Origin of the sequence: Fodinibius salipaludis, assembly GCF_002287075.1 — a bacterium.
GTDB classification, from domain to species: Bacteria; Bacteroidota; Rhodothermia; order Balneolales; family Balneolaceae; genus Fodinibius; species Fodinibius salipaludis.
The window spans coordinates 1-57,671 of the sequence record NZ_NSKE01000007.1 but is presented as its reverse complement, the minus strand read 5'-3'; the positions used below and the strand labels follow the sequence as shown (position 1 = coordinate 57,671).

The 57,671-nt window shown below is 42.5% G+C and carries 47 protein-coding genes, 1 tRNA gene and 1 pseudogene (1 of these 49 running past the window's edge); 38 read left to right on the top strand and 11 right to left on the bottom strand.

Annotated elements, in window-relative coordinates; translation table 11 throughout:
• Both CK503_RS10470 and CK503_RS10465 read left to right on the top strand, forming a co-directional pair.
• Positions 1-690: the 3' portion of a UbiA family prenyltransferase gene (locus CK503_RS10470; RefSeq protein WP_095606765.1), read on the top strand. The gene continues 234 nt to the left of window position 1, outside the view; 690 of the gene's 924 nt are visible here — the last part of the coding sequence; its start codon lies off the left edge, out of view; it ends in the stop codon at positions 688-690.
• A gap of 62 nt (positions 691-752) precedes the next feature.
• A complete protein-coding gene (locus tag CK503_RS10465) occupies positions 753-1,370 on the top strand; it encodes a thioredoxin family protein (protein ID WP_095606764.1) in 618 nt (205 codons plus the stop codon).
• Between the two features lie 137 nt (positions 1,371-1,507).
• Here the strand turns inward: CK503_RS10465 and CK503_RS10460 are convergent, their stop codons facing one another.
• Both CK503_RS10460 and CK503_RS10455 read right to left on the bottom strand, forming a co-directional pair.
• Positions 1,508-4,636, bottom strand: a complete 3,129-nt coding sequence (locus CK503_RS10460; RefSeq protein WP_095606763.1) for a T9SS type A sorting domain-containing protein — start codon at positions 4,634-4,636, stop codon at positions 1,508-1,510.
• The gene (locus tag CK503_RS10455; protein ID WP_095606762.1) at positions 4,626-5,105 is read right to left on the bottom strand and encodes a hypothetical protein; all 480 of its coding nucleotides are present in this window, start codon (positions 5,103-5,105) and stop codon (positions 4,626-4,628) included. Before CK503_RS10455 ends, CK503_RS10460 begins: the two co-directional genes overlap by 11 nt.
• Positions 5,106-5,223: 118 nt before the next feature.
• Here CK503_RS10455 and CK503_RS10450 point away from each other — a divergent pair, with 118 nt between their 5' ends.
• From CK503_RS10450 to CK503_RS10395, 12 genes are all read left to right on the top strand, one after another.
• Entirely contained in the window at positions 5,224-6,408 is a 1,185-nt protein-coding gene (locus CK503_RS10450) for an aspartate aminotransferase family protein (RefSeq protein ID WP_255233386.1), read from the top strand.
• Positions 6,409-6,483: 75 nt separating this feature from the next.
• Positions 6,484-7,845, top strand: a complete 1,362-nt coding sequence (locus CK503_RS10445) for an NAD-dependent succinate-semialdehyde dehydrogenase (protein WP_095606760.1) — start codon at positions 6,484-6,486, stop codon at positions 7,843-7,845.
• Positions 7,846-7,979: 134 nt separating this feature from the next.
• Positions 7,980-8,786 carry a hypothetical protein gene (locus CK503_RS10440; protein WP_095606759.1) on the top strand — a complete coding sequence of 269 codons (807 nt, stop codon included), beginning with the start codon at positions 7,980-7,982 and terminating at the stop codon, positions 8,784-8,786.
• Between the two features lie 152 nt (positions 8,787-8,938).
• Positions 8,939-10,000: a PA0069 family radical SAM protein gene (locus tag CK503_RS10435; protein ID WP_095606758.1), complete on the top strand. Its 1,062-nt coding sequence runs from the start codon at positions 8,939-8,941 to the stop codon at positions 9,998-10,000.
• A gap of 230 nt (positions 10,001-10,230) precedes the next feature.
• On the top strand, positions 10,231-10,812 hold the full coding sequence (locus tag CK503_RS10430) for a thioredoxin family protein (RefSeq protein WP_095606757.1): 582 nt from the start codon (positions 10,231-10,233) through the stop codon (positions 10,810-10,812).
• A gap of 8 nt (positions 10,813-10,820) precedes the next feature.
• A complete protein-coding gene (pdxH, locus tag CK503_RS10425) occupies positions 10,821-11,480 on the top strand; it encodes a pyridoxamine 5'-phosphate oxidase (protein ID WP_095606756.1) in 660 nt (219 codons plus the stop codon).
• Positions 11,481-11,516: 36 nt separating this feature from the next.
• Entirely contained in the window at positions 11,517-12,209 is a 693-nt protein-coding gene (gene trmB, locus CK503_RS10420) for a tRNA (guanosine(46)-N7)-methyltransferase TrmB (protein ID WP_095606755.1), read from the top strand.
• Between the two features lie 117 nt (positions 12,210-12,326).
• Positions 12,327-14,333: a carboxypeptidase-like regulatory domain-containing protein gene (locus tag CK503_RS10415; RefSeq protein WP_095606754.1), complete on the top strand. Its 2,007-nt coding sequence runs from the start codon at positions 12,327-12,329 to the stop codon at positions 14,331-14,333.
• Between the two features lie 189 nt (positions 14,334-14,522).
• Positions 14,523-15,140: a TetR/AcrR family transcriptional regulator gene (locus tag CK503_RS10410; protein WP_095606753.1), complete on the top strand. Its 618-nt coding sequence runs from the start codon at positions 14,523-14,525 to the stop codon at positions 15,138-15,140.
• A gap of 27 nt (positions 15,141-15,167) precedes the next feature.
• Positions 15,168-17,660, top strand: coding sequence for an acyl-CoA dehydrogenase (locus tag CK503_RS10405; RefSeq protein ID WP_095606752.1), 2,493 nt, complete (start codon positions 15,168-15,170; stop codon positions 17,658-17,660).
• Between the two features lie 177 nt (positions 17,661-17,837).
• Positions 17,838-18,326, top strand: a complete 489-nt coding sequence (locus CK503_RS10400) for an Lrp/AsnC family transcriptional regulator (protein ID WP_095606751.1) — start codon at positions 17,838-17,840, stop codon at positions 18,324-18,326.
• Entirely contained in the window at positions 18,319-19,554 is a 1,236-nt protein-coding gene (locus tag CK503_RS10395) for a trans-sulfuration enzyme family protein (RefSeq protein ID WP_095606750.1), read from the top strand. Before CK503_RS10400 ends, CK503_RS10395 begins: the two co-directional genes overlap by 8 nt.
• Positions 19,555-19,612: 58 nt before the next feature.
• Here CK503_RS10395 and CK503_RS10390 read toward each other — a convergent pair whose 3' ends face one another.
• Genes CK503_RS10390 through CK503_RS10380 form a run of 3 tightly spaced genes read right to left on the bottom strand, consistent with a single transcriptional unit; the run spans position 19,613 to position 21,463 of the window.
• Entirely contained in the window at positions 19,613-20,392 is a 780-nt protein-coding gene (locus CK503_RS10390) for a TPM domain-containing protein (RefSeq protein WP_095606749.1), read from the bottom strand.
• A gap of 22 nt (positions 20,393-20,414) precedes the next feature.
• Positions 20,415-20,864, bottom strand: coding sequence for a TPM domain-containing protein (locus CK503_RS10385; RefSeq protein WP_095606748.1), 450 nt, complete (start codon positions 20,862-20,864; stop codon positions 20,415-20,417).
• Between the two features lie 11 nt (positions 20,865-20,875).
• Entirely contained in the window at positions 20,876-21,463 is a 588-nt protein-coding gene (locus tag CK503_RS10380) for a LemA family protein (RefSeq protein ID WP_095606747.1), read from the bottom strand.
• A 156-nt stretch (positions 21,464-21,619) separates the two neighbouring features.
• Between CK503_RS10380 and CK503_RS10375 the strand changes: the two genes are divergently transcribed.
• The 3 genes from CK503_RS10375 to CK503_RS10365 all read left to right on the top strand — a co-directional run bounded on the left by CK503_RS10375 (position 21,620) and on the right by CK503_RS10365 (position 25,800).
• Positions 21,620-22,348 (top strand): HAD family hydrolase, encoded by a 729-nt coding sequence (locus CK503_RS10375; protein ID WP_255233385.1) that lies wholly within the window; start codon positions 21,620-21,622, stop codon positions 22,346-22,348.
• A gap of 173 nt (positions 22,349-22,521) precedes the next feature.
• Positions 22,522-24,780 carry a phosphoribosylformylglycinamidine synthase subunit PurL gene (purL, locus tag CK503_RS10370; RefSeq protein ID WP_095606746.1) on the top strand — a complete coding sequence of 753 codons (2,259 nt, stop codon included), beginning with the start codon at positions 22,522-22,524 and terminating at the stop codon, positions 24,778-24,780.
• A 300-nt stretch (positions 24,781-25,080) separates the two neighbouring features.
• Positions 25,081-25,800, top strand: coding sequence for an SDR family oxidoreductase (locus CK503_RS10365; RefSeq protein WP_095606745.1), 720 nt, complete (start codon positions 25,081-25,083; stop codon positions 25,798-25,800).
• 618 nt (positions 25,801-26,418) lie between these two features.
• On the opposite strand, the gene lat is transcribed toward CK503_RS10365, so the two are convergent.
• On the bottom strand, positions 26,419-27,768 hold the full coding sequence (lat, locus tag CK503_RS10360; RefSeq protein WP_095606744.1) for an L-lysine 6-transaminase: 1,350 nt from the start codon (positions 27,766-27,768) through the stop codon (positions 26,419-26,421).
• Between the two features lie 114 nt (positions 27,769-27,882).
• Between lat and CK503_RS10355 the strand changes: the two genes are divergently transcribed.
• Together CK503_RS10355 and CK503_RS10350 are read left to right on the top strand one after the other, a co-directional pair.
• Positions 27,883-27,955 (top strand) — tRNA-Met (locus CK503_RS10355).
• Positions 27,956-28,151: 196 nt separating this feature from the next.
• Positions 28,152-29,231 (top strand): glycoside hydrolase family 43 protein, encoded by a 1,080-nt coding sequence (locus CK503_RS10350; RefSeq protein ID WP_217988401.1) that lies wholly within the window; start codon positions 28,152-28,154, stop codon positions 29,229-29,231.
• An 80-nt stretch (positions 29,232-29,311) separates the two neighbouring features.
• Here the strand turns inward: CK503_RS10350 and rocD are convergent, their stop codons facing one another.
• Positions 29,312-30,550 carry an ornithine--oxo-acid transaminase gene (gene rocD, locus CK503_RS10345; RefSeq protein ID WP_095606743.1) on the bottom strand — a complete coding sequence of 413 codons (1,239 nt, stop codon included), beginning with the start codon at positions 30,548-30,550 and terminating at the stop codon, positions 29,312-29,314.
• Between the two features lie 308 nt (positions 30,551-30,858).
• On the opposite strand from rocD, the gene CK503_RS10340 reads away from it, so the two are divergent.
• The 6 genes from CK503_RS10340 (at position 30,859) to CK503_RS10315 (ending at position 36,094) form a co-directional block, all read left to right on the top strand.
• Positions 30,859-31,881, top strand: a complete 1,023-nt coding sequence (locus CK503_RS10340; RefSeq protein WP_095606742.1) for a ParM/StbA family protein — start codon at positions 30,859-30,861, stop codon at positions 31,879-31,881.
• Positions 31,882-31,902: 21 nt separating this feature from the next.
• Positions 31,903-32,259: a bactofilin family protein gene (locus tag CK503_RS10335; protein WP_095606741.1), complete on the top strand. Its 357-nt coding sequence runs from the start codon at positions 31,903-31,905 to the stop codon at positions 32,257-32,259.
• 127 nt (positions 32,260-32,386) lie between these two features.
• Complete coding sequence (locus tag CK503_RS10330; protein ID WP_095606740.1) at positions 32,387-33,871, top strand: sodium:solute symporter family protein; 1,485 nt, start codon at positions 32,387-32,389, stop codon at positions 33,869-33,871.
• The gene (locus tag CK503_RS10325) at positions 33,871-34,314 is read left to right on the top strand and encodes a GNAT family N-acetyltransferase (protein ID WP_095606739.1); all 444 of its coding nucleotides are present in this window, start codon (positions 33,871-33,873) and stop codon (positions 34,312-34,314) included. The genes CK503_RS10330 and CK503_RS10325 overlap by 1 nt, the downstream gene beginning before the upstream one ends.
• A 2-nt stretch (positions 34,315-34,316) precedes the next feature.
• The gene (locus CK503_RS10320; RefSeq protein ID WP_095606738.1) at positions 34,317-35,390 is read left to right on the top strand and encodes an alanine racemase; all 1,074 of its coding nucleotides are present in this window, start codon (positions 34,317-34,319) and stop codon (positions 35,388-35,390) included.
• Between the two features lie 107 nt (positions 35,391-35,497).
• Positions 35,498-36,094, top strand: coding sequence for a peptidoglycan DD-metalloendopeptidase family protein (locus CK503_RS10315; RefSeq protein ID WP_095606737.1), 597 nt, complete (start codon positions 35,498-35,500; stop codon positions 36,092-36,094).
• Positions 36,095-36,191: 97 nt separating this feature from the next.
• Here CK503_RS10315 and CK503_RS10310 read toward each other — a convergent pair whose 3' ends face one another.
• On the bottom strand, positions 36,192-36,728 hold the full coding sequence (locus CK503_RS10310) for an REP-associated tyrosine transposase (RefSeq protein ID WP_095606736.1): 537 nt from the start codon (positions 36,726-36,728) through the stop codon (positions 36,192-36,194).
• Between the two features lie 284 nt (positions 36,729-37,012).
• On the opposite strand from CK503_RS10310, the gene CK503_RS10305 reads away from it, so the two are divergent.
• The 4 genes from CK503_RS10305 (at position 37,013) to CK503_RS16000 (ending at position 40,003) form a co-directional block, all read left to right on the top strand.
• The gene (locus CK503_RS10305) at positions 37,013-38,176 is read left to right on the top strand and encodes an amidohydrolase (protein ID WP_095606735.1); all 1,164 of its coding nucleotides are present in this window, start codon (positions 37,013-37,015) and stop codon (positions 38,174-38,176) included.
• Positions 38,173-39,345, top strand: coding sequence for an alanine racemase (gene alr / locus CK503_RS10300; RefSeq protein WP_095606734.1), 1,173 nt, complete (start codon positions 38,173-38,175; stop codon positions 39,343-39,345). The genes CK503_RS10305 and alr overlap by 4 nt, the downstream gene beginning before the upstream one ends.
• Before the next feature lie 270 nt (positions 39,346-39,615).
• Positions 39,616-39,849, top strand: coding sequence for a hypothetical protein (locus tag CK503_RS10295; RefSeq protein WP_095606733.1), 234 nt, complete (start codon positions 39,616-39,618; stop codon positions 39,847-39,849).
• Complete coding sequence (locus tag CK503_RS16000) at positions 39,833-40,003, top strand: type II toxin-antitoxin system RelE/ParE family toxin (protein ID WP_141239919.1); 171 nt, start codon at positions 39,833-39,835, stop codon at positions 40,001-40,003. The genes CK503_RS10295 and CK503_RS16000 overlap by 17 nt, the downstream gene beginning before the upstream one ends.
• Before the next feature lie 667 nt (positions 40,004-40,670).
• Here CK503_RS16000 and CK503_RS10290 read toward each other — a convergent pair.
• A complete protein-coding gene (locus CK503_RS10290) occupies positions 40,671-42,023 on the bottom strand; it encodes a GWxTD domain-containing protein (protein WP_176466288.1) in 1,353 nt (450 codons plus the stop codon).
• A gap of 465 nt (positions 42,024-42,488) precedes the next feature.
• Here CK503_RS10290 and CK503_RS10285 point away from each other — a divergent pair, with 465 nt between their 5' ends.
• The 4 genes from CK503_RS10285 (at position 42,489) to CK503_RS10270 (ending at position 47,948) form a co-directional block, all read left to right on the top strand.
• The gene (locus CK503_RS10285; RefSeq protein WP_095606731.1) at positions 42,489-42,722 is read left to right on the top strand and encodes a carboxypeptidase-like regulatory domain-containing protein; all 234 of its coding nucleotides are present in this window, start codon (positions 42,489-42,491) and stop codon (positions 42,720-42,722) included.
• Between the two features lie 8 nt (positions 42,723-42,730).
• A complete protein-coding gene (locus CK503_RS10280) occupies positions 42,731-45,652 on the top strand; it encodes a SusC/RagA family TonB-linked outer membrane protein (protein WP_095606730.1) in 2,922 nt (973 codons plus the stop codon).
• A gap of 21 nt (positions 45,653-45,673) precedes the next feature.
• A complete protein-coding gene (locus CK503_RS10275; protein WP_095606729.1) occupies positions 45,674-47,044 on the top strand; it encodes a RagB/SusD family nutrient uptake outer membrane protein in 1,371 nt (456 codons plus the stop codon).
• A 610-nt stretch (positions 47,045-47,654) separates the two neighbouring features.
• A complete protein-coding gene (locus CK503_RS10270; protein WP_217988400.1) occupies positions 47,655-47,948 on the top strand; it encodes a GIY-YIG nuclease family protein in 294 nt (97 codons plus the stop codon).
• A 491-nt stretch (positions 47,949-48,439) separates the two neighbouring features.
• Here the strand turns inward: CK503_RS10270 and CK503_RS10265 are convergent, their stop codons facing one another.
• Complete coding sequence (locus CK503_RS10265) at positions 48,440-48,730, bottom strand: HepT-like ribonuclease domain-containing protein (RefSeq protein ID WP_255233399.1); 291 nt, start codon at positions 48,728-48,730, stop codon at positions 48,440-48,442.
• Positions 48,731-48,783: 53 nt separating this feature from the next.
• Positions 48,784-49,065, bottom strand: coding sequence for a nucleotidyltransferase family protein (locus CK503_RS10260; RefSeq protein WP_095606728.1), 282 nt, complete (start codon positions 49,063-49,065; stop codon positions 48,784-48,786).
• Positions 49,066-49,925: 860 nt separating this feature from the next.
• On the opposite strand from CK503_RS10260, the gene CK503_RS10255 reads away from it, so the two are divergent.
• The 5 genes and pseudogenes from CK503_RS10255 to CK503_RS10225 all read left to right on the top strand — a co-directional run.
• A complete protein-coding gene (locus CK503_RS10255; protein WP_095606727.1) occupies positions 49,926-53,228 on the top strand; it encodes a SusC/RagA family TonB-linked outer membrane protein in 3,303 nt (1,100 codons plus the stop codon).
• A gap of 32 nt (positions 53,229-53,260) precedes the next feature.
• Positions 53,261-54,892 carry a SusD/RagB family nutrient-binding outer membrane lipoprotein gene (locus tag CK503_RS10250; protein ID WP_095606726.1) on the top strand — a complete coding sequence of 544 codons (1,632 nt, stop codon included), beginning with the start codon at positions 53,261-53,263 and terminating at the stop codon, positions 54,890-54,892.
• Positions 54,893-54,912: 20 nt separating this feature from the next.
• Positions 54,913-55,932, top strand: a complete 1,020-nt coding sequence (locus CK503_RS10245; protein WP_141239918.1) for a hypothetical protein — start codon at positions 54,913-54,915, stop codon at positions 55,930-55,932.
• A gap of 190 nt (positions 55,933-56,122) precedes the next feature.
• Positions 56,123-56,920, top strand: a pseudogene (locus CK503_RS16530) (IS3 family transposase); the annotation flags it as partial.
• Positions 56,921-57,339: 419 nt separating this feature from the next.
• Positions 57,340-57,671: transposase (locus tag CK503_RS10225; protein WP_176466286.1), on the top strand; the 332-nt coding region annotated here is incomplete at its 3' end.

The window sequence follows — 57,671 nt, the reverse complement described above, 5'->3', positions numbered from 1 at the left end:
CTCAAGCATCCCCCCAAAATGAGGCCGTGGATGTGGCCAGCTTCATTGATCCTTCAATTTATCGGTCTTGGAATAGCGATGGGAGAAGGAATTTTGTTTGCAACCATTTATATATTGAGCATGTTCTTTTTCTGGCTGTATTCCACGCCCTTGGCACGATGGAAAAGTCATCCTACTAAAAGCCTTGTGGCTATAGGCGTAAGTACGGGACTGAATTCGGTATTGCTGGGGTATTTGGCTGCAGGAAATTCCTTGTTGTCCCTCTGGGTGTTTGTGGCTGCTGTAGGTGCTTCTTTACTGTTGCTTAGTTTGTATCCCATTTCGCAGATTTATCAGCTGGATGAAGATCGCAAACGCGGGGATCAAACTTTTGTAGTACGTTATGGCAGAAAGGGAGTTGGGAGATTTTTTATAGGCGGATTTTCGATTGGATTAACACTCGTGACTTTGGCTATGGGACAATCACATTTACGGCTTTCGGTTCTTTTTGGATTGGTTGGATTGCTGATATTAATAGTAGGACAGAGTATTGTTCGATCCCTCGGTAGCACCCAAGCCGATTATTCAAAAGTGATGCGTATTAAATACGGTACCTCTCTGTGTTTTGTGTGTTTTCTGATTGCAGGCATCGTTCTAAAACATCTCCGGATTGATGGAATATCTTGGGTTGCCAAATTGTTATTAGAGTAAGACCTTCAAGGTGTTTTCCATCTACAGAAGTAATACAAATCACAATTACATCTACAGACATTATGAGTATTGCAGCAGAACAAATTATTACGGAAGAAGTTATTGACGAAGCATATACGTATGAGGAGTATCGGGAGATGATCGATGAGCTCCTGGAACAGGATAAGACCACCGGAGACAATCATTCTGATGAGATGGTTCACTATACCAAGATGAATGTGCAGCGTATGAGTCGCTGGGATAAGCGCGCTGAGCTTACTGATTCATTGGTTGATGAGCTTGATAACCTGGATCAAAAGTGGATGTGGTTGGTGGTCACCGAAGCGTGGTGCGGTGATGCGGCTCAAAATATCCCGGGACTTGTAAAGATAGCTGAAGAAACTGAGAATATTGATATCCGGTTTATTTTGCGTGATCAGAATTTGGATATCATGGACGAATATTTAACCAATGGCGGACGTTCGATACCTAAGCTGATTTGTTTGGATTCCAAAACGCTCGAAGAAGTTGGAACATGGGGGCCGCGTCCGGAGCTGGCACAGCAGAAGGCAATGAAATGGAAGGAAGATGAGAGCATTAGCAAAGAAGAATGGGCAAAGAAACTACATAAATGGTATGCAAAAAACCGAAACCAAGAGCTGCAGAAAGAGTTTAAACAGTTGATTTCAGAATGGAAATAAACTATGCTGACAGCCCCAAGTAAACGTATAGTATGCTATCTTCAGACATTTAATATAGTTGCCGGATGATGTAACCTGTAATGGCAATTAAATTATATTCTATTTTTCGGTCGGGAGTCTTTCGATTATAGTGATCATTATTTTATAAATGTCATCTGTTTTGACTGCATAGCATCGTCTCCACCTGAAAGAGCTTCAACATAAATCCGATATATATAAACGCCGCTTGCCAGGCCTGAGAGATCAACTCTTTCGGCATAGGAACCCGCATTATAAGTTTCTTCTCTGATAGGTTGAAGTACTTTGCGTCCGTTAGTGTCATAAATTGTAAGAGTAACTCGGGTGTCTGCGGGAATATCAAATGGAATTTTGGTTGAAAGATTGAAAGGGTTGGGATAGTTTTGCTTGATAGTAAAATTGTCGGGTGGTAATAGGGTAAAAGTTTGACTTGCACTGACATTACCGGAAGATGCTTTTACTTGAATAGTATTTGATTCATAGTCACGAGGAATAGCCCCGCGCGGAACCTCAACAACTAATTCATTTGTGGTGGCCTCAAGTACATTGGCTATAACAGTGCCAAAGGTCACCTCATTATCTTCGGGGCTGGAATTAAATTCGAAGTTTGATGCCGCAATGGTAACTTTGTCCCCGGCCCGACCTTCATTAGGATTAACGGCTATTGAAGGAAGGGAAACGGTTCCATCAAAAGAGCCGCGGTACATGCCCAAGCCATGGGTACCTGCAATAATAGTTCCATCATTATATCGGGCATTAACTTGTTCAACTACCGCATAACCGATTTCATTGGTTGCCTCTTGTTCCCAGCTGGTATCTGGTCCGTCAAAATTGGTAGTCGAGTAAATGCCGGTACTGGTTCCAACAAAATAGATGTTTCCTTGCTCTCCGGGAATGGTTACTGAGGAGCGTACTGAAGGACCTAAATCACCACCATTGTCTCCGAGGTTCCCTTCTACTCCTTGCCACGTTTCTCCACCGTCGCGGGTATGATAAATGCTTTCGACTTGATAGTTCGAGATTACCACTGTAATATCATCAGCGTTGGTAGGACTCACTTCAATATCGTGGATGTATGCACCATTAGCGGCATCGGGTATAGATATGTCTTGGGCACCGGAAGTAGCCTCGTGGGAGTTTGTCAGTTTGTAAAGAACCGGCTGGTTATTTTGTGAAGATCCAGCATAAAATAAAATATTGGCAGGATTTCGTGAAACGGTGAGAGCCGAGATTTCATATCCGGATGGTACACTTAGACTGCTAAGGTCTTCCCAGTTCTCAGTAGTGCCATCTGGGTTATCATTATTGTTTATATCATTAACTTGAGTATTACGCCAGATATTCCAGGTTCCTCCCTCTGTATTGGCCCCCGGATAATACATAATACTCTCATCGTTGGGATCTACTACATACGGATGCACAAATAACTGTTCTTCTACGTCAATGGGATCTACATAGGCTAATGGAGTAGTGGGATCCCCACCGTCCGATTTTTTATAGCGAACGATACTACCGTTCTGTCGAGAAACAAAAAGATGCGATGGAGTAAAGTATGCATAACCTCCATCACCAAAAGAGATGTCACTTGAAGTTGTACTTTCACTTGTTTTACTATCAAAGCGAAAAAATGGTGTTCCATTATCCTGTGTGCCGCCCAACACCCGGTTATCACCTATTTGGGAGGATATGGCAGCTGAATAGAATTGTGTAGTGACGTAGCCTTCGTTCATATCCTGCCAGCTCACGGAAGTAGCCGTGATATTATCGGTGACGCTGACACCCCCATCATGAGCCGACCACATTCGGTTCGGATCGTTTTGATCAAAGAAAAATTCGTGCTGATCCGGATGATGATTGGAATATTGACTCCCATTATTATCTTTGGCATATCCTCCTATCCAGTATTCATCTTTGTCTTCCTCTTGGTAGCCTCCCGTTGGACTGGTAGCAAATCCGTCTGTGGACCGAAAGAGATTAATACCGCCCACGATTACAAAATCCGGATCGTTGGGCTTTACCGCTACCATCATATTATATCCTCCTTGCATCTCCATATCTCCGACCGAACCATCTTCAAAATTAGGCAAGTTTTCAGAACGATCATACGAGTTTTCCAGAGTTTCTCCCCCAAGGTCAAGATCGAGCATGTGAAAACTGACCCCCTGATTGGTTTCATCACCTTGTCCTTTGAGAGTTAATATATAAGCCGAGTCTGGGGCAGAAGGTGCAAAGGCGGCAACACTGCGGCGGTGCGTGCCGGGAAAGGTAGACGGCGTAACGTTAGTCCAATTGGCACCGTCGTCAGTAGATAAATATACGCCGGGATCATTAGTCTGGTTCGGTTCGCCGGCATCCGCCTCCGAGATTACCGCAAGTAGGTCTCCATTGGAATTGGTAACAATATCAGTGTACCGATGCTCTCCGGCTCCGCCGAGAACCAACTCAAATTCTTGGGTGGATTCATTGAGTTTTAACACGCCAAAGCCATGGCTTGCAATAAATACAGATCCCGTTACCGGGCTAATGACAACACGACTCATAAAGTCAAAAGGGCTACTGAATGAAGCATTTTCATCTTGCGTAGACGGAATAATAGACCAGGTTTCTCCGTTATCTGTAGATCGATATACGCCGGTTCCGTAATAGGGAGCAGTAAATCCCCGGTCAGATGCTGAGTTTCCCAAAAATTCACCGGTTACATAATACCATGTGTCCGGATCCGTGGGATCCTGGGCCAGTGAAGTCACACTGAGGTTTGTAAAGTCACTTGTTTTAAGTTCCCAAGAGCTGCCGCCGTCGGTTGATTTCCAGATGCCTCCCGAAACTCCTCCGGCAATAATAGTATTTGGATCATTGATATCTACGGCCATTGCTCGGGTTCGGCCGCCAATATCATAAGGTCCGGCCTGTTTCCAGCTAAAATTTTGAAAGTTCAGCAGTCCCTTTTGTTTGTGGGGGAATTGAATATCTATATTTTGGCGTTGGGGAATCTGTTTGGCTTGCTGTATTTCTCGCTGGCGGGCATTGTCGGGAATTTTATTTGTAGCCGGATTCTGCAGCATGCGAAAATAATAGTCGCCCCGTGCCGCTTTTTTCTCCAATCGCTCAACTTGATTTGAATTAGGTTTTTCAATCTGTGTCACTTTTGGTTTATGAGAAGAATCTTGGGCCAAAAATAGAAAAAGAGCAAACAGTCCAAGTGCGAGAAAGGTTGTAAAAAGTAAATGTTTTAGTGTGTTACGAGTCATCGGACACGTTTTTAGTTGTTGAATCAGTGTTAATTTTGTTTAGAGTCCAGTTCTGTGACTGCTTACCCAGCGATTGAGTATATCCCACAAATAGAATGAATTGTTTCCCCTCTTCTAATGTGAGAAATTGTTGTTCTGCATTTTTTTTAAATGTTGTCGCATTAACTTTAACAGTCTTTCCTTTTGGCAATGATGGAGTAGAAGGACCCCGTTGGAGTATTTGAACTACTGAAATATAAATAGTTGCCTCATCTCCATCTTTTTCTATTTTTTCTAAATTCGCTTTTATCTTTGCTGTCCCCGGAGAAAGGGGGGGAGCAGGCGGCTGTATGCGCATAGTGTCGTCGTGAGATTGTGTAATAAGAGAATCTGCATTTTTTTCGTCAGTTTTGCTTGAAACATCATCTTTTGATGGAGCGCAAGCGGTAATTACAATAAGAAAGCTAAGAATTGTGCTAAAAGTTGACATGCACATGTAAAATGTGACTTTAGTTCATTTTAAGATAAAATTTAGACATATAAACTCAATTAAAAAGTCCCCTTTTTTCTTATAATATTTGATTAAACAAAAAACAAGGTAGCGTATTTTGAACAAGAAAAAATCTTTCTATAAGCATGTAGCCCAAACCAGCGATGCACCAATGGGGCTGGAAATAGAACGTGCCGAAGGTCCCTATATCTATACAACTGACGGCAAAGAGTATATCGATTTTATTTCCGGTATTGCCGTTAGCAGTTTGGGGCATCGTCATCCTAAAGTGGTGGAGGCCGTCAAGCGCCAGGTGGATCGCCATCTGCACGTGATGGTATACGGAGAATTCATTCAGGAGCCACAGTCAAAGTATGCGGAACTGTTGACTTCACAACTGCCAAATTCGCTGGATCGCGTATATTTCGTAAACAGCGGTACCGAAGCGAACGAAGGAGCGTTGAAATTGGCAAAGAAGCATACGGGCCGACACAAGTTTGTGGGATTTCATCACGGGTATCACGGTGATACCCACGGCTCGTTAAGTGTTACCGGACGGGATGTGTATCGTGATCCATACCTGCCGCTGTTACCCGATGTCCACTTTTTGGATTTCAATAGTTTGGACGGACTGGAAAAAATTGACAGCGAAACGGCAGCCGTAATTATGGAGCCTATCCAAGGTGAGGGCGGTATCATCCCCGCAAAAAAAGAGTGGTTACAAGCTGTTCGCAAGCGATGTGATGAGGTTGGGGCGCTGCTCATTTTTGATGAAATACAGACAGGGTTCTATCGTACCGGGTCGCTGTTTGCTTTCCGGGGATATGATGTGGTGCCTGACATTATGAGTCTGGCTAAGGCGATGGGCGGCGGCATGCCGATGGGGGCTTTTGTATCGTCATCCGAAATATTTGAATCATTTAAATACGATCCGCCCCTGAATCACGTAACTACCTTTGGCGGCCATCCGGTATCGTGTGCTGCGGCCCATGCTACATTGTCGGAATTACTTTCGGATGAGTATGGAGCAAAGGCGGAACGGATTGAGAAGATTGCCCGGAAAGAGTTGACTGCTGACGGAATCACAGAAATTCGCGGCGTGGGAGCGATGCTGGGTATGGAGCTCGAAGATCGTGAACTGACTCAGCAAGTGGTAGAAGAGTGTATGGAGAAGGGTATTATTTTGGGTTGGACGCTCCATTCAAATACCCTGGTGCGACTGGCACCTCCGCTTATTATTGAAGAAAAGCTGTTGCGATCAACTTTGCAGACCATCAACAAAACAGTCAAAAAATATTGTTGACAGTTGGTTGGAAGGATTGCTATTCGTAAACTGTTTAGTAGAAAAATAAATACTAATAATTAAGAAAGAGCTGCTATGAAATCTATTAATCCTGCTACTGGAGAGCTTATCGAAGAGTATGACCAAATGAATGATGATGCATTGAATACTATTGCAAGGGATGCAGCCTCAGCTCAGGATAAATGGCGTCGCAATTCATTTTATGAGCGCAGTTTGTTATTACAACGAGCTGCCGAGCTGTTGGAAGAAAATAAAGAAAAGTATGCCAAATTGATGGCTCGTGAGATGGGCAAGCCAGTGGGCCAGGGAAAGTCTGAAGCCGAAAAATGTGCTTGGGTCTGTAATTATTATGCAGATAATACCGAACATTTTCTGGAGGAAGAAGTTATTAAATCCGATGCAAGTAAAAGCTATGTGACTTTTAATCCATTGGGGACCGTCCTTGCCATTATGCCGTGGAACTTTCCTTTTTGGCAGCTCTTTCGGTTTGCGGCCCCTGCCCTGATGGCCGGCAATGCGGTTGTCCTAAAACATGCATCTAATGTAACAGGGTGTGCTTTGGCTATAGAAGATTTGATGCATGAAGCAGGAGTCCCTGATAATTTATTTCGAACTGTGATAGCTGATAACGATCAAACGAATGAGCTTATTAAGCATCCCGATATTGCTGCTGTTACGTTAACAGGAAGTACTCGTGCCGGGAAGGCAGTGGCAGAAACAGCTGGGAGTGAGTTAAAGAAAAGCGTACTCGAGCTTGGAGGGAGCGATCCTTATCTCATTTTGGAAGATGCCGATGTTGAAATGGCGGCTGAAATTTGTGTGACTTCTCGTCTGATCAACAGTGGACAGAGTTGCATTGCAGCTAAGCGCTTAATTGTAGTTGAAGATATTTATGACGAGTTTCTCGAGGCGGTATTTCATCTTATGAATGAGAAAAAAATCGGAGATCCGTTTAACAGTGCTACTGATGTTGGTCCAATGGCTCGCGAAGATTTGCGGGATGGTCTTCATGATCAAGTTCAAAAAAGTGTTGCAAAAGGAGCAGAGTGTATTCTTGGGGGATCTATTCCTGACCGAGATGGTTATTACTACCCGCCAACTATTCTTACTGAAATATCAAAAGATATGCCTGCCTATGAGGAAGAACTGTTCGGTCCGGTAGCATCAGTTATTAAAGTAGAAGATACCCGAGAGGCTATTAAAGTAGCCAATGACAGTGATTACGGATTGGGTGCGGCGGTGTTTTCCGAAGATCTGCAACATGCTGAAGAAATTGCTGCCTACGAATTAGAAGCAGGCTGCTGTTTTGTAAATGATTTTGTGAAATCCGATCCCCGACTGCCGTTTGGTGGAATTAAAAAGTCAGGCTATGGTCGAGAATTATCTCATTTTGGGATTAAAGAGTTTGTTAATACCAAAACGGTATATCGGGCATAAATTAAAAATAACTGTAAGGATTCATATTCCCGGCGGTCTTACTTCTTAGAAGAATGTTTGTGAGCTGTTTTTGTCACAAACTTCGTATTAGATAGAGAACGCTAACTTAAAATAGACCAAAAGGGAGATATAAGATGAATCGTTACTTTAAATATGTTGCATTTATAGTTTTAATAGTCGGATTAATGGCCTGTGGTGATGATAGCACCGGACCGGATGTAGATCCTGGTGATGCTCCGGAATTTCCTCAGGTGCAAAATGAAGAAGCTAAGCCTGATTTCTCTTTTTTCGAAGATAATCAGCCAAAAGTCGTAAAGGGAGAGTCATTAGCTGAAACCAGTAATTACTATGATGCTCGAAGTGTAGCTTTAGCCAATCAATATACGTTTGCCTTTGCTAATGTGTATTCTGGTTTTTTATTGGCGGGATCCAATGAAGATGCAGACTTTGAGGATGGAATGTGGGTATGGGCGTACTCTTATAGCTACCAAAATGAAACTGTTTCAATAAAGACCACCGCAGAAGAAGTTGCCAATGGTTATCAATGGGCGATGTATTGGAGCTATGATGATGGGGAAACAAGCTTCGAGGATTACAAGGTGATGGAGGGCATAGTATCCGAAGATGGTTCAAGTGGCGAGTGGAAGTTTAATATCCTCAACCCAGATACAAATGAAGAAGTTTTAGCCTACAATTCAGAGTGGGAAGTTATCAGTGATACTGAAAATAACATGTCGGTTAAATGGTATGATGAGACTGGCAACTCCACTTTAACAGTTGAGTATAATGAAGATCAGCCTGAATTTTATATGACGTTCACTTATCCGGATGAATCTGATGTTGTCCTCTTCTGGAATACTGACACCAACGAAGGTTATTATGATGAGGGTGGAGATCGAAGATGCTGGGATGAAAACTTTGAGGATATATCCTGCAGTTAATAACGGTCATCAGTAATTTGGATAAGGGGCCCGGGTTTAATCTTGGGCCTTTTTTGTTTTAAAATCGATCGACTTTGATGACACTATGCTGTCATTGAAGATGTTATATTACTACTCAGATATATTAATATAACCCAAAGGATTGAGCTGCCATGCATCAAGATGATAAAAATCCCATTCGAGGTCGCGGTGCTTCAGATAACCCCGCCAATCGCTTTGAGGGAAAATATATTGATTATGAGCTCGATGAGGAAACGGGAGAAAAGCCTGCCCAAGATACTAAGCTTATTCCCGATGATACGAAAGAGGTATTATCCAAGAATGACAGTCCCGATATTCCGTTTACTTATGGGTTAAATCCTTACCGTGGATGTGAGCACGGATGTATTTATTGTTATGCGCGCCCTACGCATGAATTTCTGGGGTTCTCTGCTGGCCTCGATTTTGAGTCACGCATCATGGTAAAATACGATGCCGCAGAAAAATTGCGATCGAAGTTCGCTTCTAAAAAATGGATTCCCGAACCCATTATAATGAGTGGTGTTACCGATCCTTTTCAACCAATTGAAAGAAAGCTGGAAATTACGAGAAGTTGTCTGGAAGTTTTTGCGGAGGCACGTAATCCAGTTGGAATAATCACAAAAAATTATTTAGTCACCCGTGATATCGATCTTCTGGAAGAACTCGCTACATATAATGCCGTTCACGTAACATTGTCAATTACCACGCTCGATCGTGATTTGGCACGTGTGATGGAGCCCCGTACATCACAGCCAAACCGAAGGTTTAAGGCCATCGAGGAGTTGGCCGATCGAGGTATTTCTGTGGGCGTCAATGTTGCTCCCATTATACCGGGACTCACTGATCATGAGTGTCCACAGATTTTAGAACGAGCAAGAGATGCTGGCGCAACACGAGCTGCTTATACGATTGTCAGATTGCCTCACGGCGTAAAGGATCTTTTTAAGGAATGGCTTGAACAACATTTTCCCGACCGCAAAGAGAAGGTACTGAACAGGATACGTGATATCAGGGATGGTAAATTATATGAAAGTGAATTTAGAGATCGCTTTAAGGGCAAGGGGGAGTTTGCCGAACAAATTCGCAATATGTTTGCTATTCAAACTGATAAATTAAATTTGAACAACAAAGAACTGCGACTTTCAACTAAACACTTTCAGAGGCCTCAAGAGGGGCAATCACGATTGTTTTGAGGGCAACATGTTGCACATTACTTCGTTTAAAAACTTAGAGATAGTGCCTTTAGCCCGTATATCTGCGAACAGAATTTTTATAAACTATTATATCCCTGACTGTTTACGCAGATATCGGGTTTTTTATTCATTTTCCCTTTCATTTCGCATATATTCACTGAGCATAAAACAGCTAAATTTTGTACGTTCAGTCTGAATATAAAGTATAAATCAAACTAATTATTTCCGCTATGTCTGATACTCCTTCTACAATGATGGATCTTGGAACAGAAGCACCAGATTTTAAATTATTTGATACCGTAAACAATCAGTTAGTTTCGCTTGATGATTTTAATAATGCCAAAGGACTTTTGGTAGTATTTATGTGTAACCACTGTCCTTTTGTACAGCATATCCTGGATGAGTTTGTTATAGCAGCCAGGGACCTGCAGCAGAAAGGTATTGGTGTCGTTGCAATAAGTTCTAACGATGTCGAGAATTATCCCGCTGACAGTCCGGTTAAAATGGCTTCGCTGGCTCGTGAAAAGCAATTTTCATTCCCTTATCTGTATGATGGCACACAGGAAGTTGCAAAAGCCTATAAGGCTGCCTGTACCCCTGATTTCTTCTTGTTTAACGAAAATGATAAGTTGGTGTATCGCGGACAGTTTGATGACAGTCGACCGGGTAACGACAAGCCGGTTACGGGCAATGATATTCGTGAAGCTGCAGATTTACTTTTTGATGAAGAAGTGAAAGAAGATCAGAAGCCAAGCGTAGGCTGCAATATCAAGTGGAAAAAGGGAAACGCCCCTGAATATTTTGATGGATAGTATCTGAAATGTCTGAAGATAACCGATCTACAAAAAGCATAGCAGAGTTACGGCGCGAATATTCCCAGCAGGCATTGGCGGAGTCGGAGGTTTGCAAGAATCCCATTGATCAGTTCAGCGAATGGTTTGAGCAAGCCTATTCCGCCGATCTTCTGGATGTTAATGCCATGAACCTTTCTACAGCCACAAAGCAGGGAAAACCATCGTCTCGCATTGTGTTGCTTAAAGGTGTAGATGAAGCCGGATTTCGTTTCTATACTAATTACGAAAGTAGGAAAGGGAGAGAATTAAATGAAAATCCCCACGCAGCTTTATGCTTTTACTGGGCTCCCTTGGAAAGGCAAGTTCGCATAGAAGGAGAGGTTGAGAGGTTAAGCCGATTAACATCAGAAGCTTATTTTAAGCAGCGACCCAGAGAGAGTAGATTGGGAGCCTGGGCATCAAAGCAGAGTGATCAAGTTAGCTCCAGAGAAGAACTGGAAAAACGGTTTCGTAAGATTAAACAAAAATTTAAAAATGAGGAAATTCCGTTGCCTGACTTTTGGGGGGGATTTCTGTTACGTGCACACCGAATAGAATTTTGGCAGGGACGAAAAGGCCGTATGCACGACCGCATTTGTTATGAAAAATCAAACGCTGAATGGAATATCTTTAGGCTGGCACCGTGATAATGTGTTTCTAATAAGATCATTTCGATATTTAGGATGAGCAAAGGAAAGCTGAAAAAGTTTAAAGAGGTTACGGAATTTCCGAATACACTGGAACTTACCGACTTTCAGAATGAGAAATCCCAAAAACCAAAGGGGCGCTGGCATTCCGATATATTTGAGAATGATAATCCGATGGTCTTAGAACTGGCCTGTGGTAAAGGGACTTACACATTGGAATTGGCCCGACGAAATCCCAATAAAAACTTTGTTGGAGTTGATATTAAGGGGCACCGAATCTGGAAGGGAGCAAACCAAGCGCTGGAAGAGGGGTTGGATAATGTGCGGTTTTTGCGAATATATATTGATCATTTGGATGAATATTTCGGACCTGATGAGGTTGATGATATTTGGATTACTTTTCCGGATCCATATCCCCTTTACTCTGATCGTAATAAAAGATTGTCGGGCCCGAAGTTTCTAAAGATTTACCAGCGTGTTTTAAAAAAGGGAGGGGCTATACGTTTTAAGACAGACAGTAATGAACTCTTTACGTTTACAAAAGAATCTGTAAGGCAGTCGGGATGTGAGGTTCATGATGTGGTTGAAGAAATTTACCAAGAGCGCCCCGATGACGAGTTGCTTACTATCCAAACTCATTTCGAAAGACGTCACCTTGAAAAAGGACGAACGATATCATTGATCAAGTTTTCGCTTCCTGTTGCACCCATAACCTGGGATGTAAAGTAAACTCATTTTGAGTTGTAATTTGCATTGATCCCTGATGATTTTTTATGATTTGCGCGCAGACGTTGGCATAATAAATTAATATCAACAGAGATAAATTTAACTAGAGAGGCTATTACTATGTCTAATAACAATTCTATATACTATAATTTTAAAAAGCTAAGTTGGCTGTTGGCTATTCCATTAATGTTCGGAGTTCTTATCACCTCTTGTGGTGACGATAGCCCGGTAAGTCCACAAGAGCAACTTGAAAATGCCAAAGGCACTGTGCAAGGTGTTGTCGTAGACAAAGCTACCGGTGATCCCCTTTCGGGTATAGGCGTAACGCTTGTCTATGAAGATAGCACTGACGAAGGAAGCCAAACATTTTTAGGTTCTACAAGTTCTGACGGTAGCTTTACATTTCGTGATGTGCCGGTAACTGAAAATGCGACAACAAATGGAGGAGATAAAAGCAACCCTTATATGTTAAGGTTGGATGCTTCTTCGCTGGATAATTATAGAGACAGTTATCTGGCAGAAATAGACGTTGTGTTTGAGTCTACAGGAGGCGACAATGGCGCTGTAGCTACCGATATGGTTTCTAATATCCGTATACCACTGAGTGAACAGGCAGTGACTGTTACAGGTAAGGCTCATACAAATTCTGATAAAGTTATTTCTGGTGCTACCGTTGAGTTGTATCAACAGTTTAATCCCGTAATAAATGGTGATAACAGTACACAAACAGAGATGCTCGTTGCCACGGGAGAAACCGGAAATGATGGCAGCTTTACCTTTGAAGGAGTAGAAGAGGATGCTCAAATTAAGTTTAGGTTCATTGATGAGAGTGATCCCGCAAATGTAATAGATCATGAAACGGGTTATCATACTACACCGTCCGGTGAAGAAAGTCCATCTATGGATTTAGGTGTTGTATCTGCATTTGAGGAGGATCGTACGGGAGCATTTTATATTACTAATATTACACCCGAACCCGGTTCTGATGTAGGTACGGATACTTCTTTTACGTACACTTTTAATCGTCCGGTTGCTGAAAATTCTTGGACCGATGCTAGTCAGGGTTTTGGTAATGGTACCTTTAAAGATGCGATTTATTTCGAAGATTACGGACCTAAAAAATCACCGGGAGACATTGAATTTGACGTATCTTGGAATGATGATCGCACGGAGCTAACGATTACTCCTGAAAACTTGGTTGATGCAAATGAATATCGACTTCGGTCCAGAGCTGCATTTGACAACAATAGTGATGGTAGTAATGTTGGTGGTCCGTTGTCTAGTGGTCCTATTGCGAATGAAGATGGTAACTTCGTTGACGAATATGGTAATGACTTGAGCTATAACGCTTCTGATTATGACAAGTTTGAAGCTGAGGAACTCGAATTCACAACTGGTGATAATCAAAATAAACCTCATACTCCATCATTGAGTTTTACCCAGGTAGCTAATGACACAGTTGATTGGAGTAGCGGATCAGCTGAGGTAACTTGGGATATTGATAATAGTCCGGCAGAAGTTAAGGAGTATGAAGTCTTTATTAGTAAGAATGGAGGGCCATACGAACACTATGAGACCTTAGATAAAGACGCCCTGTCTATACTCAATAGAGAAGTCACTCAAACCTATGATGCTGTTGGTATTAACGTTAGTGATGATCCACAGTTCAATAATATCAAGGTAACGGATGTAAACGATGGTGCCTTAAGCGTAGACATTAAGATACGCGCTGTAAGTACAAATTTGGTACAAGGCGACTTTAGTGATCCGGTTACCTTTGAAGATGTTAAACAGCCGGTTATTAACAGTGCATCCATTAATAATACTACTGAATCTACTGGAGAGGTTGAAGTTAACTTCTCTGAATTAATGACTAAGGAAGAATCTACAAATCCTGATAATTATATATTTGTAGATGATAATGGGGATGAAATAACAAGTATCACGATAGAAAGCTTTGAAGTAACAGAATATAATTCTGGTACTGAAGTGAAGATTACTGTTGCTGATGAAAATAACTTGGATAATTCTGGAGGTCCAGAGTATATTCAAGTTAACGATGTCAGTGATCTTGCCGGTAATACGATCAATACTGCTAATAACGGTAATCAAGAACAATACAATTAACAGGTAACTGATATAATTTAATAAGCCGTGCACCTTAACCGGTGCACGGCTTATTTATTTTAAGCATTTTCTTCTATTCGGTTACTTGACTAAGAACTGATTTATTCCCAAAATTAGTTCTTAATAGTATTGCTTTATCGCTAAAGAAATGTTTAATTAAAAAAGTTAACACTGTTAACCTTTGCGTATATGAGTAAAACCAAGGAATTAAATCTAAAAGAGCAAATTATTGATGCCGCTCGTCGAGTACTTCTTTCGGAGGGATATCGCAATTTCTCCCTGCGAAAAATTGCTGGTGAAATAGACGTGAGTGCTACCAGCATATATCTGCATTTTGAGAATAAAGACGATTTGGTACATACGTTGATGGAGCAGGCTATCGAACGATTAAATAATCAGCTGCAGCAAGTAGTATCTGAAGCCGATAGTCCAATCGCAAAGCTCGAGGCGCTGGCATATGAATATGTTCGATTTGCGCTTAAATACCAGCGGGAATATCAGATCATTCACCTAACGAGTTCAGATGAGATGACCCGGTATCCCAAAGAAAAGTTTAGGAAGGCTCGCAAAGGTTACGAAATTGTAAGTAATGTATTACAGGAAGGGGCTGATGGCGGACTTATTGCAGAGGAAAAGCCTCGGATGGCGGCATATACATTTTGGGCACAATTGCACGGTGTAATGTCGGTAGTTTTATCAAAGCGATTAGATACCCGTATTAACCGACAAGAATTTATAGATGAAGCTATTGAACATATTATTGACGGGTATAAAATAAGAACGGCTTTACAAACAAATAACAAGTAAGTACGATTTAATTTATAGGTGACTGTTATGGAATTTTTAAATGAAACTTTAGGATTTTTATTCCAGTATCCGCTCTGGGCAGTAATTGTGAGCATGGTATTGGTAGCTGCCCTGTTGGCTTTTTGGGGTACCCCACTCTGGGTGTGGGCTATAGCCGGATTTGTAGCCTTATGGGGATTTTCGGCGCCTACTTGGTTATTTGCAGTTTTTGCAGCATTGGTGGTTGTATTCAATATCAAACCCATTCGGCGCACCCTTCTTACGGCTCCGTTGATGAAGCTGTTGGATGCAATGAACTTTCTTCCCCAAATCTCCGAGACCGAACGCACCGCTATTGAGGCCGGTAATGTGTGGGTTGACGCCGAGCTATTTTCCGGCAAACCCAACTTGAAACGACTGGCAAATGAATCCTATCCCGATTTAACGGAAGATGAGCAGGCCTTTTTAGATGGACCCGTTGAGGAGCTCTGTTCGATGGTTGATGATTGGGATGTGTTTGTCCGTAAAGGATTTACAGACGAAGTTTGGGAGTTTATGCGCGAACATAAGTTTTTTGGATTGATTATTCCCGAAGAATATGGCGGACTCGAATTTTCGGCTTCAGCACATAGCGCCATTGTTACTAAATTGGCCTCCAGATGCGGCCCACTGGCAACAACGGTGATGGTACCCAACTCATTGGGGCCGGCAGAACTGTTGATGCACTATGGAACCGATGAGCAAAAGGATCAGTATTTGCCGAATTTGGCGACAGGTGAAGAGATGCCCTGTTTTGCTCTGACCGAGCCAACAGCGGGATCCGATGCCGGGGCAATGACGGCTGAGGGTGAGGTATTTAAAGGGGATGACGGAGAGCTTTATATACGTCTGAACTTTACGAAGCGATATATTACTCTTGCTGCTATCTCAACGCTGATAGGGCTTGCTTTCAAACTGCGCGACCCGGAGAATCACCTTGGGAAAGGGGAGTATCCAGGCATTACCTGTGCGCTGATCCCCAGTGATACCGATGGGATTAAACTCGGACGCCGTCATGACCCGTTGGGTGTTCCGTTCTATAATTGCCCTATTGACGGAGAAGATGCCGTTGTATCCGTTAATCAAATTATTGGCGGACCGGAGCAAGCCGGTAATGGCTGGCGCATGTTGATGGAATCACTTGGCGTGGGACGCGGTATTTCTCTTCCCGCTCAAAGTACGGGGGGGGCTAAAGTGGCTACTCGAGCACTTGGAGCCTATACCGCTGTCCGCAAACAGTTTGGCATCAACATTGGTAAATTTGAAGGTATTGAAGAGCCCATGGCCCGTATCGGAGGATTTACTTACCTGATGGATGCTGCACGACGTTATACTTGTGCAGGATTAGATATTGGAGAAAAGCCTTCGGTGGTAACGGCTATAGCCAAATACAACTTTACAGAGTTGGGGCGCCAGATTATTAATGATGCAATGGATATTCAGGGAGGTGCCGGAATTTCTCGCGGGCCACGTAATATTTTTGCACACGGATATACTTCACTTCCTATCGCCATTACGGTTGAAGGAGCGAACATCTTGACTCGAAGTCTAATGATCTTTGGGCAGGGAGCCATTCGTTGTCATCCCTACGCATTTGATGAAATTGAGGCATTAACTCGCGGCGACGTAAAAGATTTTGATGATGTGTTCTGGAAGCATATCGGTCACGTCGTACAAAACATGTCCCGTTCTATGCTGATGAGTCTGACACGTGGAAAAATTGCTTCTGCACCCGTTGGCGGACCGGCCAAAAAATATTATAAAAAGCTATCTTGGACCTCTGCCTCATTTGCCTTCCTGGCGGATGTTGTACTTGGATCGTATGGCGGTGGTCTCAAAATAAAAGAGAAAATTTCCGGTCGTTTTGCTGATATCCTGAGCTGGATGTACTTGGCTACAGCAACATTGCGTCGATACGATGCCGAGGGACAGCGCGAAGAAGATCGTATCTTTTTTGAATGGTCTATGGACTACGCATTTGCTCAGATCCAGGAAGCCTTTGATGCCATTTATCGTGAAATCAAAGTGCCGGGACTCAGTTGGCTGTTCCGTGGTCCTATCGCTCTGTGGTCGCGAATGAATCGTATCAGCAGTATGCCCTCCGATAAGTTAGGTCATAAAGTAGCCCAGGCAATGCAGCAGCGCAGTGAACAGCGTGATCGTATTACAGACGGAATTTATCTTCCCGAAGATAAAGAGGAAGCCCTTGGACGGTATGAACATGCGTTTAAACTTTCTGAGGAAGCGGCTCCGGTGTACAAGAAGATCTACAAAGCGACAAAGAAAAAAGAGCTACCTAAAACGCAGGTACGCTTTGTCATTGATCAGGCTGTAGAAAAAGGTATCATTGATAAGGATGAAGCAGAATTGCTGCGCAAGGCTGAAGATGCACGAATAGATATGGTGCAGGTTGACGAATTCACGCTCGAGGAATATGAAAACCTGACGCCTTCAACTCCCAAACTTAAAGACAGTGCCGAGGCTGAAAATATAGCCGGGTAGCTGTCGTAACCCTTTCGCTTGAGCGTAACGAGCCCCGTTAACCCTTTGGGTTGACGGGTTTTTTTATTGCAGTAATTTATATTGATTAAATTGGGAATTTGTAGTTAATTAGTCTATGGATAATGTAAAATAAGGTTTATAATCCTATTAAAGGGTTATAGTATAGTTTATTATGATATGCCTGAATATAATTTAGATGATACTGATAGAAAGATTTTAACCATTCTTCAGCAAGATGGTCGTATCCCCAACAATAAATTGGCTGAAAAGGTGGGACTAACAACAACCCCTACGTTAGAGCGTGTTAAGCGGTTGGAGCGGGATGGTATTATCAAAGGATATAGTGCTCGTGTGGATGAAGAAGCAATCGGAAAAAATTTGGTTGTGTTTTGTTCATTGCGTCTGGCAGTCCATCAGATGCATACCTTAGACGAAGTTTGTGAACGCATTGACGGGATGCCAGAAATACAGGCGTGTTATCATATAACCGGTGATTCTGACTTTTTGCTGAAAATCGTAGTAAAGGATATGTCTGATTATGAAAATTTTATGCACGATAAATTAACCCGACTCCCGGGAATTGAGCGTATTTACAGCAACATTGTATTATCTACTAAAAAAGAAAATCATCACTTGCCCATAGATGAGGACGAAGATCATGGATAAATCAAAATTTAGTCTCGAGAGTGAAACGGTACATGCTGATCATCCGAAGAATGACCCGTTTGGCTCGCATGTAATGCCAATTTACCAGACTTCGACATTTCAATTCAATTCTGTAGAAGACGGCCGCAAATTTTTTGCTCAGGAAGAGGGTGGGGCAACTCATTCGTATTCAAGGTTGGGAAATCCTACCGTAGATAGATTGGAAGCTATCCTTGCTCGATTGGAAGGTTCTGGATTACCTGACAGTGATGATATTTCTGCTCTGGCATTCAGTAGTGGGATGGCAGCAATAAGCACTACTTTAATTGCTATGGCAAAGGAAGGAGCTGTGGTATCACAGCCTGCTCTTTATGGTTGTACCGGACAATTTTTAAAAGAGGAAGCTCCTGAGCTGGGTATTAAAACGCACTTTTTAGATTTAAATGACCTCGATGTTTTGGATAAAGTTCTGATGGAGAATCCGGAAGTAAAGGTCATTTATGCTGAAACTATTGCCAACCCGACAATGGAGGTAGCCAATATATCTGCAATTGCTGATTTAGCCGAAGCATATGATATAACATTTATTGTTGATAATACTTTTGGTACACCGTACCACGTACGTCCAATGGAGCACGGAGCAGATATTGTGGTGCATTCAGCAACAAAATATTTAAATGGACATGGCACGCTGATTGGTGGGGCTGTCATTGGTCGAAATAGCCTTTTTGAAGAGTTTAACTTAGCTACCTTTCGCAAAAATTTAGGTGGTGTTATGAGCCCTTTTGAAGCCTGGTTACTACTAAACGGGCTAAAAACCTTCAATCTGCGGATGGAGCGCCATGCCGAGAATACGATTAAAGTGGCTGAATATCTGGAGCAACATGGAGCAGTAAGTAAAGTATTCTATCCGGGATTAGAATCCCATTCTGACTATGAGTTGGCTTCTGATATTTTTGATAGTGGTTATGGTGGGGTGTTGAGTTTCGAGCTTAAAGGTGGTTTTGAGGCCGGCGTTGAGCTGATGGAAAATGTTGTACTATGCACGCTGGCCGTGAGCTTAGGGACAGCTGATACGCTTATTCAGCACCCTGCATCAATGACGCATTCGGTAATGGACGAAGATCTTCGTTTGCAAGCGGGTATCACTGATGGGCTGGTTCGCCTGGCGGTAGGCATTGAAAATATTGATGACATCATCGCTGATCTGAAGCAGGCTTTGCCTGAGGTTGAACCGGCAACAGTTTAAATAATTAATGCCCGGTACTGTTAAAGGGCTGAGTATTTCTTTATAGGTTTTAAGTTTATTACCAGCCGCCGCTGGCACCCCCGCCGCCGGAGCCGAATCCGCCTCCGCCGCTGAATCCGCCAAAACCGCCGCCGGAAGATCCTCCTCCGAAGCCGCCTCCACCGCCCCCAAGGAATATGAATCCACCGGGACCGAGCGTACGTCGCTTACGTCCCTTGCCACGACCCTTCCCACCTCCGCGAGAAGAAGCATAAAAGACAAAAAATAGGAAGAGCATGAAAATGATAAAATCAGCGGTGTTGCCGCCATCAGAGGATTGATTATCAGCTAATTCTCCCTCAAATTCTCCGCTGGCAAGTTGAATGAGAGCCGAAGTGGCTCGATCTAATCCACCGTAATAATCGGATTGCTTAAAACTGGGAGTTAAGATTTCACGAACGATACGTCCGGCCATTACATCCGGTATAGCCCCCTCAAGTCCATAACCAACTTCAATACGCATTTTTCGTTCTTGCCGGGCGATAAGAATGAGCACACCGTTATCCTTATTTGCTTCCCACATCTTCCATTCGTTAAATAAGGTGGTCGCAGCTTCTTCAATTGAAATCCCACCCAAGTTGTCAAGCATAGCTACAGAAATGACGGTTGTGGTGGTATCGCGATAGTTACGCAGTTTCTGTTCCAGCTGTTGACGTTCCCCTGAAGTCAGCATTTTTGCAAAATCATTGACATGCCCCACGGGCTCAGAGGGGAGATTTTGAGCCGAAACCAAACCGGGTAGCAATAATATGAGGGTCAGAAAAAAAGTAATAACTATGTTCTTGTTGATGGAAAACATAAGTATACGCTAAAATTAAATCTTAATTTTTATTGTCGTGGAAGCTAATGTCATTTGACAGCTCGTCAAGGTCTCCCTTTTGATGATAGGGGAAAAGTTCTTCCAGTTTTTGGCCTACCTTGCGGACGGCTCCCTCAATTCCTTCTTCGTATTTTTCTTTCTTAAAATGATCAATCAAGATCTGTAGCACGTCATTCCAAAAACCATCTTCTACTTCGCGGTGGATGGCTTTACCAGCATAAACAGCCGCTTTATGGTCTTCGGTGGCAATATAGATCAGTACCCCGTTTTGAAGCTTGGTTTCGTCCATTCCCAGATTATGAAAAACATGGTCCGCACGGTCTAAGGCATCGCCATCACAACGATGCTCGAGATGTACACGGATTTCACCGGATGTTTTTTCTTCGGCGGTATTGATTGCATTTACAATTTGCTGTTCTTCCTGTTCTGTTAAAAACTGTCGTGCTGGCATAATTTGTTATTTTAATCAAAATTTACTTCGGGAACTTCTTTAGCTCCTTTATCAGCTTCGAAAAATGCTTTATCATCAAACCCGAACATTCCGGCAAAAACATTATTAGGAAATCGTTTTACCGTAGTGTTATAGCTTTGGACGGCCTCATTAAAACGCTGACGCTCGGTAGCAATACGATTTTCTGTGCCTTCCAGTTGTACCTGTAGGTCCCGAAAGTTCTGGTTGGCTTTTAATTCAGGATATTTTTCGACTGTTACAAGCATTCGTGATAAAGCACCGGAAAGTTGCTGCTGTGCCTGCTGGAACTGCTGGATCTTTTGTGGATTATTGAGATCATCAGCTGATATTTGAATTGAACTGGCTCTGCTGCGTGCCTCAGTAACTTCGGTCAGTGTTTCCTGTTCGAAATCTGCTGCACCTTTCACAGTATTAACCAAATTTGGGACTAAGTCGGCGCGACGCTGGTACTGATTTTCGACCTGTGCCCATGATTGTTCAACATTCTGTTCCTGCTCCACAAGCGTATTATACTTACTAATTCCCATGAAAACCAACAAGGCAATAACGCCCAATCCAATAATTGTCTTAATATTCATATCAAAAAAGTTTGTGTTAATAATTTAGATCACAAATATACGAAAGCCTCAGCAAATTGATGCAGGCATTATGATTAAAATAATTCAAGATTTCTAAAAAAGAGCAAACGATTAGATCCGATTCGTTTTTAAATATTATCATCCAAATCCCTATATTTGAGCGAATCATTTTCAACCCCTATTGCTATACTTTTGTCGTACAAGTTTATCTATTTTGATCTCGATGATACCCTGCTCGATCACCAATCAGCTGAGGCGGCCGGCCTGAAAGATGTTCATGACCATTTCGATTTTTTTGCGGATACCACTCCCAACCAACTTGTTAAGGTATATCACCAAGTAAATAGTAAGCAGTGGGGCTTGTACAGCCGAGCCAAAGTGAGCCGGGATGAGTTACAACGCAACCGCTTTGAGCTTACACTGAAAGAGCTTGGACTGGATGGAAGTCGATACGAAGAAGTAGGGAATTTTTATATGCAGGCCTACCGTAATCACTGGCAGTGGCTTGATGGAGCACGGGAAGTCTACCAAACTATTGTTGATCAATATCCTGTGGGAATTTTAACGAATGGTTTTGCAGAAACGCAGCGTAAAAAGTTTGAAGATTTTGATCTGTATGATTCGGCCCCAAATACGGTTATTTCTGAAGAAGTGGGCGTTTTAAAGCCGCATCCCGATGTGTTTGCTCATGCAACCGAAAAAGCAGGCGTCGACAGAGATGAGATCTTATATGTGGGCGATTCATTTAGTTCTGATGTAGAAGGCGGTACTCAGTTTGGATGGGATGTAGCATGGTTTACGGAGAATGGGGAGCCTGAGAAACATCAGAAAGCCGACTTTGTATTTAACGATTTTATGGATTTAAAGAATTTATTGAAGGTTTAAGCCAAAGAAAAAATTACAGTTATAAAGGTGCTTGTGTCATGCTGAACTTGTTTCAGCATCTGTGTTGCTTAAAAATTTTTTTGTCGCAGATCCTGAACTGAATTCAGGATGACACAGGGATTTTAAAGATATTTCTGACCCTACAACTTTCCAACACTCAATACCAACACTTAATGCCACGTAACACGATGAAGGAGCCGGATGTAACACTCGAATTAGCCAAAGATCACGGATTGACAGAAGAGGAGTTTGAGATGATCAAAGACTACCTCGGTCGCACGCCAAACTTTACCGAGCTTGGGGTTTATTCGGTGATGTGGAGTGAGCACTGCTCATATAAAAACTCCATTCTCGAAATTAAAAAGCTCCCTAATGAAGGACCGCAAATGCTGGTGGGAGCCGGAGAAGAAAATGCCGGTTTGGTAGATATTGGCGACGGCCTTGGTTGCGTATTTAAAGTGGAGAGTCACAATCATCCATCAGCTATTGAGCCTTACGAAGGGGCAGCCACAGGTGTAGGCGGAATTCATCGCGATATTTTTACCATGGGAGCACGTCCCGTTGCCAGTCTCAACTCATTACGTTTTGGCGATATGGATATGCCTCGTGTTCGTTTTCTGTTGGATGGCGTTGTGCGCGGCATCGCGGATTACGGTAATTCTTTCGGTGTGCCGATGGTGGGGGGCGAAATCTACTTTGATGAGAAGTATGAAGGTAATCCACTGGTGAATGCGATGAGTGTTGGAATTGTGAAGGAAGATCAGACGGCTTCGGCTATTGCTGAAGGGGTTGGTAACCCGGTGATTATTGTAGGATCGGATACTGGCCGTGACGGAATTCACGGGGCTACCTTTGCATCCGAAGAAATTAGCGAGGAAAGCGAAGACAAGCGTCCAAGTGTTCAAGTGGGCGATCCATTTGCAGAGAAACTGCTGCTTGAAGCTACGCTCGAAGTGATTAAGAATGGCGGTATTGTTGGTATTCAGGATATGGGTGCGGCAGGAATAAGCTGTTCTTCATCCGAAATGAGCGCCAAGGGAAATGCGGGAATGCGTTTGGACCTGGATAAAGTACCAACTCGTGAAGAGGGGATGTCGGCTTATGAAATTTTGCTTTCCGAAAGTCAGGAGCGCATGCTGGTTGTAGCCGAAGAAGGTCGCGAGCAGGAGATTATTGACATTTATGAGAAGTGGGATCTCAACGCTGTTGTAATTGGTGAAGTGGTAAAGGGCGAAAATGTAACCTATCACAAAGATGGTGAAGTGAAAGCCGATATTCCCGCTGACAGTTTAGTACTGGGCGGCGGTGCTCCACAATATAAGCGTGAGGCCACAAAGCCCGAATATCTGGATGAGGTCCAGTCATTTGATATCAATTCTTTGGATCACCCCGGTAACCACAACGAGATTGTAAAACAATTGCTGGGGTCGCCCAATATTGCTTCCAAACGTTGGGCGTTTGAGCAGTACGATACGATGGTTCGAACCAATACAGTGAACGGTCCCGGTGCTTCGGACTCCGGAGTAGTACGCATTAAGGGCACGAAAAAAGGATTGGCTGTGAAGACCGATTGCAATGGCCGGTATGTGTATTTGAATCCGCGAAAAGGTGGACAAATTGCCGTGGCCGAAGCAGCCCGTAATGTGGTATGTAGCGGAGCAAAACCGATGGCAATTACAAATTGCCTGAACTTTGGAAATCCCTATAAGCCGGAAGTATACTGGACGTTTAAAGAAGCACTTGCGGGGATGGGGGATGCCTGTCGTATGTTCAATACACCGGTCACCGGTGGGAATGTGAGTTTTTATAATGAAAATCCGGAGATGGCGATTTTCCCAACACCGGTTATTGGTATGCTCGGACTTGTTGAGGATATAGAAAATCATCGCATGACGCCTGAATTTAAGAATGAGTCCGATGTAATCTACTACGTTGGAGCTCTTCGAAAAGGCTTAGGCGGTAGTGAATATCTGCGTGAAATTTTTGATCTAACAACCGGTGATGCTCCGGATATTGATCTTGAGTTTGAAGCTCGGTTGCAGTCATCTTTACTGGATGCTATTCAGAATCAGTACGTAAATGCGGCGCATGATATTTCTGATGGCGGTTTGGCAACTACACTGACAGAAATGGCTATGTTTGCCGGAAAAGGCGCTGATGTTTCGGTGGCTGATCTTGGAGAAAACAAACACGAAATACTCTACAGCGAAGCACAGTCCGGAGTGGTAGTAACATCTGAGGCCAAAAAGAAAGGGCAGCTTGAATCACATCTGAATAACCAAGACGTGCCTTTCGTGGAATTAGGTACTGTTACAAATGAAAGGTCATTAAATGTTGATGATCTGGTAAGCTTGTCGATTGATGAGATGTATGATATCTACGACAACGTCATTGAGCGGGCTATGAAGCAAAAAGATGATGTGGTAGCGTAGGATAACATATCAGAGATATAATTTTAGGCTGTTGGTGACTTTGTTGCTGGCAGCCTACTTTTTTGAACGAAAGTTCAGCTAAATCTATTGATTATCTTATAATAAGTTCTTAGAAGCTTTCATGTCATGCTGACCCACGATGTATTGGGACAGGCTTTGTTTCAGCATCTGTCTTAGCTGTTTAAATCTTATACTCATTAATAGTAACAGATCCTGAAATAAATTCAGGTGACACGGACTTTTAAAGGTCTAATAAACTAAGTATTTAATGTAAATCTGCGGTTTCTAACTTTATACTTTATGGAAGATAAAATTGTACTTATCGTTGGAGGTTCAGGAGGAATAGGAAGTGCTTGTGGTCGTGTTTTTGCAAAGGCCGGTGCCAAGGTGGTTTTGGCGGCGCGGAATCAGGAGAAAGCAGAAAAGGTGGCCAAAGAAATTAATGGTTCGGGCGGTAATGCGTTTGTGATTGGTGTTGATGTTACTGATTTGGCTTCGGTATCAAAAATGGCTCGGGAAGTTACCGAAGATTTAGGTCCCATTGATGTGCTGGTAAATGCATTCGGGACGGCAGTAATTCAGCCTTTGCTTGATATTAATCCCGAAGAAGCCCAAGAGATGCTGGACGTGAATGTATATGGTACTTTTTTAGTGACCCAAACAGTAGTGCGCTATATGGCAACCGAAAAGAAGGGGCGTGTGATTATGTTTCCGGGCAGTGTTGGAAAGTATCCCATGAAAAATTCATCAATTTATTCGGCTTCCAAGTTTGCCATTACTGGATTTACGAAGTCGCTGGTCGAAGAACACAAGCGCAGCGGCGTAAAGTTTACCCTCATGCATTTGGGAGGCGTGGATACTCCGATGTGGGATAGTGATACCGTAAATATGCGCGTGCAAAAAGATAAAATGTTGTTGCCCGAAGAGGTGGCTAAATCTGTGTATTATGCAGCTAACCAACCGGAGGGATCGGTGCTTAACGAAATTACCATTCAGCCCGAATCGCACCAGATGGTATAATACGTCGTAACGAGTAAAAGATTTAATCCTCTTGTTCTCTTTTCTAAGGATGAATTCGTTATTATCAATGAATATCCAAACCCTTGCTTAACCCTCATTCCGTACCTCTGGTGCGGAATGCTGTATCTCGTGTCGTAACTTTGCTGCGGTACGCTGTTTGCTTTTTCGTTTTTCTTATTAACGACCAACCTTTATGCTACAAAAAGTATTGTGTAGCATAACAGAGATGATGCACCTTTTGTCTTGACACAAAAGGTGCTAAAAGGTCAAGGCTTAGAATTTTGTATTCGCTGTGGCTTTCAGATGAGAGCATTTCGATGGTCCTTTCCATTTCCAAATTATTTCAAAGAGATGCACCGGTACGAAATGCTCTGTTTTCACCCTCAGCCACCGCACAAAATTCAGAGGCCGCTTTAGAAACCGTGAAGGGGATGTAGGGAATTGACCAACTTTACTATTAGATTCAATCCTCCTGCCCCTGTGGAATGGAGTTCAATTACTTGTCTTCCCTGCCTACGCGCTACGTCGCTGAAGGCCAACTACGTCGAAGTGGCTATATATGAAGCCTAAGAAACCGAAACTTCTTAACTTATAGCAGCCTTCTTATAAGAATGGTTTTTACTCCTTTAGCGCGGGACATTTATCCATTGCAGATTTAATGGACTTCTCTATAATATCAAGTCCTTCTTCAATTTGTTCCTTATTAACGGTTAGCGGTGGACGGAATCGCATGGTACGCTCTCCGCAAGAAAGGATCATCAGGTTATTTTTGAAGCACTCTTTGATGACCGAATCGCGTGCATGACCATTCGGGAAGTCAACGGCGCAGAAGAGTCCTTTGCCGCGTGGGTTTGTGACATGCTCAAATTGGTTAGAGAGATTCTTGATTTTTTTCTGTAAAAATTCACCAACCGTAGCGGCATTTTCAACGAGGTTGTCATCTTCAATTACTTGAAGAATGCGTCCGAACCGCACCATATCTACAAGGTTCCCGCCCCAGGTGGAGTTAATGCGCGAAGAAACGTGGAAGCAGTTTGTTTCAATATCGTCAACGCGCTTGCTGGCCAGAATTCCGCAGACTTGTGCTTTTTTACCAAAGGCTAAAATATCCGGTTTGACGTAGTGCTCGTGGGCCCAGAATTTTCCGGTTAGCCCAACGCCGGTTTGCACCTCATCATAAATGAGTAGTGCCTCATGTTTATCTGCCAGATCCCGTAGTGCCTGGTGGAATTCCTTTCGAAAATGACGATCGCCGCCTTCCCCTTGGATGGGTTCGAGAATGATGCAGGCGATCTCATCCTTATACATTTCGAAATACCGTTCGGCCTGAGCAATCGCACGTTCTTCATGCTCAATCGTCTGTTGAATACGGTCACCCGTAGGAGGATAGGTCATAGCCGGAGAAGTAATTCGCGGCCAGTCGAATTTTGGAAAGTATTTGACCTTTTTTGGATCGGTGTTCGTCAGTGACATTGTATATCCAGTACGTCCGTGAAACGCCTGTTCAAGATGAAGCACCTTGTGACCTTTTTCCTGGCGGTAGCCCTTTTGAAAGTTCTTTTGCACTTTCCAGTCGAAGGCGACCTTAAGGGCATTTTCAACGGCTAAAGCGCCGCCGGAAATAAAGAAAGAGTAGGGCAGGTAATCGGGAATACCTACGCGATCAAAATTCTCTACAAACTCGGCCATCTCTTCGGTATACACATCGGAGTTGGAAGGTTTGTTAATGGCAACTTTGCCAATCTTCTGCTGAAATTCTTTATTTGCCAGTTGTGGATGGTTCATCCCCAGTGGATTGGAGGCAAAAAAAGTAAAGAAGTCCAGATAGCGTTCCCCGCTTTTGGCATCATACAGATAGGTGCCTTCGCTCTTTTCAAGGTCGAGCACAATATCGTAGCCATCTGTTAAAATATGTTTTTGTAAAATCTTGTGTACTTGTGCGGGATCTACTGTGTTATTCGTGGACATAACCCTCCTAATAGGATTTAATTGGAATTTATGTATCGGAATTCAACCGGGAAAGAATTTAGAATTTACTATTGACAATTACCCATGTCAAGCCTTATTATTACCGACTCACATCGCGGGGTAGAGCAGCTGGTAGCTCGTCGGGCTCATAACCCGGAGGTCGGAGGTTCGAATCCTCCCCCCGCCACTACCAAGAAGCGGCTTTCTGATGTTCAGGAAGTCGCTTTTTTTATTTCCTATCTGTTTGTTCGTGAGCAATTTTTCTTCCCTTACTTGTTAAAAAAATGAAAAATGGATTACATCTGCTGTAGACTGGTATTAGGTGTGGTAAATACATTTATTATATTGAGTTTCGCGGTAAAAGTTATTTAAAAGAGATGATTATGAATATAAAAAGTATTAGAAGGATCTATCGGTCAGCACTTGTACTTATTTTTTTGATGGGAAGTTTTACGCAGATTGAGTTTGTACAAGCACAATCTGCATCATCAGAAAAAGTTTCTGCTGATTATACCAATCCGCTAATCCTGCAACGAGCAGATCCCTGGGTTTATAAACATACCGATGGCTATTACTATTTTACAGCATCGGTTCCTGAGTTTGATCGTTTAGAAATCCGTCGATCAAAAACCATAGAGGGATTGAAGAGTGCAGAGCCGAAAGTAATTTGGCGAAAACATGATGAGGGTATTATGGGGGCACATATTTGGGCTCCTGAGTTACATTATGTTAATGGTAATTGGTATATGTATTTTGCTGCGGGATCTACCGAAGATATTTGGGCCATTAGAATGTATGTGATCGAAAATGATGCGGCTAACCCGGTGGAAGGAGAGTGGATTGAGAAAGGAGAGACAAAAACAAAATGGGATACATTTTCTCTTGATGCGACTACTTTTCAGCATCAAGGCACGCGTTATATGGTATGGGCACAGCATCCACCAGATTTCGACGGCAACACTGCCCTTTATATTGCAGAGATGGACACTCCCTGGAGCATTAAACAACCACAAGTAGAGCTAACACGTCCCGAATATGATTGGGAAAAACAGTTGTTTAAGGTAAACGAAGGGGCAGCTGTAATTAAACGAAATGGTAAAATATTTATGACGTATTCGGCCAGTGGAACAGATCACAATTATAAGATAGGTCTACTTACGGCCGATGAAGATGCTGATTTGCTGGATCCAGATGCGTGGAAAAAATCGAAAGAGCCGGTCTTCTCATCATCGGAGGAGAACGGAATCTATGGTCCGGGCCATAACAGTTTTACTACTACGCCCGACGGATCTACTGATCTGATGATATATCACGCACGGAGCTATAAAGAAATTGAAGGAGACCCCTTAAATGACCCCAATCGCCATACACGCGTACAGGTGATCAATTGGAAGGAGGATGGTACGCCTGAATTTGGTATTCCACTGCCAGATAATGCTCCTACTGATCCATCTGAAAGGTGATATAAGTACTACGTACTCTACAGAAATTAGAAACTCCGTAAGATTGAAAAATCCTGCGGAGCTTTATTTTAAGACGAAACTTAAGCGGAAATAGTTTCTTCAAAGCTTGTGATCGTATCTTTAATAATAGAAATACAATTCATGAGTTGTTCTTCAGTCATAACCAATGGCGGAGCAAAGCGAATGATATTACCGTGTGTGGGTTTAGCTAACAGTCCATTTTCTTTGAGCTTTAGACAAATATCCCATGCCGTCTCGCTGTCTTCAGAATCATTAATTACTATAGCGTTCAGCAACCCTTTGCCGCGTACAAGATTTACCAAGTCAGAATTATCTACAAGATCATTCATCTCCTTTCGAAAAAGTTGACCCATTTGATCGGCATTGTCAGCAAGATTTTCATCTTCGACTACTTTAAGTGCTTCCATTGCAACCGCACAAGCCAGTGGATTTCCGCCGTAGGTTGATCCGTGTTCTCCGGGGCGCAGGCACTCCATGATATCATCATCAGCCATGACCGCTGATACCGGGTAGGCTCCGCCAGATAGCGCTTTGCCTAAAATCACAATATCGGGACGAACGTCCTCATGATCTACGCACAACATTTCACCTGTCCGTGCAATACCTGTCTGAATTTCATCAGCAATAAATAGGGTATTGTATTTCTTGCAGAGCTCTGAAGCTTTTTTGAGGTATCCGTCATCGGGAACCACAACACCGGCTTCGCCCTGAATGGGTTCTACCAGAAATCCGGCTACATCTTTCTTTTGCAATGCTTTCTCGAGGGCATCTAAATCGTTATAAGGAATAGAAACAAAGCCCGGGGTATAGGGGCCAAAATTTTTGCGGGCAACCGGATCATTAGAAAATGAAATAATGCTGGTTGTTCGTCCGTGGAAATTACCTTTGGCAACAATGATCGTTGCTTTTTCTGGAGTCAGGTTTTTCTTTTCATACGACCATTTTCGGCAAAGTTTAATGGCCGTTTCTACCCCTTCAGCCCCTGTATTCATGGGTAAGAGCTTGTCATATCCAAAAAGATCGTGCATATACTTTTCGTAATCACCAAGCTGATCGCTGTGGAAAGCTCGGGAAACCAAAGTCAATTTTTCGGCCTGTTCTTTTAATGTCTTAATAATTCGTGGATGGCAATGTCCCTGATTTACGGCAGAATACGCCGATAAAAAATCGTAATACTTATTTCCTTCCGGATCCCAAACATAAACGCCTTCGCCTTTGGAGAGAACAACAGGTAAGGGATGATAATTGTGGGCTCCGTATTGGTCTTCGAGCTCAATAGCTTTTTGAGTAGTAGTCATTTTAGAAATGAAATTAAAGATTAATAATAGGGTAAAAATAAAATCTAATTCATGGAAGAGAAATAAGATTTTATGTGATCAGGTAGACAGGACATGACCCATGAATAAGATATTGGAATTATCTCCCAATAGTAATTGGTGATACTGAAATCTCGGGCACTTAAGTATTGCTATTTTTGGCCGATAAAAATATATCTTGTGACAATCTATGATCGAAGCAGGGTACTTTTGATTGTTACAGAATTATTTAGATTAAAAATCACCTGGTTGGCAAATAGGCCAGAAGTCATGGCAATTAAATTCTTATTATGATGGATATATCAGTATTTCCAAGTGTATATGAATCGACACGAACAGACTTGAGTAGAGTAAGTGATGATTTGGTAAGTGGGCTAAAAATTGACTACAACGATGAATCATATATGATTGGCCAGCTTGCTCTGCAGGAGGGACTATCTCCTCATCGCTTAATTAATACAGCTCCCGGGGAATTGGATTTTGATGTGTTATTTCGAGCTGCGTTGTTATTAGCTCAAGAAAAAGCGGGCAGCGATTTTTCAATGACCATGGGCTTTCCTTTTGAGATGTATCACAAGCACAGTGATATGGCCAAGCAGCGACTTACAAAGTCGTTTGATGTACTTTATGATAGTTCTACTTTTGCTACAAACGGGGCGACTGGCAAACAGTCAGCTACTATTCAGTTACGCAATGTAGATGTTATTCCTGAAATCGCAGGGAGCATAATATCATTGCGATATGGGGATTATCAGGAAGAAGACGACTTTTTTGTGGTGAGCCTCGGATACGGTTCCATGGAAGGAGTAGTTAGCACTACAAACGGAATTATTCGCCGAACTGCCACCAGTACGCACGGCATGAGATATGCTGTAAATATGATGAAAGAAGAGCTGCAAAAAGATCATTATCTTGGCTTTAAGACAGAGCATCAGCTTAACGTAGCATTTCAAAATGGGAAGATTAATATTGATAAACGTTCGATAGATCTTACTGCACTCCGCCGTAAAGTGCTTAAGTCATACTTTGAAAATATTATCCGTCCGGCTTTGGCTAACTCTTTCCAGGATTCCGATTTTGCTACCTGTTCAAAGATTTATCTTGTTGGTGGTGGGGCCTATTTCAGTGAGCTTACGAACCTGATCACTGAAGAATATGACGGTATTTTAAGCGTTGAAGTACCTGACAAACCCGACCAGATGGCCGTTAAGGGATATTGCCTGAATACAGCGATGCAGTTCGAGGGGGAAGGTACCCCGGTAGGTATTGATATGGGTAATGCCAGTACACTTATTGCTGTTTTGGATGAATAATTAAGTGAATAAAAGTTTAGCGTGAACAATACTGATACTTTAATTAGTAAATCTTCTTTTTTTCAAGGAAATGTCTTTGGCAAAAGTATCATTGTTGAAGGCAGAGTTGTTGGTGATTTAAAAGCAACGTCTTCAATTTTAATTAAAGAAGATGGACGAGTTGAGGGAGATATACAAGCCCCCACTGTATATCTGGAGAAAGGTTATCATCACGAGGGGGCTATCTATTTGGATGATTCAGAAAACGCTTCGCCGGAAAAGAAGAATATGAAAGAGCCCAAATCCAAGTTAAATGATAAAGATCGGGCTAAGGTCAAAGAAGATGAATCCCCCAAAGCACAACCCGTTTCAGGTCGTTCAAAAAGTAAGTTATGGTAATTATTATGAGGTTTGCACTATACAGCATTAATAAGGTATATTAACCCATCATAAAATAGGAACCCTTGAGTGTAATAGCTCAAGGGTTTTTTTATTAAATGGAAGTCCAATTACAGAGTAACAGGATATGCATTGGATTGACCTGACGATCTTTTTCCTATATATGGTAGGAATGTTGGGATTCGGCGTCTTTTTTCTTCAGAGAAATGAAGGAGCCGATGATTATTATGTGGGCGGTCGTAATATGAATAGTCTACATATCGGGCTTTCAGTTGTTGCAACTGATGTCGGTGGTGGTTTTTCTATTGGATTGGGTGGCCTTGGTTTTGTAATGGGCATATCCGGCTCATGGATGCTTTTTACGGGTTTGCTGGGAGCCTGGTTGGCAGCTGTTTTTCTTATCCCCAAAGTAAAAGGGAACCCCGTTTTTGATAAAGCGTTTACCTTTCCTGAAGTGTTTAAACACTATTTTACCCCACAAGTGGCGCTGGTTGCAGGTACTATTTCTGCAATTGGGTATGCCGGCTTTACCAGTTCACAGATTTTAGCCGGGGCCAAGTTGGCTACCGGAACATTTGCTGATCTCGATCTGCAGACAGCATTAATTATTATGGGATCGGTGGCCGTAGTTTATACTGTAATGGGCGGGCTTAAAGCGGTTATTTATACCGATACCGTGCAGTGGACGATTCTTATGATCGGACTCATTTTTATCGGGATCCCTATTTCGTACACAGCCGTTGGCGGATGGGAGGAAATTTCTAAAACGGTAGATCCGGCTTTGCTTTCCATGTCCAATATTTCCTGGCAGGATGTTATTTATTGGACCGTTACGATAATACCCATCTGGTTTGTAGGTATGACGCTCTATCAACGCATTTATGCCTGTAATGACGAGGAAACGGCTAAACGAGCCTGGTATCTGGCCGGTGTGTTTGAATGGCCCATTATGGCTTTTATGGGTGTATCATTAGGATTATTTGCCAAAGTCGGAGCTGAACAAGGGATGTTCGAATATTTGGGTGCTGCCGATGTATCTGAGACCGATCCCGAAACCGGTCTACCAATGCTGCTTCGTACAGTACTGCCCGTCGGACTTATGGGGATTATGATGAGTGCCTATTTCTCGGCTATTTTGTCTACCGCAGACAGTTGCCTGATGGCCGCATCCGGCAACGTGGTTTCCGATATTATTGGCTATTTTAAAGATATTGACCATGACAGCGATACCTTTTTGCGGTTTTCACAGATTACAACACTTGTGATCGGAACATTTGCCTTGCTAATTGCTACAACAATGACGAATGTGCTTGATTTGATGTTATACTCTTATGCATTTATGGTATCGGGTCTTTTTGTTCCGATTATTGGCGCTCTTTATTGGCCTAAAAGCAGTAGCATTGGTGCCATAGCGGCGATGATTTTTGGCGGATCTACTACTGTTTCATTAGAATTATTTTTGGAAGAGCTACCGGCCGGATTGGATGCCAATGTATTTGGAATTACTGTGTCGGCAATTGTGTTTGTTGCCGTATCATTGGCATTTCCCGATGAAAATACCGAGAATATGACTGATACATCAGCAGTTAATGTTAATGCTATAAATCAATAATGATTGAATTTGATTTAGTACACTCTGATATCGAAAACCCAACGACCTTTGGTCGAGAAGATATTGCTAATTTTCTTTACGAGCATTTGGATGAATACGGAGATGAAAAGAAACATATTTTGTCTTGTATTGCCTATGCTTACGGAGATGGAGAAGGACAGGATGGATTTATATTAGTAGCTCACGAAAAGGATCAAATTGTGGGAGCTGTTATTATTAATCATACCAATATGGGTGGATTTATTCCCGAACATATTTTGGTGTATATTGCCGTACATAGTGATTATCGCGGAGAAGGTCTTGGCAAAGAGCTGATGGAGCGTATTATTGATGCAACAGAAGGAGATATCGCGCTCCATGTTGAATCCGATAATCCCGCCAAATATCTGTATGAGAAATACGGGTTTACGAATAAATATCTTGAAATGCGACTGAGCAAATAGGGATGGCCTATTTAAAATTATATAGAGATAAGCTGCGTCATAATTATAATTACTTGGATACCCTTTTCAAGGATAATGATATCAAATGGGGGATTACTACCAAGCTGCTCTGCGGGCATGAGGAATATCTGAAAGAGGTGGCGGATCTTGGTATCGGGGAAATGCTGGACTCCCGAATCAGCAATCTCAAAAAGATTAAAGAGATTGATCCTGATACGCTTACAACGTATATCAAGCCGCCGCCAAAGGATATTATAGATTCGGTGGTAAAGTATGCCGATGTGAGCCTGAATACGGAGCTCTCAACGCTACATGCTCTCTCGGAGGAAGCCCAGAAACAGGATAAAGTCCACAAGGTCATTATTATGATTGAGCTGGGTGATCTGCGTGAAGGGGTGATTCGTGAAAACCTGATCGACTTTTACGAGAAGGTTTTTAAGCTCTCGAATATTGAGGTGATCGGCATTGGGGCAAACCTGAACTGCATGCACGGCGTGATGCCGGATGAGGATAAGCTCATTCAGCTGTCACTGTATAAGCAGATCATTGAGCTTCGCTTCAATAAAGAAATTCCGCTGGTATCGGGAGGTACTACGGTGACTATTCCTCTTCTTTTGCGAAACCAATTGCCGAGCGGGGTTAACCACTTTCGAGTGGGAGAAGCGCTCTTTTTTGGCAAAAACTTATTTACCGACGGCACGATCGAAGGGATGCACAATGATGTTTTGGAACTGTATTCCCAGGTCATTGAAATAGCTGAAAAACCCAAAGTGCCGAGTGGAGAGCTGGGCATGAATCCACAGGGCGAAGTTATGGATATCGATGAGGATGACTATGGAGAAACCTCATACCGAGCTATTTTGGATATCGGCTACCTCGATATTAACCCCGATCATCTTATTAATATGGATGATAATGTAAAAATTGCTGATGCCAGTTCGGATATGCTCATTTTGGATGTGGGGGACAACAAGGCCGGATACGAAGTGGGCGATTTCATTCGGTTCCGGATGAAATATATGGGCGCATTGGGGATTATGAATTCAGACTATATCGATAAAATGGTAGAGGAGTAGTCAAGAAATACCACTTTTGTATTTTGAAAGTGGGTAATAGATTAGGATAGCTATGTTATCTGCTCCACCCGATGTATATCTATGCCATAAATAGTTGAGGTGATAAAATGAATACCTATTCTGATTATAATTTTGGCAAAGTTATGGATTATCCCGATAACAGGGATGCTCTTTATCTATTTGATTTTAGCCAGGGATATGATGCCGATTTTATCCGATCAAAAGAGTGGGGGATTGGTAAATACAATGAAAAGCGCTCAAATATGTATTTGGAATCGATGTTCCATAATGAGCGTAATGTACACATGGGTATCGATATCTGGACTCAGACCGGGGCACCGGTCTTTTCATTTTGGGATGGAGAGGTCGCTTATATTCAGAATAACGATCAGCCCGGAGACTATGGACCCACGATTGTCATTAAGTATGAGCTGAATGATTCGCCTCTTTACGCCCTTTATGGGCATTTATCTGAAGAAGCTCTGGAAATGGTCTCGGTTGGAGAAGCCATCAAAAAAGGACAAAAAATAGCCACCCTTGGAAGTCAGGGAGTGAACGGAGGATGGGCGCCCCATCTACATTTTCAACTTTCGGTCGAAGATCCACAAGAAGCCGATATGCCGGGCGTGGTAGCACCCGAAAATAGGGAAGAGGCGCTGCAGACTTTTCCCGATCCCAGAATAGTACTGGGTGATTTGTATTGAAACGACGGCTTAATCCGTTGCTCGAGAGTACAACTCTCTCGCAACTTGACAGTATTAGTTCTGAGGGAGTTGTACTCCCGAAGAACGCTGAGCGTAATTATAGTTTATCAATTGCTATTGGCACATTATTGAACCCGGAATAATTTGCAGCACTGGAAAATCTCCAATGTTCTGGCTCATTAACATATCCTTTTTCGACGGGATTTTGATGAATATAGTTGAGCTTTTGTTTGAAAAAATGTTCTGTTTGTAACCCAATCGGATGGTAACTCGGTTGCCAGACTTGGTATTCTTGATTGTTTTTAGAGTCAATGACTGCTTCTTTAAAAATTCTTAAAGCGTTTTTCTGATTATTTGTTTTCAGTAAAGAACTAATTTCAGATGAAGTATAGCGTTTAAAATCCCTAATGATATCCGGAATAGAGATAGAACCATTTGCAGAAATGATCAAATGTAGATGGTTGAGCATTATAACGTACCCGTGAAGAGCTAAGCCTTTATTATTTTGGCAATATGCTAAGCTGTCAATAATTATTGTAAAGTATTCTATTTCTGTAAAAACAGGATACCAGCATGTAATGGAAGTAGTACAAAAATAATATTTAGTATCAGAATGTATTTTCCAGGTGCCCATTAGATAATCTGTTTATAAGTAGGAGGCTCAAGAAGTCTCATCCTTACAAAATTTATTTTTAATAGACTTAAGCCATTGCTCGAGAGTGCAACTCTCTCGCAACTGTTTTTGCTGGACTCGCAACTGGATAGGTTTTAGTTTTGAGGGAGTTGTACTCCCGAAGAACGTTTATCTCGTTCCACTGCTCTGCGGTGGAACAATTTTAGCATGAACATGAATTGGCAATTCTGCTTTAAAATCCACTACTTACGCCTTGCATAAATTGTGATTTAGGAACTTTAGGCATGCCCCTCAATTTGGATACTGATCCACATTTAAATGAATTAAAGAAGTTGCGTCATAAGCTACATGCTGCAGCCGAGGTATCGGGAAAAGAGCAGCAAACAGCAGATATTATTACCGATTTTATATCAGCGACAAACCCCGATGAGCTACAGACAACTATTGGGGGATGTGGGGTGCTGGCTACCTATGATTCAAAGAAGGCCGGTCCGCATGTGCTGATTCGCTGCGAACTCGATGGGTTGCCCATATCTGATGACATCGAAGCCGACTATCGATCTGAAACAGATGGTGTCGGTCACAAATGTGGTCACGACGGACACATGACCATTGTTGCCGGAGTGGCCAAACTGCTGGAAAAACACCGACCGCAAGCAGGCAAGGTAACTCTTCTCTTTCAGCCGGCCGAAGAAACCGGGAAAGGAGCCGCGCGTGTAATGCAAGATTCGCGATTCAAGAATTTAGCACCTGATTACTGTTTTGCGCTTCATAATTTGCCGGGTGTTAAAAAACACCAAGTTGTTGTGAAAAATGATACTTTTGCGGCGGCTTCGGTGGGATTAATTGTTCGTTTTAAGGGAGCTACTGCTCATGCCGCACATCCCGAAGAAGGAAATAGTCCAGCGTTGGCCGTGGCCCAAACTATACAGTCATTTTCGGCAGCTCCGCAGTTTCATGTTCCGCTGGAAGAATCAGCAAAAGTAACTGTTATTCACGCTGCGGTGGGGGAACGGGCTTTTGGAACGTCTCCGGGCCGGGGCACCGTGATGGCTACGCTGCGAACCTATGATGATGAACTGTTAGCAAAGCTAAAAGATCATTGCATCCAAATAGCAAAGGGGTATGCAGATACCTTTGATCTTGAGATTGACGTCGAGTGGGTTGAAGAGTTTCCCGCTACGGTTAATAATGAGGAAGCGGGGGAAATTATTAAAACCGCCTCGGAAAAATCCGGACTGGAAATGCATCAGAAAAAAGAACCGTTTAGCTGGTCAGAAGATTTTGGTCACTTTACAAAGGAATATAAAGGGGCAATGTTCGGATTAGGTGCAGGAAAAGACCATCCGGCCTTGCATGCCCAAAAATACGACTTTCCCGATGAAATTTTAGCCACCGGTATTTCAATGTTCATGCAAATAATAAACGAAACGATTGACAGATCATGAGTAATGAGTTATATCCTTCATGGATTGAGTTAAGTAAGCAGGCTTTTGAGAAAAATATCAGCTTTTTGAAGGATTATATTGGTAAAGATGTAGTGTTCAGCTCAGTTATAAAGGGAAATGCATATGGGCATGGCATAGGTCATTTTGTTCCGATGGCGGAGGAATGTGGTGTTCGTCACTTTTCGGTGTTTAGTTCTGATGAAGCCCGTCAGGCGGCCCGGGCAAGTACCGAGGAGGACACCCATATTATGATTATGGGAATGATTAATAACGGTGCATTGGGATGGGCTATTGAGCGTAATATTTCGTTCTTTATTTTTGAGCTGGATCGTCTGAAATTTGCTGTTAAGGAAGCACAGCGCATTGGGAAACCGGCGCGCATCCATCTCCATCTCGAAACCGGTATGAATAGGGTGGGACTGGAAAAAGATCAGTTTGAAGAGGCCGTTGATATTATCAGAAATAATCACAAGCACCTACAGATTGATGGTATCTGCACTCATTATGCGGGGGCCGAAAGTGTGGGAAACTATGTACGTATTCAGAAGCAGATCGAAAATTTCAAGGAATATAGTTCGTGGTTTGAAGATCAAGGGATTGAGGCCAGGCATCGTCATACTGCCTGTTCGGCATCGGCACTGAATTATCCCGAAACGATCATGGATATCGTGCGTTTTGGGATTGCACAGTACGGTTTTTGGCCGAACCGGGAAACATATATGAACTTTGTTAAGAAGTATCCCGATATCAATAAAGAGCATAAAGATCCCCTCGAGCGGGTGTTAAGTTGGAAAAGTCATGTAATGAGCACAAAAGAGGTGCCGGCCGGGGAATTTGTAGGGTATGGTAATACCTATTTAACCGGTCGTGATGAGACGATTGCAACGGTCCCAATTGGTTATTCGCATGGCTTTGGTCGTAATTTGACGAATGTGGGAATTGTACTTATAAATGGTAAACGTGCGCCCGTGGCCGGATTGGTGAATATGAATTTATTGACGGTGGATGTCACGGATATTCCTAATGTTAAAAAGGGTGATGAGGTCGTTATTATTGGACATCAGGGAGAGCAGGAAATAACCGTTTCTTCTTTCAGTGAGATGCGCAACAACATGAATTATGAAGTGTTGGTGCAGATACCGTCTCGTATTCCGCGAAGTATTGTTTGAGAAGTTATTAAGTGATGGAGTGATGAAGTGATTAAGTGACAAAGTTACAGAGTAAGACCGGGTGCCCATCCAATGGCTGAATTTGTCATCGCATGGGTGAGGAGGGTACTTGTAAATCTATCGGATAGCACCTGCAGCTATCCGATAGGGGGAGCTTAATCCTGAGCGGAATAGTGTTGCAAATTTGAACTAAGTTGGGGAAGTCGATAGATATACGATTGTTCTTTTTTTACGTTATTTTTATATAAATGCTAATTGGAGAAATTTATTATGGGTGCTACAACAGCCAATAAAAAAGAGTTGATCAATTGGATTATCCAACTTGAAGATCAGGCCATGATCGAAAATGTAAGTATGCTTAAGGAAGGATCAGAAGGCAAAGACTGGTGGAATGAGATCTCCGAGGTTGAAAAAGCGGGCATCAAACGAGGAATGGATGATGTTGAAAACGGACGAACGCTATCCAACGAAGAATTTATAAAAAAGCATGCCGACCGATTATAACGTTGTTTGGTCGGATGAGGCCGACCGGAATGTTGATTCGATACTCAATTATCTTAAAGAGGCGTGGAATCGAGAAACGGCCAATGATTTTTTGGGGGAACTACTCAAACGAGTAGGTATGATAGCTCGGTACCCAGAAGCTTTTCAGAAATAAGCATCCATAACCAACGCCCGACGGGCGGTTCTAAATAAGCATATTACCATTTACTACCGGTTTGATGGTCAGCAAGTCGAAATATTGTTTCTTTTTAATAACCGGCAAGACCCTGCAAATCGACCGAGCTAACTTAAAAAAAACACCCATTGACCCCAATCAGCAGCCCCCCCAGCACTTGTATTGGGTGCTTTAAAGCTTTGTCTTCCCAGACCCTCCAGAGGGAATTACACTCCCGATTATGTTTTAATTCTTAATGTTAAAATGTTGATATTTGGAAGCATCTCCGTAGGGCCGTGCTTTTTTTTGTTTGAGGTTGACTGATGGATGTTTGACGACGGATGACAGCGGTGGATAGTGATTAGGTGAGGGAGGAATTAAGTGATGAGGTGACAAGGTAACAAAGTGACTGAGTTATTTTGTTGTCGATTGGGCGTAATCCTTAATATTACTCAATCATCATTACGATGCTCCGCGTCATAATGTATTTAAGCTCTAAACTAAGTTCAGAGGGCGTTGTACTCCTGATTACTCGAGAGTACAACTCTCTCGTAACACAACAGAAAGAATTTTGCCACTTATAAAAAATTCGTAACTACTTATTTAGCTATTCCCACACTCTGTAACTTTATCACTTAATCACTTAGTTACTCTATAACTCATTCCCCTAAATTTGCCGCTGCAATATCTGTCCGTTTAGCCATAAGCCCCGCTGGGTATACACAATATTGTAGTAATTGTTATTACGGTTAAGCACGTAGTGGTCAAAAGGAAAGAACTGATTATTGAGTTTTGGCTGCTCAAAAAAGAAGCGATATCGCGGATCCTCCGTATTATAAGAATAATACCAAACCAATTGGCGGAGACGGTCCCGGGTATGAAAAGGTTCCCCGAAAAGAATATAAACCATTCCCCGATCCGTTTTCCAGCCCTCCTTAAAATTTGAAAATCGTTTGTTGGCTTCTTCAACACGGGTGTAATACTGCTCAATAACCTGTTGTGCCTCCCTTTTATTCCCAATATTCTTTAGCCAGAAACGGTCCATCGCCTGCTTCAGTGAATCCGTGTCAGAAATGGCCATCAGCTCTTCGTGATCACCACGGCCCATCAGGTAATAGAGGGGACGAGCCAATTCTCGCACGCTCTCCACGGCGGGAAAGTTCTTGCTTTTTATTCCAAACGAGCGCCCCTTAAAGATTTCTTCATCATTATCATTCTCTTTAGCAGCAGTAACCTCAAAACGGTAGTTTCCCCGGTTTTGATTAGCAAATTTATACTCCACAAATACACTGCCATAGTCAGAAAGAACGCGACGGGTAGACTGAATTTCCGTTGTTTGATCAAAATCGATGCCCTTGTATTCAATTGATGAAGAGCTGTAATTATTGCGCGTTATAGCTCGAGGAAGTCCGGTATCCGAAGCGAAAGACACCAGGCGGGTATCAAGGGTTAGCGGAGTATCTGGCTGGGGACTGATAACTTGAAAAACAAACCGAAGGGAATCTATCGCATTAGACACATGATAGCCCGATATCTGCGACCACGTATTATCGCCATTTTCTTTGCCGAATAGCTGAACCTCGCTGAGCGTATAGTCATTCTGTTTTGCACCCGGGATATAGGCTTTACTGGTTTGGGTGAGCTTTTGTTTTGAATTGAGATCCCGTACGGTCACAGAAACTTCATAGTTGCCCGGCTTCACCTGTAGCTGGTAGGGAATGCTAAGAACCTCCCGGCTGTGTGTGATTGATTCATCACCTGTTACGACTTGCCGGGTAATACGCTTGGAACCAATATTTTGCTCTCCGTTAAGATCCGTTATTTGAATATCTACCGCCACATCCGCCGAAAGTGAGTCCGTTTCCCCCTTACTGCCGTACACCAAACTCCCCTTGACAATATCCGTCGTAATTTCGAGTACGGGCCCCTCATTCTCCTCGACAAATCCAAAAACACTCGATCTGAACTCAGGATAGCCCGATTTGTAGTTATAGTCTATGCCGCGTTGGACGTTATCCATTTTACTGCTGCTGCAGCTAATGAGCTGGGCAGCAAATAAACACGTAAAGAAAAGTAAAAGCGTTCGCATCCGTATACCGATTATATTACCCTTTGTTACTAGTGTTTTAAAAAATCACTTTTTAAAAAAAAATATTTTTTCGAAACTTTTAGTTGACAAGCGACTAGGGAATTCTTATAGTTCCCGACGGCATTGACGGGCTGTGGTAAAATACATTCGGCTTATATCACAATTGTTGCTCTGTCAAATCTTATTACGGCTATTAATCAAATTTTAGGAATTGCTCTTAGACAACTCTTTTTTCGAAGAAATTAGGCTATTCGTTGCGTACTGCACCGAAGGCTTAACCCATAAATAACATCTCTTCATTGTATGTATAACGTTGGTTAATCTAGTTTATTCTTAGATAGCCCAAGTTAGCATAACATTAAGGGGTATTAATCTAAACTAAAACTATCTCTAATTATGAAGTTGAAGGTACTATCTCTATTAGTATGTACTTTCGGTTTGATGTTTGCCACCTCGGCATTTGCACAAGACGTTACCGTTTCTGGTACCGTTGTGGATGCTGCAGACGGTGAACCTCTGCCGGGAGTTACAGTTATGTTACAAGGAACCCAGCGGGGAACCGCTACCGGACAGGACGGGACGTATGAAATTGACGCCCCCTCTGACGGTACACTTACGTTGGTTATGTAAAACAAGAAATAGCAATTGAAGGTCGATCTACAATCGATGTTGAACTGCAATCTGACGTTGCCCAGTTAGGGGACGTTGTTGTTACCGGTTACGGTGAGCAGGTAGAACGAGGAAACCTGACCAGTTCAATTACATCTGTTAGTTCAGAAGATTTTGATGATGTTTCTTCTTCTAATGCCAACTCACTCCTCCAGGGACGTGCTGCTGGTGTTAACATTGTACAAAACTCTGGAACACCTGGTGGTGGTATTAAAGTGCGTGTTCGAGGATCTACTTCTATTAACGCATCTAACGAACCGCTCTATGTTATTGACGGTGTTCCCGTCTCTAATTCCAGTAATTCTGCTGTTGGCGTAGGTAACCAAGGTCTGAATGGTCTGTCTACGGTAAATCCGCAGGATATTAAATCCATTGAGGTCTTAAAGGATGCCTCAGCGACGGCCATTTATGGTGCTCGTGGGGCGAATGGTGTTGTTCTTATTACCACTAAAGACGGCTCTGCCGGTGATACCCAGATTGATTTCGGCTATAGTCACGGCGTAAAGGAATTCAACAATGAGCTTGATATGTTAAGTGGTCCTGAATTTGTAGAGATGTATGTTGACGGGATGTATGGTGATATTAATAGTATTGCCTCATCACTTTTTGGTCAGCAAGTTACTGTAGTTCAAGATCCATATGGGAATTGGGGATCTTATGAAGACCGTTATAATGCAGTACAAGGCTTTTTTCAAAATACAATTGCTCCATTAGCACCTTCAATAGGAACTGTTGGACGTTACTCAGGAATTAGTGCATTAGACCAATATGGGGCTAATCCTTCAGAAGCACCGACTACTGATTGGCAAGATAAGGTCTTCAACACGGGGATTACCGATGAGTTCAATATATCGGCACAAGGTGGAGATGAAACTACCCAATACTTCTTATCTGGGAATTATTTCAATGAAGACGGGATCATGGAAAATGCCGGCTTTGAACGCTTGAGCGGTCGGATGAATCTCGAACACCAGATCAACGAAAGAGCCGATATTAACTCTCGTGTTTCGTATAGTCGTTCTACTACGGAGCGCTTGGAAAATGACAATAATATTTATGGTGTTTTAACAAATGCTATACTTGCTTATCCAACTGCCCCTGTTAGATCAGAAAGCGGAGAATATACCTCCAATGTTGGTTCATTCTCTAACCCTGTTTCAGCAGCACAGGTAACTAATGATGCATTGCGTACGCGTTTTATTGGTAATGTGGAAGCCAGTTATGACCTGACCGACAATCTTTCCGTGACTGGTACTGCAGGTATAGATCGCTATGATCTTAATGAGGAAACCTACTCACCAAGTTTTACAAACCAGGGATCTCCCTCGGGCAGTGGTTTCTATAGTATTGGGTTAGAACAAACATGGTTGACTGAACTTCGACTTGCTTATACCAATGATTTTGGGGCACATAGCCTGAACGCTCTTGGTGTGGTAAGTTATCAGGAAACAAAATTTGAACGGACATTTGCTGATGGCCAGTTTTATCCAAGTGATGATTTGACAACTATCAATAATGCTGCTACTACAACCGGTGGTTCTTTAGTAACAACTAATGGACTTGAGTCATATACTGCTCGTGCAAATTACGACTACGACGATCGTTACTTGGTTACTTTGACGGGTCGTGTTGATGGTTCTTCACGATTCAGTAAAGATAATGAGTATGGATTCTTTCCATCTGCATCGGTTGCTTGGAGAGTGACCAATGAAGACTTCATGAGCGATGTTGATGCGATTGATAACCTGAAGGTACGATTAAGTGCGGGTATCACAGGTAATCAAAGTATTGGTAACTTCTCATACCAAGCGTTATATGGGGTGGAAAGCTATTCAGGTACGCCGGCATTGGCACCAAATCAGTTAGCTAATCCTGACCTGCGTTGGGAGGAAACTACCCAGTATAATGCAGGTATCGACCTTGCCGTTCTTGAGGAGCGTCTCACAGTAACAATTGATGGATACATCAAACAAACGGATGATCTCTTGTTGAACCGACCTGTACCGGCATCAACTGGTTTTACTGGATTTGACAGTAACATTGGTTCTATTGAAAACAAAGGGCTAGAGTTAGCGATTAATTCTATTAATGTTCAAACCCAGGATTTCTCCTGGACCACTGATTTCAACATCTCACATAATAGGAATGAAGTAACGGCGCTGTATCAGGATCAGCCTTTTGCGTCTGGTTTTGCCAATCGCGTTGCGGTAGGTGAGCCATTGGGTGCATTCTACGGCTATGTGTCTGATGGACTCTGGAATACCCAGGAAGAGTTAGATAATGCTGGTTATGATGCTGGAAGTGCACGACCTGGTGATATTAAATTTGTTGACATCAACGATGATGGCGTGGTGAACTCAGAGGATCAAAAAGTGATTGGTTCGGCTCAGCCTGACTTTACCGGGGGTTTGACGAACAAGTTGAACTACAAAGGGTTTGAACTGAGTGCATTCCTGCAGTTCAGTTATGGAAACGAGATATTTAACAATGCACAGGGTTTCTATGGCCACTATGGGTATGCTTACAATTCATGGGATCGTGCAAAAGATCGCTGGACACCAGAAAATACGGATACGAATGTTCCCCGTTCCTCTTGGTTCGATAGCAATCAAAACACGCGTGAGTCCGACTTTATGATGTATGATGGATCATATATGCGACTTAAAAACTTGACGGTGGCTTATAATTTTACGGCCGATCACTTGGAGCAATTTGGGCTCCGAAGTCTGCGTATTTATGCAACGGGGCAGAACATCTTTACTGTGACCGATTATCCGGGCTTAGATCCTGAGATTAATACCTTTGATGGTAGCAACACTGCACTGGGAACTGATTTCTTCAGCTACCCGCATGCGCGTAGTGTTCAGGTTGGAATTAATATTGGACTTTAAAATTTATAAACAGGAATAATTATGAAGAATTTATTTAAAAAAGTAACAACTGCATTGCTGGTTGTGTTTGTGGCTACATCGTGCGATGTGACCGATCAGACACCACAGCAAAGCTTACCGTCGGAGACGGTGTTGACGACTGAGCAGGGGGCAAATTCTACCCTTGCCGGTGCATATTCTGCCTATCAGGAAGTGATTGAGGACGATTATGTATTTACTGAATTGGCCGGTGATTATGCGGGCCATTCAGGATCATTTCCTTCTTGGGCGTCTGTTGATCAATATAATATGCTGCCTACTAATGCCGAAGGGCGTGATATGTGGATCGAGTACTACAACTTGATTAACATTGCAAATAACCTTATTGCCAATGTTCCGGATATAGATGAAGAGGGGTTTAGCGATGCTGAAAAAAATCAGATTGTCGCCGAATCAAAAATTCTTCGGGCTTTGGCTTATCATTCACTCGTTCGCTTTTTTGGTGGATTGCCTGTTATTACTACTCCAACCACTTCGTTGGGTGAGGAAAGCTTTGTGGAGCGCAGTTCTGTTTCTGCCGTTTATGATCAGATAGTAACCGATTTGGAACAGGCTGAAAGCACCTTAGGTGCCACGGGCTCTGCAAACTCTCGTAATGCTACCGGATATACGGCTAAGGCATTGTTAGCTCGAGTTCATTTATATCAAGGTAATTATGAAGTAGCTGAAGATTATGCTACTCAAGTAATTGATAGTGGTGAATTTGCACTCGGTACCTATGAAGGTCTCTTTGGAAATACTCCGTCTACTACGGAGCCAATTTTCAGGTTAGAGTTTACCTCAGAAGATGATAATAGTCTTTCATTCTTTGCTCGACCAAATGGATACGGTGGGCGTAGAGAATATGCCCCTTCAGGATCATATACTTCGGCTTTTGCCAGTGAAGATTTACGAGCAGCCATCAATTTGCAAGATTTTGATGGGGATGGACAATCTGAGCTCGGAAAGTATTTTGAGCTCGAAGGTAATGATGATGTGATCATTATCCGTCTTGCGGAGATGTATCTCATCCGTGCTGAAGCACAAGGATTGAAGGACACGCCTGATTATGCTGGTGTGGCTTCGGACCTAAATATGGTTCAGCGTAGAGCCTATGAAAACCAGGACCCTTCAGGAGGTCCATATACTACAGACTATGCTGCAACAGATTTCACGTCCGATCAGGAAGTAATTGATGCAGTTATGTATCAACGTGGTTTGGAGTTAGCACAGGAAGGACACCGTTGGTTTGACTATAAGCGTTTAGGTATGGCTGCCAATCAGTTTGGTATTAGCCAAGATATGACGTTATGGCCAATACCCCAGCGTGAGATGGATTCAAATCCAAACTTGGAGCAAAATCCTGGCTACTAATTGGAAGTTAAGTTTAGCCATTTTAAAGCCGCCTCGTTTTCGGGGCGGCTTTTTTTATTTCGATATATAAACCTGCCGAAGCAATCCGGCGGGTTTTGTTGTTTGTAGGGGTGGAGCAGTTGAGTCAGTTAAGTGATCTTTTTTGTTCGGCATTATAAGGACAGTCTCTTTAGCATAGTAAGGGCAATGACATTGGCATTATAAGGACAGTCTCTTTAGCATAGTAAGGGCAATGACATTGGCATTATAAGGAGAGTGTTATTGGCATAGTAAGGGCAATTATATTGTTATTATAAGGGCATTTACACAGGTGGTAAGAAGCCTTTTAAAACAACTATAGCTATTTGGATTGTCTTTGCTGGCGGGATTTGTATGAAGATCTCCTTCCTTAAAAAGCAATGTCATTCCGAGTGAAGCGCAGCGGAATCGAGGAATCTCCTGCCACGAGGGTCGCGTAGAATCTAAAGGATCATCTCTCAATCATCTTCGAGCTAACTCTTGGAGATCTTTCGACTCCGTTCGCTATGCTCACTTTGCTCAAGATGACATCAGCGTTGTTGTTTTTTAATAAAACCGTAAGAAATAGTAGGCGAAAGGGTCTTACTTTCTTATGGTTAAAACATATCACGTATATATAATGACTAATGTCCACCATACGGTTCTTTATACCGGTGTGACCGGCGACATTATCAAACGAGGCTGGCAGCACAAGAAGCAATTAATAGAAGGGTTCACCAAACGTTACAATTGTACAAAGTTGATCTACGTAGAAGAATACAATTATCCACAAGATGCTATTGATCGGGAAAAGCAAATTAAGCGATGGACCCGCAAGAAGAAAGAGGTTCTTATTCAACGAATAAATCCAGAATGGAAGGATTTGTATGAAGAACTCCTTCCTTAAAAAGCAATGTCATTCCGAGTGAAGCGTAGCGGAATCGAGGAATCTCCAGCCATGGTTCGTAAGGTGCACCGGAGCCCCTACTATGTTAAAACTTCGTAGGACTAGCTCTGGCGTAGGTGTGCGTAGGATCTAAAGAATCATCTATTAATCACCTTCGAGCTAACTCTTGGAGATCTTTCGACTCCGTTCGCTATGCTCACTTTGCTCAAGATGACATCAGCGTTGTTGTTTTTTAAAAGCAGTCTCCAGAGAAGGGTTCGCGTAGAATGGGAAGGGATTATCCCTCAAACATCAGTAAAATGATTCTGGGAGATTGCCGCGCTGCGTTTCACTCATTCCGCTCCCTACTGCACCAAAGTCTCGAAGGGCCCGGCGCAATGACGGCCTTTGTTGGGAGATGGCTGTTCCCATTCGTTTCCCTCATTCCGTTCTATACTGAGGGCAAAGCACAATAATCAGCCGTTGTTGTGTATCTCAAGTAGGTAGGAGTGCTACTGTTTTTGGTCGGCGATAATATCTACAATCTTCGACTTCAGGTCTGGAAGCTCTCGTTGAGTAACAACCCAAATCATGCTCAGCGTTATTCCAAAATACTCGTGAATGATAATATCTCTCATTCCTGCGATTTTCCGCCAGGGAACCTCATCATATTGATCACGAATGCCATCAGAAATATGTTTTACCGCTTCTCCAATAATTTCCAAGCGACGTAAAACAGCATCTTGCTTTTCTGGGTTTTGATAAAACTCGTTTTCATCGATACCGGCCAGATATTGTTCAATTTGTTTAATACTCTATAAAATATCTTGAAGATAAACATCAGGTTTTCGCTTGCTCATATAACCGGTACTTCATCTTTAAGAATATCATCTTTGAGGGCAGGCTTTAACGAATCATATTCAACAAGATCTACATTTAGATTGAGTTCATCTTCCAGTTCTTGTTGAATACCAATAAAGTCTAACAGGCTGATTTTTTGATCAATTTTCACCAGCAAATCCACATCGTTTGTCTCTGCCTCACCACGTGCTATAGAGCCGAAAAGTCCAGCCTTTTGAATCCCATACTTTTTTAATACAGGACGGACTTTCTTTTTAATCTCTTCTAAATTTGCCATGGAAACAAGAGTAAATTAGATGATTCGATAACAATATAAGAAAGTGATTCGGAAAGAGATAAGAAAACTAGGAATTCAGTGTTGTAATTGGACTATAAACAAGGGCCTTTCAGATTATTCATAGTAAACACTTGGCAGGTACAGGGATCTCCAGCCATGGTTCGTAAAGTGCACCGGAGCCCCTACTACGTTAAAACTTCGTAGGACGAGCTCTGGCGCAGGTGTGCGTAGAATATTAAAGGATCATCTCTTGTTCGTTTGTAGCCTATTTCAAGGAGATTCTTCGACTCACGTTGTTCGCTCAGAATGACAAGCCGTTGTTTGAAAAAGCAGTTTCCCGAGCAAGGGTCGCTTATAGCTTCAAGGGAGTTGTACTCCCGTTTACTTTATTACTCGAGAGTGCAACTCTCTCGTAACTAAGTAAGTATATTGGCAGACTGGATTTATCCATGTGTTCCCAAGGTTTAGGACTTAGCCGAAATGATCGCGACTGTTCCTTATTACGTTCAGCCAGAGAGTTATCACCGCGAGAAATTGTGTTTTGCAAATATCAGCCAATTAAAAAACGGATTTAATTTGTTTTTTCCTTAATAAATAAGACTGTATGAGTCTCCCGACCTTAAGTGAACGCTCATAACGTTTGACAATGTGATTTATTTTACTATATTCAAAATAGTTTAAAACAAGGGCTATTGTTCATCTGGCACAAATCTATTAAGGTAAAGTTATGAACAGGGAACAATGTGTTGAGAAAAAGTGCAATAGTCTTTAACCCTTTGGGGCAAAATACGGGATACTACTAAATTAGTTCCATCGGGAATAATGTGGTTGAATAAAAACAATAATAAAACATATCAATTATGCTTAAAAAGTTACTTTCTACATTAGTCTGTACCTTCTTGTTTGCTGGAGCTGCTTTGGCTCAGGGGACAATAACAGGTACAGTTACTGATGGACAGACTGGTGATACACTTCCAGGTGTAAATATTCAAATTCCCAGCTTAACTATGGGTGCGGCAACAAATGTTGATGGTAATTTTACTCTTGAGGATGTGCCAGCGGGTACATATACCGTTCAGGCTACTTTTGTAGGGTATCAAACTTTTAATCAAGAAGTTGCTGTTTCAGCTGGCGAAGAAACAACCATTGATATCGAAATGCAACCTGATGTGGTTGGTCTGGAAGATGTTGTAGTTACAGCCTTTGGTATTGAACGTGATCAGCGAGCACTTGGGTACGGAGTTTCGGAAGTTGCGTCTGAAGATTTGGAAAGTCGAAATCAATCTGATGTCGGCCGAGCTCTATCTGGCCAGTTACCAGGTGTTAGTATATCTTCGTCTGGTGGTGTAACCGGCTCGGGTACAGATATCAATATCCGTGGTTATTCATCTATTAGTGGCAGTAATCAACCGTTATTTATTGTTGATGGAGTCCGCTTTGATGGTGGAAATAATGCTTCAAGTAGTTGGGCTGATGGGGGTGGCCAACAAACAAATCCACATCGTCTGCTTGATATTCCTCCCAGCAATATTAAAGATGTTTCGGTATTGAAAGGATTAAGTGCTACTGTTTTATACGGTGAGGATGGTCGAAATGGTGTAATTATTATTAAAACAAAGAGTGGGTCTTTTGGTGAAGATCAGGAGCCTGGTTTTAATGTTACATTGAATCAGTCGGTATATGCCACACAAATTTCTTCTCGGCCGGATTATCAGGATGAATACGGTGGTGGGTTTGACCAGAATTTTGGTTGGTTCTATAGTAATTGGGGACCGCGATTCGATACGGATAACCCAAATCTGTTTGGGAGTGACTTTAGAGGTTTTGCTGATGATGGAACGGTTCTAATTGACCACCCATTGACCCAGCATGGTGCTACGGCTCAGGCATTTCCTGATTTGCAAAATGCAGATTATCGCTACGAAGCCAAGCCTGATCCGATGGGATCCTTCTTCCGTGATGGATTAGCTTCAACTTCGAGCATCGGTATTAATGGTGGTACACAAGATTTACGGTTAAACTTAAATTACTCTCGAAATGAAGAGCAGGGTTTTACGCCGAATAATAAACTTAACAGAAATACATTTTCAATTGGCGCGGAATATAGTGTGTTTTCTGATCTGACCGCACAAACTACATTTAACATGAGTTTGACGGATGTACAGTCGCCAGCTACAGCAGCCGGTGGCGGTAGTGGTCCAGCTGCAGCTGGTGGTTCAACCTCTGTATTTGGTGATGTTTTTTATACACCACGGTCAATTGATTTGAGTATACCCTACCAGAATCCACAAACAGGTGGATCTGCTTATTATCGTAGTGACAACGCAATTCCCCATCCTCGATGGACTGCCAATAATGTAATAACTACTAATAAAACAGATCGTTATTATGGTAAGACGGAACTTAACTGGCAAGCTATGGACAGGCTTAATGTCGTTTATACCATGGGGTATGACAGTTATACTGAGAGTCAAGCCTATATGCAGAACGCGGGAGGTATACGACCGGAACCCCTCAATAGTGGCTTTTATCAAACAATAGATATTGCCCGCAGTACATGGGACCACACTCTTAATGCCCAGTTTGATTACCAGCTAACGGAGGATTTTACACTTGACGGTACAGTAGGTGGACAATATACGACTGAAAGTTATCAACGTCAGGGTGTTGAAAGTCAAAACCAACTTATTTTTGACTTTTTCGAGCACTCGAACTTTACTGACCAGTCCTCTACCAACTTTTTTACGGGTGCTGACTTCCAGCGCCAGGAAAATGTACAGACTGCTGGTATATACGGTGATTTCCGGTTGGGTTATCAAGATTTTGTTTACTTGAATCTTTCCGGCCGTAATGACTGGTTTTCTACATTAGAACCAGAGAATAACAGTATATTCTATCCTTCTGTTAATCTATCCTATATACTCTCCGATCATATTGATATCAATTCGGATGCAATTACGTTTGTTAAACTTTTTGGTGGCGTTGCAACTTCTGCTGGATCCCCGGATCCGTATAGTACTCGAACTACCTTGGCAACGGATGCGCGTTCGTTCGTTAATAATGATGGAACTGTTATTACAACGAATGCAACCAGTAACTTTCTCGGGAATCAAGATTTGAAGCCTGAACTTCATACTGAATATGAAGCAGGGGTGGATCTGCGTTTCTTTGAAAATCGTCTTGGTTTACAAGCTTCAGCGTATACCCGTTCTACAACTGACCTGATTACTCAAGCACCTATTGATCCTTCTACAGGATACTCATCTACATTTGTAAATGTAGGTGAAATTGAGAATCAAGGTTTGGAACTCACTATTAATGCTAAGCCAATAACCGGTGGTGAATTTCAATGGGATGTCAAGTCTAACTTTTATACTTCAAGAAGTGAAGTAGTATCACTTGGAGCTGGTCTTGATCGTATCCAAGTAGGTGGTGGTTTTACCACTCGTGGTAACTTTGCCATTGAAGGTGAACCCTTCCAGGTTATGTACGGTACTAAAATCGTACGCGTAACTGAAGAGATGAAACAAAATGATCCGAATTTTTCTGATGTTGAAGTTGGAACTCCTATTATTAACAGCGTAGGTAGTTACCAGGAACAGGATGATATCGGGAAAATTGGTAATCCTAATCCGGATTGGGAACTTAGTTTGTCTAATACCTTCCGTTATAAGGGTGCTTCACTCTCTTTCCAGATGGACTACCAACAAGGAGGCGATATGTTCAGCACATGGATTAGTACGTTGCTGGCTCGTGGCCTTACTACTACGACCACTAAAGTAGACCGAAATAACACCTTTATTTTACCTGGTGTTAATGAGCAAGGACAACCAAATAATGTGCAGATAAGTCCAAGTAGTGTATTCTTTGACAACTTTGGGTTCGGTACGGATGAAATGCGAGTTTATGACATGACGCACATCCGGTTAACCAATGTCCGACTTGGATATGATCTCCCTGCTTCTGTACTGGAAAGTACACCATTCAGTCAGGTAACAATATCTGTTACTGGTGATAATCTGTGGATGTATGCATTTAATGTGCCTGAAGCCAGTGGATTTGATCCGAATGTAAATTCGATTGGTGGAAATTCCAGAGGATTTGAATATCTGACTGGTCCTGCAGCTCGCCGATTTGGTGGAAGTGTTACACTCCGTTTTTAATTAGAAAAATTTTAAAGAATAGGTAATTTATTATGAAATCATTACTCAAAATACTAGCTATGGCAAGCTTAGCGCTGCTTATAGCTCAGTGCGAAGTGATTGATTCGAATTTGCTTGAAGATCCGAATAATCCATCACCAGAAGATGTAAATGTTGATTTCTTGTTCAATAACATACAACAGGAAGCTCGCAATGTATATGCGGGTGCGGCAGATGAAGCCGGAGAAATGTCAAGGATGACTTATATGTTTGGCGCAACATATGCGGACGCATATACCCCCACAACATTTGATGGTCTATATAGTAACGCTTATGCTGATTTGTTCATTGATGTGGAAAATCTTATTCCCATTGCTGAAGAGCGAGATCTAACCTTTCATACTGGGGCAGCCAAAGTTTTGAAGGCTTATGCAATGATAACTTTGGTTGATGTGTACGGAGATGTGCCTCTCTCTAATGCATTAGATCAAACAAATTTCAACCCTGAATTAGACGGGGGAGCAGCAGTATATGATTCTGCGTTAGTCCTTTTAGATGATGCAATTGCTGATCTGGAAACTGAACCTACTGTATATCCGGATAATGACCTCTATTATGGTTCTTTTGAGGATCGAGAAGATCAGGTAGATGCGTGGATACGAGCGGCAAATACTATAAAGCTAAAAGCATATCTAAATACTGATAATGCATCAGCTATTCAATCGTTGGTAGATGAAGGGATGCTTATTACTACATCTACAAATAATTTCACTTACCAATTTGGAACAAACTCAACTAATCCGGATTCACGCCATCCAAGTTTTTCTAACAATTATGTGGATGTAGCCAACGACTACATGTCAGTGAATTATTTGAACATGATGTTGAACGATAAAGGAGATGTTGATCCCAGGACACCCTATTACTTCTATCGTCAGACGACATCAGATCCAACTGATGTTAATCTAAATACGTGCATTAGTGCCTTTAAGCCCAATCATTTTCAGCAAAATGATCCATTTTGTTTACTGGGTAATGGCTATTGGGGACGAGATCACCTAATTGATGATGGTATTCCCCCGGACGGAGATCTGCGTACAACTTTTGGTGTTTACCCTGTTGGTGGAGCATTTGACACAGGTCAAGAGGAAGGTACTGAGGAAGATATGGGACTCCAGGGTGCTGGTTTTGATCCAATCCTGATGTCATCTTTCACTCACTTCATGTTGGCTGAATACGAATATCGTCTCAATGGTAATGCAGGAGCAGCCCGAAACCATCTTGAAACAGCGATGACCCAATCGTTAGAAACGGTTCGTGCTTCGGCGGGAACTCTTGATGATGATGAGCAGGAAGAAATGTCTGATAATGATATAACTAATTATGTTGATAATGTATTGAACAACAGGTACGATGATGCTGGCAGAGATGAGTTACGAGTCATTTCGAAGGAGTTTTACCTTGCATTATGGACCAATGGATTGGAAGCGTATAATATGATGCGACGAACTGGCTATCCTAATAAACAGGATAACTTGCAGCCGGCACGTTCTCCAAATCCAGGCAGTTGGTATAATTCCTTTTTATATCCCGCTAGCATGGTAGAACGGAATAACTCTGTTTCTCAAAAAGACAGATCTGAAACTGTTTTCTGGGATGACGGTACTTATAACTTTGACTTTTAACTCTTTAGGAGATTATAAATATGAAATATTTCAAATATAATATCACATCATTATTCGTACTGATGTTGTTGGTGGCAGTTACTTCTTGTGACTCCCTGACAGGGGAACCTGATACTCGAATTCCATTGGAAGAAACTCTCAATGAAGAAAGTACTGGAGCCTTCTTAAGGGTTCTCAGTGTTGACGTTGCTGGTTTCGACTATGTAAACCTTGACGAAGCAGGTTATGTGTTTACTGCAGAGTATTCTGATTCAGAGAAGGGTGGGAAACTGGAAAATGTGGAATTTACAGTTTCATATACCAGTAATGATTATACTGAAACTCCACCTGAAATAGATTACGCTGAGGTTAAGACTGTACCTGCTTCTGAATTCAGTGAGAGAGAAGAGTCAGGACTTCCGAGCAAGCAGTTTGAGATTACTTTTGAGGAAGCAATTACCGCACTGGGTATTGAACAGTCTGACGTAGAGTTAGGTGATTCCTTCACTATCCAGTGGACGGTTAATACCACCGACGGGAAATCATTCGGACCTGAAAGTGCAAGCCCGCCGGTAACAGGAGGCTTTTATTCCTCACCTTTCCAAGCACGCTCACCGGTAGCCATTCTAATCGATCCAGAAAAGTATGTGGGTACCTATCAAATTACTCAGCAAGGTCCTGGTACTTTTGGCCCGGTATTTGAATCTATGCAGTTTGAGGCTGAACTTTCTGTAGATCCCAACAATACTCTGAATGGAAGGGTGTTTGAAAGTATAGCTATTGGTTCACCAAGTTTTGGGGAATATGATTTTCCCTTAACTTTTGCCAGAGCAGCAAACCAATCAGATAATGTGTTAACATTATCTGGGAGAGTTGGGTTGGGTCTTTCTTGTGGAGGACCAGAAATCATTTTTGCCCCCGAAGATGATCCAACTCTATCGAGTTTTGATGTTACTGATGACAGTGAATTTTCCTTTGCACTCGTAGATAATGTTGAAGGTGCTTGCGGTGGTGCCCCAGGTACGATTTTGGTACGGTTTAATGCAGAAAAGGTAAATTAAATTAAAAACAAATAATCTGTATTAAAGCCCCCCGAGATATCGGGGGGCTTTTTTTATTTTTATCAATGACCCAGCCAAGTTACTTCTTGACGGAATTTATTATTTTTAGATGCAATCTTAGTAAATAGCTGATCATTCTTCTGTTTTCGCTTGTAGCTATAGGTGCTGCGGGTATATCAACGGTTTTGCAGCTCTGAAGAATGCTTACCCGGTGATGCTGCCGGCCCGTTCCACATTTTGCTACCAGCCGGTTGAGCGGTGCGACAAGCCCCTTCGGACCCGCGTTCACGAAAATTTGCCGAACCGTGTGCGCTATGGATACTGGCGCATCTACGTGTTGCTTCGTTGGGAAGGCGGATGGTGTAAATCATAAGCCCGTATGTCGCTATACAAGCTTGAAGGGCTGAATCTGCGGGCCAAACGCCCCAGAAGAAACCGGGCTGGAGCGCATTGCCTGGATCGACCGCAGCTAAGCGAGCCCACCAACTATGGAGTATGGATTTTGTGGTCGACAAGCTCTTCGACGGGCGCTGATTCCGGGTTTTAACTGTAGTCGATAATTTTAGTCGCAGCTGCCTGGCCATCCATGCGGATCAGTCGATCAAAGGAACTGATGTAACCAGAATTATGGAACGGATTTCCCGCCGAGTTGGGCAGGTGCCAGAACGGATCCAGGTGGACAATGGCAGTGAGTTTATCTCCAAAACGCTCGACCAGTGGGCCTACGACGACGGGGTGACGCTGGACTTCTCCCGGCCCGGAAAACCTACTGACAACCCCTATATTGAGTCTTTCAACGGGAGCTTTCGGGATGAATTTTTGAACCTGCAACTGGTTCCTTTCTCTTGAGGATGCCCGCGGGAAGATTGAGGCCTGGAGGACCGAATATAACTCCTTCCGGCCTCATAGCTCACTAGGAGATTTAACCCCGAATGAGTACATTCAGGAACATGCAATAACGCCCGATTCTCTATTTATGACTGGCTGAATTATGGGGAGGGGCTCAGTACGGATAGTTTAAAAGCACAAAAGAGAAGTTAAATATTGATAAATTTATTCTGATTCAATGTTTATACATTGTTACCCTTGATAAGATTGCCTTTATGGAAGCTGCGAATGGAGGTGAATACAATGTTAAAATGAAAAATGGTGATAAGTTTCGCATGAGTCTAACGTAGATAGAGGACATCGACTGTTTAGTAATTCGATAAGTGTTTTATACATGTTATGATTATTGGACGATTCAGTGTAGAAATGAGTATGAGCATTCCTTTAATAACAAAATATATCCTGTCGTAACATATCCCTTTTGTGGGTAATTCTATTACGCCATTATTGTCTTGCTGAGAGTGTAAATCTAACTCTGTCTAGGTTTGGTAACTTAAAACTTACTAACTTAGGCAAATCATGACACAAAAAGAACTAGATAAACTGCAAGAAAAAGCCTTGGCTCAACTTAAATCAGGAGAGTCATTGTTTGGAAAGGATGAAGCCTTCGCTCCGATGCTCAAAAGCTTCATTGAGTCGGCCCTTCAGGCCGAGATGGAAGCTCATTTGGACGACGAGCAGCGCAAAGGTGGCAACAAACGCAACGGCAAAGGCCGCAAAACGATTAAAAGTTCAGCGGGGGCTTTCGAGATCGACACCCCACAGGATCGTCAAAGCAACTTTGATCCGCAGCTAATCAAAAAGCGGGAGACCGTGTTGGCCGACAGCCTCTCTGGCAAGATTATCGGCCT

Excerpts from the sequence above, each read along its gene's own strand:
- CK503_RS10385 (WP_095606748.1), bottom strand. The coding sequence starts at position 20,864 with ATGCCAGCACGACAGTTTTTAACAGAACAGGAAGAACAGCAAATTGTA.
- CK503_RS10340 (WP_095606742.1), top strand. The coding sequence starts at position 30,859 with ATGATGGATATATCAGTATTTCCAAGTGTATATGAATCGACACGAACA.
- CK503_RS10400 (WP_095606751.1), top strand. The coding sequence starts at position 17,838 with ATGCCTGAATATAATTTAGATGATACTGATAGAAAGATTTTAACCATT.
- CK503_RS10380 (WP_095606747.1), bottom strand. The coding sequence starts at position 21,463 with ATGAATATTAAGACAATTATTGGATTGGGCGTTATTGCCTTGTTGGTT.
- CK503_RS10405 (WP_095606752.1), top strand. The coding sequence starts at position 15,168 with ATGGAATTTTTAAATGAAACTTTAGGATTTTTATTCCAGTATCCGCTC.
- CK503_RS10460 (WP_095606763.1), bottom strand. The coding sequence starts at position 4,636 with ATGACTCGTAACACACTAAAACATTTACTTTTTACAACCTTTCTCGCA.
- CK503_RS10245 (WP_141239918.1), top strand. The coding sequence starts at position 54,913 with ATGAAATATTTCAAATATAATATCACATCATTATTCGTACTGATGTTG.
- CK503_RS10320 (WP_095606738.1), top strand. The coding sequence starts at position 34,317 with ATGGCCTATTTAAAATTATATAGAGATAAGCTGCGTCATAATTATAAT.
- CK503_RS10445 (WP_095606760.1), top strand. The coding sequence starts at position 6,484 with ATGAAATCTATTAATCCTGCTACTGGAGAGCTTATCGAAGAGTATGAC.
- CK503_RS10465 (WP_095606764.1), top strand. The coding sequence starts at position 753 with ATGAGTATTGCAGCAGAACAAATTATTACGGAAGAAGTTATTGACGAA.
- CK503_RS10435 (WP_095606758.1), top strand. The coding sequence starts at position 8,939 with ATGCATCAAGATGATAAAAATCCCATTCGAGGTCGCGGTGCTTCAGAT.
- CK503_RS10315 (WP_095606737.1), top strand. The coding sequence starts at position 35,498 with ATGAATACCTATTCTGATTATAATTTTGGCAAAGTTATGGATTATCCC.
- CK503_RS10295 (WP_095606733.1), top strand. The coding sequence starts at position 39,616 with ATGGGTGCTACAACAGCCAATAAAAAAGAGTTGATCAATTGGATTATC.
- trmB (WP_095606755.1), top strand. The coding sequence starts at position 11,517 with ATGAGCAAAGGAAAGCTGAAAAAGTTTAAAGAGGTTACGGAATTTCCG.
- CK503_RS10390 (WP_095606749.1), bottom strand. The coding sequence starts at position 20,392 with ATGTTTTCCATCAACAAGAACATAGTTATTACTTTTTTTCTGACCCTC.
- CK503_RS10415 (WP_095606754.1), top strand. The coding sequence starts at position 12,327 with ATGTCTAATAACAATTCTATATACTATAATTTTAAAAAGCTAAGTTGG.
- lat (WP_095606744.1), bottom strand. The coding sequence starts at position 27,768 with ATGTCCACGAATAACACAGTAGATCCCGCACAAGTACACAAGATTTTA.
- CK503_RS10440 (WP_095606759.1), top strand. The coding sequence starts at position 7,980 with ATGAATCGTTACTTTAAATATGTTGCATTTATAGTTTTAATAGTCGGA.
- CK503_RS10325 (WP_095606739.1), top strand. The coding sequence starts at position 33,871 with ATGATTGAATTTGATTTAGTACACTCTGATATCGAAAACCCAACGACC.
- CK503_RS10330 (WP_095606740.1), top strand. The coding sequence starts at position 32,387 with ATGCATTGGATTGACCTGACGATCTTTTTCCTATATATGGTAGGAATG.
- CK503_RS10260 (WP_095606728.1), bottom strand. The coding sequence starts at position 49,065 with ATGGCAAATTTAGAAGAGATTAAAAAGAAAGTCCGTCCTGTATTAAAA.
- alr (WP_095606734.1), top strand. The coding sequence starts at position 38,173 with ATGAGTAATGAGTTATATCCTTCATGGATTGAGTTAAGTAAGCAGGCT.
- pdxH (WP_095606756.1), top strand. The coding sequence starts at position 10,821 with ATGTCTGAAGATAACCGATCTACAAAAAGCATAGCAGAGTTACGGCGC.
- CK503_RS10455 (WP_095606762.1), bottom strand. The coding sequence starts at position 5,105 with ATGTCAACTTTTAGCACAATTCTTAGCTTTCTTATTGTAATTACCGCT.
- CK503_RS10250 (WP_095606726.1), top strand. The coding sequence starts at position 53,261 with ATGAAATCATTACTCAAAATACTAGCTATGGCAAGCTTAGCGCTGCTT.
- CK503_RS10430 (WP_095606757.1), top strand. The coding sequence starts at position 10,231 with ATGTCTGATACTCCTTCTACAATGATGGATCTTGGAACAGAAGCACCA.
- CK503_RS10310 (WP_095606736.1), bottom strand. The coding sequence starts at position 36,728 with ATGGGCACCTGGAAAATACATTCTGATACTAAATATTATTTTTGTACT.
- CK503_RS10270 (WP_217988400.1), top strand. The coding sequence starts at position 47,655 with ATGGTTAAAACATATCACGTATATATAATGACTAATGTCCACCATACG.
- CK503_RS10365 (WP_095606745.1), top strand. The coding sequence starts at position 25,081 with ATGGAAGATAAAATTGTACTTATCGTTGGAGGTTCAGGAGGAATAGGA.
- rocD (WP_095606743.1), bottom strand. The coding sequence starts at position 30,550 with ATGACTACTACTCAAAAAGCTATTGAGCTCGAAGACCAATACGGAGCC.
- CK503_RS10255 (WP_095606727.1), top strand. The coding sequence starts at position 49,926 with ATGCTTAAAAAGTTACTTTCTACATTAGTCTGTACCTTCTTGTTTGCT.
- CK503_RS10350 (WP_217988401.1), top strand. The coding sequence starts at position 28,152 with ATGAATATAAAAAGTATTAGAAGGATCTATCGGTCAGCACTTGTACTT.
- CK503_RS10285 (WP_095606731.1), top strand. The coding sequence starts at position 42,489 with ATGAAGTTGAAGGTACTATCTCTATTAGTATGTACTTTCGGTTTGATG.
- CK503_RS10305 (WP_095606735.1), top strand. The coding sequence starts at position 37,013 with ATGCCCCTCAATTTGGATACTGATCCACATTTAAATGAATTAAAGAAG.
- CK503_RS10290 (WP_176466288.1), bottom strand. The coding sequence starts at position 42,023 with ATGGATAACGTCCAACGCGGCATAGACTATAACTACAAATCGGGCTAT.
- CK503_RS10395 (WP_095606750.1), top strand. The coding sequence starts at position 18,319 with ATGGATAAATCAAAATTTAGTCTCGAGAGTGAAACGGTACATGCTGAT.
- purL (WP_095606746.1), top strand. The coding sequence starts at position 22,522 with ATGCCACGTAACACGATGAAGGAGCCGGATGTAACACTCGAATTAGCC.
- CK503_RS16000 (WP_141239919.1), top strand. The coding sequence starts at position 39,833 with ATGCCGACCGATTATAACGTTGTTTGGTCGGATGAGGCCGACCGGAAT.
- CK503_RS10275 (WP_095606729.1), top strand. The coding sequence starts at position 45,674 with ATGAAGAATTTATTTAAAAAAGTAACAACTGCATTGCTGGTTGTGTTT.
- CK503_RS10410 (WP_095606753.1), top strand. The coding sequence starts at position 14,523 with ATGAGTAAAACCAAGGAATTAAATCTAAAAGAGCAAATTATTGATGCC.